Consider the following 54,271-nt stretch of genomic DNA (forward strand, 5'->3'; position numbering starts at 1 on the left):
ATCTCGAACGCGCTCGCGCGAGGGTCCGTCGAGGAGCGTACTGCGCCGTACAACCGCACGCCGGTGTCGGCCGGGAGCGCTTCGCCGGCCTTCTCGACGGCCGCCTTCGGTGCGGGCAGGTGCACGTGGAACAGGGGTGTCCGGGGAGGGTCGGGGAAGGCGTAGGCGACTCCGTCGGCGTTGACCGCCGCCGCGAGGGCGATCGCGTGGGCCCGGAACTCCGCATCCGGGGCAGGAGGCGGTCGAGGCCCGCGAGTCCGGCGAGCGCGAGCTGCCAGGCGTTGCGGATTTCGCCGCCGAGGCGCTGCCGCCAGACCGAGGCCTGCGCCATCGCGTCCTCCTTGCCGGCCGGCACCGCTCCGCGCACCCCGAGCAGGGACTTGTGGAGGGAGACGCAGACGGTGTCGAAGAGCCCGGCGATTTCATCGAAGGGCCGCTCGTAGAGGGCCTGGGCCTCGAAGACGCGGGCGCCGTCGAGGTGCGCCGCCGCGGCGGCGGCCCGCACGGCGGTGACCTGTTCGCACAGCTCGGCCCACTCGGGCAGGAGGACGCCGAGGTCGTGTCGCGGGAGTTCCCAGACGACGGCGGCGACGGGCTCGCCGATCGCGGCGAGGTCGGCCAGGGTCATCTGCTGGTTGCGGTCGCCGGCGCGTAGCAGCCGCAGGCCGTGGACGGCGCTGTAGCCCTGCTCCTTCCACGCGTCGATGTGGGAGTGGGGGTGGGCGGCGAAGGTGCGGCGGCCGGTGCGCTCGGCGTGCACGCGCAGCGCGGTCTGCTGCGCCATGGTGCCCGAGGGGAAGAAGAGCGCGGCTGGTTCGCCGAGGAGGGCGGCGACGCGGGTATCGCGGGGGAGTGGAGGTGGAGGGACCGTCGGACGGTGGAAGCCCTCACCCGTCGATGCTTCAATTGCAAGTAGCTTGCGATAAGCCCTGTCCGGCTACCGTCCACCCCGGGAGGTGGCGGCGCGAAAGAATCTTGGCGGGGCTGTCCTTTCGGCGGCGGCCCGTTCGTTGTGATGGTGTGCGGCGCCCCTGCCGCCGAGACGACATTGGAGCAGAGTCGTGAAGTACATGCTGATGATCATGGCGAACGCGATCGACGAACAGGGCGGCGCCGCCGGGTGCACCGTTGAGGACTGGATGGCCTATGACAAGGAGGTTCAGGACGCCGGGATCATGGTCTCCGGGGAGTCCCTCGCCGACCTGGTCACCGCGACGACCGTGCGGGTCGCCGCCGACGGCGCCCGCACCGTCACCGACGGCCCCTACGCCGAGACCCGCGAGGTGCTCGGTGGGTTCTACGTCATCGACGTCCCGGATCTCGACGCCGCCCTCGACTGGGCCGCGCGCTGTCCGGGCGCCCGGGACGGTTCCATCGTGGTGCGCCCGATCGCCGACTTCGGAGGCTGAGCGAGGTGGACGAGCGGCCCGGGACTCCGATCGCGTCGGTGGAGGCCGTGTTCCGTGAGGAGCGCGGCCGGCTGCTGGCGGCCCTGGTCCGCCGTTTCGGCGACCTCGACCTCGCCGAGGAGGTCACCTCCGAGGCGATCGAGGCCGCCCTGGCGCGCTGGCCGGTCGACGGGGTCCCGCCCAAGCCCGGCGCGTGGCTGATGACCACCGCGCGGCGCAAGGCCGTCGACCGCCTGCGCCGCGACCAGGTCTTCGCCACCCGGCTGGCGATCCTGCGGGTCGAGGCCGACCGGGCCGACCCGGTGCCGCCCCCGGATCCCGGTGCCGACCTGCCCGACGAGCGCCTCCAGCTGTTCTTCACCTGCGCCCACCCCGCGCTGGCCGCCGAGGACCGCACGGCGCTGACCCTGCGCTGCCTCGCGGGACTGACGACACCGGAGGTCGCCCGGGCGTTCCTGCTGCCGACGGCGACCATGGCCAAGCGCATCACCCGCGCCAAGAAGAAGATCAGCGAGGCACGCATTCCCTTCCGGGTGCCGGGCGCCGACGAGCTGCCCGAACGGCTCCCGGGCGTCCTCCAGGTCGTGTACTCGATCTTCACCGAGGGATACGCGGCCAGCTCCGGGCCGGACCTGCTGCGCCTCGACCTCGCCGAGGAGGCCATCCGGCTCGCGCGGATCCTGCGCCGCCTGCTCCCGCAGCAGCGCGAGGTCGCCGGGCTGCTCGGGCTGATGCTCCTCGTCCACGCCAGGCGCGAGGCCCGCACCGGCCCGGACGGTGAGCTCGTGCTGCTCGAAGAGCAGGACCGCCTCCGCTGGGACGCGCCGATGATCGAGGAGGGCACCGTGCTGGTGACCGTCGCACTGACCGGCGGTCCACCCGGTCCGTACGGTGTGCAGGGCGCGATCGCCGCCGTTCACGCCGAGGCCGCCGACTTCGCCGGCACCGACTGGCCGCAGATCGTCGCGCTCTACGACGTGCTCAACGCCCTCGGCCCGTCTCCCGTGGTGGCCGTCAACCGTGCCGTCGCCGTGGCCATGCGCGACGGTCCGCAGGCCGGTCTCGACCTGCTCGACGAACTCGCCGCCGAGCCGCTGCTGCGCGGCTACCACCCCTACATCGCCGCCCGGGCCGACCTCCTGGAACGGCTCGGCCGCGACTCGCAGGCCGCCGAGGCCTACCGCGAGGCCCTGGACCTGGCCGGTACCGAACCCGAACGCGAGCTGATCCGGCGCAGGCTCGCCGCCATCGAGCGCGGGGGTTCCTGACCGCCGGTACCACCGCCGGCCCCTTGCCAGGGCGCCGCCGATGATCGGTTCGGTGCTCGGGGACTGCCGGCGTGCGGAGCTGCCGGTCGAGGCAAGCGCGCTCAGCGGTCCACATAGCACGCTCCCCTGGCGAAGGCCCCTGGCGGCTGGGGTCACGTACCCGAGCACTGGGCCAGGTACGGCTGGAGCATCTGTGTGACGAGGTCTCGAATGCCGTCCGCCGGAGCTCCGTCTTCGATCATCTGGGATCCGGCGCGCACCATTGCCTGGATCAGCTCGGCCGTGTGCTGCGGCTGCGTTGCTCCTGATCGGGTGAGCGCATCGACGAGCGGCACGCGCAGCTGCTCGTGCAGCGCCTTGCCGGATTCGGCGAGGGAGCCGCCCGGTGCCACCATGGCCAGGCCGCGCATGACGGCGTGCTCGCCTTGGGCGACCAGTTCCAGGTTGGCGTCGGCGTACGCCAGGACCTGCTCGGCTGCGGTCGCGGCATCGCTCATGCGCTGGGCGACGAAGCCCGACCAGCGGGGGAACATGTCGGCGATGACGGCTTCGAGCAGGTCTTCGCGTGATTTGAAGTATTGGTAGACGCTGGAACGGGCCAGGCCTGCCCGCTGTGCGACAGCGGGCAGGCTCGGCGGTTCGGATTCTCCGGAGGCGAGGATGTGGCGGGCGGCGTCGAGCAGGGCGCGGTGCTGCTGCGAGCGGTGCTCGGCGACCGTGGCAGCCTGAATCTTCGGCACGTGCCCTCCCGACGGTTATCGCTTGCTCAGTGCACCGTCCATCATCTCGTAGACGGAGTCGCAGTACTGCAGCACCTCGGTGTCGTGGGTGACCATCACCGTGGCGACCCTGTGTCGGCGGGCTTCGCGTGCGAGCATCTGCACGATGTCGCGACTGCGTGCCTGGTCGAGGGCTGCGGTGGGTTCGTCGACCAGCAGCAGCCGCGGCCCGGTGACCAGGGCGCGGGCTATCCCGACTCGCTGGCGCTCGCCGCCGGAGAGCTGGTGCGGCCGCCGGTCGGCTTTGCCTGCCATGCCGACCTCGGTCAGCAGTTTCATCGGATCACGGTGGACTGCGCCCGGTGACGCGAAACGGCTCGGCAGGCGTAGCTGGTCGAGGGCGGTGAGCGCAGGCAGTAGGTTGCCGGACTGGAAGACGAAGCCCACCAGGTCCCGCCGCAGCGCGGTCCGGGCTCGGCGGGAGGCCTTCGTCATCGGCCGTCCGGCGATGGTCACCGCTCCGGAGTCCGGCACCGCCAGCCCGCCGGCTACCGCCAGGAGGCTGGACTTGCCCGATCCCGACGGGCCGACGATGGCCGCGAACTCGCCTGCGGCCACGGTCAGGTGCACGCTGTCGAGTGCGCGTACGGTGTCGTCACCATCGCCGAGCAGCATGGTCACGTCCCGCATGACGAGACCGTCCTCCTGCGCGGGGTCGTGGTCGCCCCTGACGGTGGTCTTGCGGCTGGTCTCGGGGTGTGCGTTCATCGGTTTCCTCCCAGGGCGGTCGCCGGGTCGACCGCGGCGATGCGGGTGATGGCCACCGCTGCTCCGGTCAGGCCCAGACCCACCAGCAACGCGGTGGCTACCGCGATGGCTTGAACGTCCAGCGCGAACGGAACGCCTTCACCGACGGCGGCGCCGAGTCCCACTCCGGCGCCGACTCCGACGGCGGCGGCGGCCGACAGCAGGACGAGTGCTTGCGCCAGCCCGTCTCGCAGCAGGTAGCCCGTGGGCGCACCGAGCGCTCGCAGCACGGCGAGTTCGTGCTTGCGCTGGATGGTCCAGACGGTGAAGAACGCGCCCGCCACGAGCGCGCAGATCAGGTACAGGAACACCTGGATGAGGGTGAGCGTCGACGTTTCGGCGGTGTAGCCGGGCGAGGCGCCGTACGACTCGGACAGGGTCATGCTCTCCGTGCCCGCAGCGTCGTCGCCTGCGGCGAGATCGACGCCGTCGCCGCGGACCGCGACCGCGGTGATCTCCTGGCGGGCGCGGTCGGGGACGGGCTCGCCCGGCCCGGCGCCCGCGTGGATCGCCTGCCACGTGGCCAGCGGCAGGTACGCCACGTCGACGTGACCGAAGGTGTGCTGGTCGGCCAGCACACCGACGACGGTGAGCCGGGTGCCGAGCCGGTCCACGGTCACGGTGTCACCCAGCCGCAGGCCCGCGTCGGCGGCGGTGCTGCTGACGACGATGCCGTCCGGTGCTGCCAGCGGTGACCCGGTGGCGACCTTCGGCGAGAGGAACGAGCCGGGCTCGACGCCGAACAGCGCGAGGTCGATCTCGACGCCGGAACTGCTACTGGCGTTGATCAGGGTGCTGCCGAACGGAGCCGCCTGGGTGACTCCGGACTGACGGGACCAGCTGTCGACGGTGTCGAGGGTGATGACGCTGCGGGAGAACGCGGAGTCGCTGGCGACTCCGTGGCCGAAGGCGAGCGAGGTGACCGGCAGCTGCTGCAGGCCGGACACGCCGTCGCGGACCAGGCCCTGGGACAGGCCGGAGAGCAGGACCATGAGCACGGCGATGAGAGCGATAACCGCTCCCATCAGCGTGAAACGGGCACGGGCGAAGTGGAGCTCGCGGATGGCTAGGAACACGAGCACCGTCCATACTTTGCTGACATCATGTCGGCATCTTATCGACGCGATGTCGGCAACATGGTCGGGTGGGGTCTTCGGGGTGAGGGCAGGCGGGGCCGCGCAATCCACCGTCGTGTCGTGGCACAGAGGGCTGATGCAGCCCAGACGATCACATGCGGCGACGACCATGACGACAAGACCGCCAGGGCCCTCGTCTGTCACTCAAGCCCACTGGTGAGCGCTCCAACATGTAGACCGCGACGAACCCGTGACGTACCCATCGGTGCCCAGATCGAGAACGTCACCCGCGGGGAGCGGGTGGAGTGTTGGAGGCGATGGCGCGAATCCAGGAGCCGCAGGTGACGCCTCCGGAAGCCACGCCCCTCCCTTGCGGGGGCGGCTCACATGGTGATGACGATGTTGCCCCGGGCTCGGTGGCTGAGCATGTGCGCGACGGCGGCGGGCGTCTCGGCGAGCGGGTAGACCTTGTCGATGACGGCCTTGACCTCGCCGGATTCGAGGAGTGCGGCCAGATCGCCGAGACTCGCGCGGTCGGCCTTGATGGGCACGGACCGCACGTCTGTCGAGCCGAGCCCGAGCAGCTGGGCGCGGGCGATCCTCGGCAGTCCGGCGAGGAGGCGGCCGGCGTCGCCGACGCTGTTCGGGAGGAACCTCCCACCGGGCGTCAGCGCCCGCACGGTCCGGGACGGCGGGTGGTTGAGGACGTTGTCGAGGATGACGTCGAAGCGCCGTCCGCCCCGGGTGAAGTCCTCTTCGGCGTAGTCGATGACGTGGTGGGCGCCGAGCGAACGGACCAGTTCGAGGTTCCGGTGGCCGCACACGCCGGTGACCTCCGCGCCGAGCAGTTCGGCGATCTGGACGGCGAAGGTCCCCACACCTCCGGAGGCGCCGTTGATCAGGACCCGCGCGCCTTCCCCGACCTCGCCGACGTCGCGCATCGCGGCCAGTGCGGTCAGCCCGGACATGACCGAGGCGGCGGCGTCCTCGAAGGACAGGCCGGCCGGCTTGCGCAGCAGCGTGTCGGGGCGAGTGACGGTGTACTCGGCGAAGGCGCCGGCCTTCGGCGTCAGCGAGCCGCTCCACAGTGATCCGAAGACCTGGTCACCCGGACGCAGATCGGTGACGTCGGCCCCGACGGCCTCCACCACTCCCGCGACGTCGGTTCCCCGCACCGCGGTCGCGGGCTTCCGCAGTCCCGACCGCAGGCGCAGGACGTAGGGGATTCCGGTGACCGTGATCCAGTCGGGCGTGTTGACGCTGCTGGCCCGCACCCGGATCAGGACCTCGTCGGCGGCGTATCGCGGGCGTGGCGTCCGCGCGAGCGTGAGCACGCGTTCAGGCGCTCCATAGGCGATCTGCAGCACGGCGTTCATGGTCTCGGCGCGGTCGGTTGCCGGTTCCGGTCTTCCCTCGGACCTGGTCGGCGGACCCATGGCCGCCTCCTCCCTTGTATTGATCTTACGGTGTAAGGCTATAAAATGAACGTTAGCTCTTACGTTGTAAGGCTGTCAAGGGGCAGACGGATCCGACGTAGTGCCCGGGTAGTGGGGAAGGCGGGTCAGCGCCCGGCGCGGAGGCCTTCGAGACCGTCGAGGATCAGGTCGAGACCGAACTCGAACTCGCTCTGACTGTCGCACCAGCCGAGCGTGGAGTCGGGGTCGTCGTGGGCGATCTCCGACAGCATCTCCACCAGGTACGGCAGCTCGGCGGCCAGCCCCGCGAGCGACTCGGGGTCGGCCCGGCCGTCGCCGGGGTCGGGTTCGAACAGCTCCTGCGCGAAGCCGAGTGCGCGGCTGCCCAACGTGTGCAGCGCGCGATGGATCAGGTCGTAGTCGAAGCCCCCACGCCGGAAGGTCCCCGCGATGGTGTTGAAGTACCGCACCACCGGGGCGCTGGTCGCGGTGCGCGACACGAAGACCTGCGGCGCCCACGGGTGGCGGAGCAGGACCCGCCGGGCGGCGAGGATCGTCATGCGCATGGCTGTCCGCCAGTCGTCCTCGGCGGCGGGCAGGTCGAGCGCCCGCACCGTCTCGCCCACCTCGTCCATGACGATCTCCACGACGCCGTCGAGGAGCGACTCCTTGTTGGCCACGTGGTGGTAGAGCGACATCGCCTCCACACCGAGCACCTCGGCCAGCCGCCGCATCGTGAGCGACTCGATGCCGACGGCGTCGGCCAGCGCGACGGCCGCGCGCAACACCCGCTCCCTGCTCAGCGAGACGGGCTCGGCACCCGGTGCGATCCGTTTCGCCACTGCGCCCACTCCTTCGCCCCGACCTGTCCGTACAAGGTAAGTCTGGACGAGGCCGCCGCCGGCCCGAACACCAGCTCGGGCCGGCGGCCGTCGGTCACACCGATCCGGCCGTGCCGGCCAGCAGCTGCCAGCCCGCCGCGTCGTGGCGCTGCCGCCAATACTCGGCGAAGCGCCCGCCGGCGGCGATGAGCTCCCGCGGCGACCCGATCTCGCGCACCCGCCCACCGTCGATGAAGACGACCTGGTCGGCGCCGATGATCGTGTCGAGCCGATGGGCGACGATCACGGTCGCCCGCGTCGGCGAGGAGTCGCCGAGCGCGGCGACGATCCCACGCTCGTTGCCGGTGTCCAGCGCGCTGGTGGCCTCATCGAGGAGGAGCAGGGGCGCGTCCTTGAGGAGCGCGCGGGCGATGGCCACGCGCTGGCGCTCGCCGCCGGAGAGAGTCGCCCCGCTCTCGCCGACCCGGGTGTCCCAGCCGAGCGGGAGGCGTTCGAGGGTCTCGTCGAGACCGGCCTTCGAAGCGGCCTCGGCGAGGTCGTCACGGTCGGCGCGGCGCCTGCCGAGCAGGACGTTTGCGTGCAGCGTGCCGTCGAAGAGGTAGACGTTCTGGTGGACGACGGCGTAGACCTCGGCGAGGTCGGCGGGGGAGTAGGCGCGGATGTCGCGCCCGCCGATCCGGATGGCCCCGCCGGTGGTGTCGTGCAGGCGGGCGGCGAGCGCGAGGACCGTGCTCTTGCCGGAGCCGGAGGGCCCGACGACGGCGGTGGTGGTCCCGGCCGGAACGCTGAAGGACACTCCGGTGAGGGCGAACCCGTCGCCGGCGGCGTAGGAGAAGTCGACACGGTCGAACTCCAGCACCGGTCCGGGTTCGGGAGCCGCCGGGTCCTCGGCGACGGGAAGGCCGGGCGCGTCGAGGATCGCGCCGACCCTGGCGAGGGTGCCCTTCAGATTCTGGATCGCCGGGGAGAGATCCCCGAGCGTCGTGAACGGTTCCAGGAAGCGGACCGAGACGATGATGAGGGCGACGAGCGCGGGGGCGGTGACCGTGTCCGCCAGGTACAGCGACACCGAGGTCGCGGCCAGAGCGAGCAGTGCGAGCTGGGTGACGACGCCGAACACGAGGTTCCCGGGGACGCCGAACGCGAGGAGCCGCAGGGCGGCGCGGCGCTGGCGGGCGAGGGCGCCGCCGAGGGCCGAACCGTGGGCGCCGGCGCGTCCGGCCGCGCGCAGGGCCGCCTGGTGCTGGGCGAGTTCGACGATGCGCGCGCCGACGTCGTCGGACGCCTGCGCGTAGGCCTCGTCGGAACCGCGCAGAAGCCTGCCGCCGACGGCCATCGCGGCGAACAGCAGCGGCACCGAGGCGATGGCCGCGACTCCCAGGGGCCAGGCGACGGCGAGCAGGCCGACGCCGACCAGCAGCGGGGTCAGCATCGCGTTGACGGTGGGGGTGACCAGGTAGCCGACCCCCTGGCAGAGTTCCTGCCCGGCGGAGGTCAGGGCGCGCTGGGCGTCGCCTCGGCGGCGGGCGTCGAGCCAGCCGAGCGGGACGTGTTCGAGGCGGTCGAGGACACGGGACTCCACGACTCGCAGGATCGTGAAGCCGATGTCGAACCCGACGCGGTACAGGCGGTGGTCGACGAACCAGCCGAGGGCGACCAGCGCGGTGAGCAGGACGGTCCAGGGGACGGCGCCGGACGGGCTGTCGGAGAACAGCTTCGACAGCAGCGGGATCAGGGCGAGGACGGCCCCGGCCCGCACGAAGGCGCTGAGGCACAGCAGCACGCCGTACCGGGCGGTCTTCGCGCGGTCGTCGGTGAGGGCGATGAGTCGGCGGATCACGCTGGTGTCTCCAGTGCGGTCGATGTCGAGGGGGCGGTCTGCCAGAGTTCGCGGTAGAGGCCCGCGCGGGCGAGGAGTTCGGTGTGCGTGCCCTGCTCACGGACGCGGCCGTTGTCCAGGACGACGATGTTGTCGGCGTCGGTGATGGTGTGCAGTCGGTGGGCGATGACCAGGACGGTGCGCCCGGCGACGAGGCGGGTGAGGGCTTCCTGCACGTGGTACTCCGACTCGGGGTCGGCGAAGGCGGTGGCCTCGTCGAGGACGATGACCTGCGGGCCGGCCAGCAGCGCGCGGGCGATCTGGAGGCGCTGGGCCTCGCCGCCAGACAGGCTCAGCCCGTCGCCGAGGACGGTGTCGTAACCCTTCGGGAGGCGCACGATGCGCTCGTGGAGCCGTGCGGCTCGGGCCGCCTCTTCGACGGCCGCGCGCGACGCGCCGGGTACGGCGAGCGCGATGTTGTCGGCGACCGTCCCGGCGATGACCGAGGCCTGCTGGAACACGAAGCCGACGGTTCGGTAGAGCTCGGCGGTGGACAGGGCGGTGATGTCGACGCCGTCAATGGTGATCGAACCGGCGGTGACGTCGTGGAAGCGGGCGAGCAGCGCCGCGAGGGTCGACTTCCCGGCGCCGGACGGCCCGACGAGGGCGGTGACGGTGCCGGGCCGCAGCTCCAGGTCGACCGCGTCGATCGCGAGGTGGTGCGGCTTGTAGCCGAAGGAGACCCGTTCGAAGCGGACCGCGCGGGCCGTGGCGGCCGGGAGCGTGCCGGGTGGCTCGGCGGAGGCGAGTTCGGCCTCGATGAGGACCAGCCCGATCCGCTGCGCGGCGTGGGTCGCGTCGCGGACGCTGGACAGGCCGTATCCGATGGCGAGCATCTGCCCGCTGAAGGTGACGCCGAGCAGCAGGAAGGGGATGAGTTCGGCGGCGGTCATCCCGCCGCCGAGGACGAGGGCGGTACCGGCCGCGGTGATCATCATCAGCGAGGTCGCCGGGCGGGTGACCAGGTCGATGATCGCCTTGCGGCCGACGAAGGGCCGCTGCCAGCCCTCCAGGAAGGTCGCGTGGTCGCGCAGTGTCGCCCGGAAGACGCCTTCGGGGCCGGTGTCGAACGCACGGACGACCGGCAGGCCGTCGAGGTAGGCGATCGACTCCGAGGCCACCCGGCCCTTCCACTCCACCGACTTCGGGATGGCCGCGGTCGAATGGGCGACCATCCGGGCGGTGAGGATCCCGAAGACGAGCAGCGGGATGAGCAGCAGCGCGGCGAGGCGGGCGTCGACGGTGAAGAGGTAGACGAGGACCGCCAGTGGCGTCACGACCGCCGCCACCACGTCGAGGACCGCGTGGGTGACGAGGTAGTGGAGACCGGCGGCGTCGTCCTGCACGGCCTGCTTCACACGCCCCGAGGAGCGGTCGGTGAACCACCCGAGCGGAAGGCGCGGCAGCTTCTCGACGACCGCGACCCGCAGTTCGTGCCCGAAGCGGGCGTCGACGACGTGCATGGCCACGACGAGACCGAGCGCGAGGCCCGTGCCCACGCCGAACAGGGCGAGGGTGAGCACGCCCAGGTCGACCAGCGAGTCGCGGGTCGCCGAACCGCTCAAGACCCGGCGGCACAGTTCGGCCAGTACGACGAAGGGCGCGAGTCGCAGCAGTGAGACCAGGCCCGAAACGACACCGGCGGCGATGAAGCGGCCTTTCAGCGGGGCCAGCAGGGACAGCCCGGCTCGCGAGCGCCACCCCCGCCGGACCTTCGGAGCATCCTGCCCGGGACCGCCGGGCGCCGGTGCGGGCGGCACCGGCTCAGCCGCGCGCTGCGCGGGGATCACCGGTTCGGCCGCCTCCTCGCGGTTCTTCCCCATCGCGCGGCCCTGGATCCAGTAGGCCTGGGCGTGCACGTCGCCGCGTGGGAAACCGAACTCCCTCAGCCGCTCCCGGACCCGCCGGGTCGCGCCGGACTCGGCGGTGACCCACGCGTACCAGTTCGACCAGTCCCGCTCGCTGATCGCGCCGGCCAGAACGGACGGGTCGCCCGTGCGCGGAACCCACGTGACGGTGAGCCGAGGATGGTCGGCGAGCGGGAGCGCGAGGTCGTCGTCGTGCAGGTGCTCCAGGATCAACTCGACCGGCACATCGCGCGGCAGGACGTCGACGACGCCGTTGATGGCCGCGACCGAGGACGGGTCGCCGAGCAGCACGAACCCGTCCGGCACCGGGTCGGGCACCGCGAACTTCGTCGCCCCGTAACGCGACGCGGCGATCTGGTCGCCCACTTCCACCCCGCGGGCCCACACCGACGCCGGCCCGCCGTTGTCGTGCAGCGCGAACTCCAGCGAGATCCGGCCGGTCTCGGCGTCCGGCGCCACGACGGTGTACCCGCGCTGGTGCTCCCTGCCGGGACGGACCGGGTCGGGAACCCACAGCCGCAGGTAGGCGGCCGGCTCGAAGGGCTGGTCGAACAAGGTGGGCGCGTGGAAGGTGATCCGGCGATAGTGGGCGGTCACGTCCTCGACGGCGACGACCGTCAGGACGTGCTCGCCGGCGCCGAGCACCTTGAGCACGGCACCGAAATATCCGCGGGCCATCAGTTCTCGGTCTCCTTCGGCATGGCGTTGCGGGTGGCGGCGAGGAGCTCGCCGAGCGGTCGGCCCGGCGGCAGCAGGTCGACCAGGCCGCGCACGGCGCCGGTCATCGTGATGAGGAAGTACTCGTCGGGGCCGACGGCCGGGATCCCCGCGTGAGCGGCGGCGAGCAGGGGGTCGTCGAGGATCGCCGCGATGGTGTTGGCGGTCTCCTCCTCGGGGTCGGCGAACTCGGCGGCCCGGGCCAGACGCGCGTCCTCGGCGGACAGCAGTCCGAGCGCCAGGGAGGCGACGGCGCCGCAGAGCCCGGCGGCGGCGTTGGGCTCGTAGCCGCGGGCGGTGAGCGCGGCGACCTCGGCGGCCATGAGCCGCGCCCCGGAGGCCCCACGCGGGAAGCTGTGCTGGAAGTACGCCGCGCTGCCGGGATTGGCGAGAGTGAACGCCCGCATCTTCATCGTGAAGTCGACGAGGTGCTCGGCGCTCGACATCGCCGGGTCGTCGACGAGTTCGAGACCGGCCAGGACGGCCTCGCCGATGAGCCGTTCGAGGGCCACGCGCCCGGGCACCAGCCGGTAGACCGCCGTCGGCGACACACCCAGGATCGAGGCGACCGCCTGGACGCTGAGTCCGGGCAGGCCCACGCGCAGGCCGGCGCTGACGATGTCATCGAGGTCGAACTGCGCTCGCCTGCCTCCGACGCGTTCGCGTTGTTCGGGCACCCGTCCTCCGAAGTCGGTAAGGCATACCTTAGTTAGGGTGCATAAGTTAGCACCCGGCGAAGGGGAGCGCCAGTGGGAGAAGACGGCCGAGACCGGGCCGAGACCTCAGGGTGCGGTGTGCGAACGCCGGGTTCGGTGGGAGCGGCGAGCGGGCGGTGCGGCTGGCGCCCGGGCGAGCCGGCGACCGTCAGCCGGTCAGGCCGTAGGAGGCGACCAGGTCGCGGAGTTCGGCCTCATAGAGCTTGGCCGGGTCGTGCGACTGCGTGCGCAGGTGTCCGTAGACCTCCAGCGAAACCAGTCCGTGCATGCGACCCCAGAGTCGCAGCGCCAGGGCGACCGCGGCGGGCGGCAGGTCGGGGAACTCCGTGCGCGCGTCGGCGGCCAGGGACGGCGTGAAGTCGGCCCAGTCGGCGTCGCTGTGCGTCTGGCCCGCGGCGGCCGTGGGCCACGCGTCGGCGACGAGGCCGGTCAAACCGGCGCACGCTCGGTGCTCGGCCTCGGGAGCCCGGCCGCCCTCCGGTGCGATGTAGCCGGGGACGGGATCGCCGTAGATCAGCCGGAAGCCCTCGGGGTTCGCCAGTGCCCAGGTCCGCAGCGCCCTTCCCCAGGCGATGATCCGCCCGCCGGGATCGCTCCGAGTGTCCCGTGCGGCCTCGACGGCGTCGACGAGGGAGGTGTAGACGTCGGTGATCAGCGTGGTCACCAGGTCGTCGCGGGTGGGGTAGTAGCCGTAGATGGCCCCGGCCGTCATGCCCATCTCGCGGGCGATGGCCCGCAGCGAGATCGCGCTCGGCCCGCCCTCGGCCATCAGGCGCAGGGCGATCGCCTTGATCTCGGCGGAGGTCTCGGCGCGCAGACGTTCGCGGCGGCTCTGAGCCGGGGGGTCCTGCTTGGCGGCGTCCACCCGTTCACTTTACAGCGATCAATGAGTACACTCCACGGCGTGACTGAACACCGTGTAGTAAATGACTGGCATGTAGAAAATCAACGGCGTGTTATCCGGGTTCCGGAACCTCGCCCGAGCCGAGAGGTCGGGCGCTCGCCCATCGAAGGCATGTGCGTGGGGGACTCGAAATTCCGGGCCTTTGGTCTCGCGGGCTTCCGGGAGGCGGTCCGATGAGGTCTGCCGGGCGGCTGGCGCTCCTGGCGTTCGCGCAGCTCATCATCGCTCTCGACTTCAACATCGTGTACGTGGCGCTGCCCGACATCGGCGCCGAGGTGGGCTTCACCGACGGCTCGCTGCAGTGGGTCGTCAGCGCCTACGTGGTTCCCTTCGGCGGCTTCCTCCTCCTCGGCGGCCGAGCCGTCGACCGCTTCGGCGCCGGCCGGATCTTCGTCGCAGGGCTCGCGCTCTACGGTCTCGCCTCGCTCGCCGGGGGCCTGGTCGCCGAACCATGGGCGCTCCTGTCCGCACGTGCCGTCCAGGGACTCGGCGGCGCGCTGCTCACCCCGGCCACGCTCGCTTTGATCGGCCTCGGCTTCCCCGAAGGCGCGGCACGCAACCGCGCCTTCGCCGTCTGGGGCATGGCGGGCAGTGCGGGACTGGCCGCCGGATCGGTCGCCGGCGGTCTGCTCACCGAGTTCCTCGGCTGGCAGTGGGTCTTCTTCGTCAACGTGCCGCTCGTCGTGGCCGCGATCGTCGTCGCGCCGAAGCTGCTCCCGAAGTCCGAGCCCGCGCGCGGCGGCGGGTTCGACGTACCCGGCGCGCTGGTCATCACGGCAGGGGCGGCGCTCGTCGTCCTCGGGCTGGCCGGCGGCCCGGAGTCGGGCTGGATCTCGCCGGAGGGACTCGGCGCGATCGGTGCCGGAGTCGTGCTCATCGCGCTCTTCGTGCTCATCGAGGCCCGGTCGGCCAACCCCCTGGTCCCGCTGCGGACCTTCGCCCACCGAAGTCTCAGTGTCTCCATGGGAGTCATCGCCGTCTTCCAGGCCTCGCTGATGGGCATGACCTACCTGCTGACGATCTACCTCCAGCCCGTCATGGGGCTCGACGCGCTGCAGGCGGGCCTGGCCTTCCTCCCGCAGACCCTTGTTACCGTCATCGGCGCCGGGAGACTGGCACCCGCCCTCATGGCCCGCTTCGGTATCCGCGGCACGCTGATCTGGCTGCTCGTGCTCACCGGCGCCGGCCTGGCGCTGGTCACGGCGGGCATGTCGGCCGGCGGCCCCTACTGGGCGCTGCTGCCGGGCTTCGCCCTGTGGGGCCTGGCCGGCGGTGCCTGCTTCGTCGTCATGTTCGCCTCGGCGGCTACCGGTGTCGCCCCGCAACAGCAGGGGGTCGCCTCCGGTCTGGCGACGACGTCGCAGCAGATCGGCGGCGCGGCCGGGCTCGCCGTCATCGTCGCCATCGCCGGTCAGACGGGCGTCGCCGGACTGCGCACGGCCGGCTGGGTCGCCGCGGCGGCGACCGCCGCGGCCGCTCTCATCGCCCTGCTGCTGGTCCGCCGCACGATCCCGCCGAACCGTGAGGAGGCCCGCGACGAGACCGTCCTGACCGCCTGAGATCCCTCGCGGGACGCGGACTCCGCGTCCCGCGAGGGCCGGCTGCCATCATGTCGCCCATGACCACCGCCGAGCTGTACGCCGAGTTCGCCGTCCGTGAGGCCCGCGGGATCTCGCCGACCTACGCGGCACTCGCCCACGCCGTCTCCGAAGACTCCCACCTGCTCGCGTTCCTGGCCGCGCTGCCCGAGGCGAAACGGCAGCCGAATCTGCTGTTCGGCGTCGTCCGCTTCCTCGGCGGCCCGGTCGAGGACCCGGCCGCCTTCGGCGAGTTCGTCGCGGCCAACGCCGGCGCCGTCGCCGCGCAGATGCGCGTCCGGGCGACCCAGACGAACGAGGCCGGGCGCTGCGCGGCCCTGCTCCCGGTGCTCGCCGGGCTGCCGCAGCCCTTGGCGCTGCTGGAAGTGGGCGCGTCCGCGGGTCTGTGCCTCTACCCCGACCGGTACTCCTACCGATACGGCGACCTTGCGCTCGGGACGGGCGGTCCGGTCCTCGACTGCGCGGCCACCGGCTTCACCCCGCCGGCGGCGCTTCCGCAGGTCGTATGGCGCGCCGGTCTGGACCTCAATCCCCTGGACGTCACCGATCCCGACGACGTCGCCTGGCTCGACGCGCTCATCTGGCCCGAGCACGCCCACCGCCGTGACCGGTTGCGGGCCGCCGCCGCCGTCGCGGCGGCCGACCCGCCCCGGCTGATCCGGGGCGATCTCGTCGAGGACCTGCCCGGTCTCGCCGCACTCGCGCCGGCCGGCGCGACCCTCGTCGTGTTCCACACTTCGGTGCTCTACCAGGTGCCGATGCCGCACCGGCGGGCCTTCGTGTCGCTGGTCGGCGATCTGCCCGGCCACTGGATCTCCAACGAGAGTCCGGAGACACTTCCCCGTGTAGACCTGCCGGAGCCGCCCGGAGGCAACCTGTACAACCTCCTCGCCCTTGACGGCCGGCCGCTGGCCTGGACCCGTTCGCACGGTCAGGAGATGGTCTGGCTCGCCGCTTAGAAGGTCCCGTGCGGCGTGGTCTGCGAAAGCGCGATCCGCCAGGCCCCGTCGTCGAGGGTCAGCACGAGGGTGAGGCTGCCGGTCCGGGACGAGTCCGGCTGCGCGGCCGTTTCGTCACGTCCGTCGTGGACGGTCTTGGTGAGGCTCACGACCGCCACGTCGGGCCGCGCGAAGCGGATGTCCTCGATCTCCAAGCTCGTCCTGATCTTCGCCAGCGGACTGGCCATCGCGGCGACCATGGCCTCCCCGAGGCTGTCGCGGCCGAGCACCCGGCGGCCGACCAAGTTGACGATGGCCGTGCCGGGCGTGTGCATGGCCAGGAAGGGCTCCGGGTCGTTCTGCAGCCGCTCGTACTCGGCGACGGCGCTGCGGATGGTCTCGATCTTCTCGTGCTCGCTCATCTCGTGCTCCCAAGATATCGGAGTGTTTCGCTCCGTTTGAAATCTAGTGCGGAGCGTTTCGCTCCGCAAGGGGCATTACTATGAGCTGGATGACACCTCCAGCCCGACGAGCGCCACGGCAGGCCGAGGCCGAGCGCAACGACCGCGCCCTCCTCCGGGCCGCTAAGGAGGTGCTGGCCGTCGACGGCGCGCACGCTTCGGTCGCCGCGATCGCCGCCCGCGCCAAGGTCGGCATCGGCAGCCTCTACCGGCGCTACCGGACCAAGGAGGACCTTTTCCGGCATCTCCTGTCGGTCACGCTCGACCAGTACCTGGAGGCCGCCGAGGCGGGTCTGGCGATCGAGGATCCATGGGAGGGCCTGGCGCATTACGTCCACGCGGTCCTCGACTTCGGCCCGGGTTCACTGGCGCCCATCGCCGGGACCATCGCGCTCTCTCCCGAGATCGAGGAGAAGAACCGCAAGGGGGACGAGGCCGTCGCCGCGCTCGTCGACCGGGCGCACGCGGCCGGTGTGCTGCGCGCCGACGCGTCCCTCATCGACGTGGAGCTGCTCATCGAGCAGCTCGGCAAGTCACCCCTGCTCGACCAGCTGGGCGCCCAGGGCAGGACGGAGCTGCTCGGCGCCGCCGCGAACGCCCGCGCTCGTCTCACCGCCATCGCGCTGGACGGCCTGCGCGCCCAGGGCAACCCGCCGCTGCCCGGCGAGGCCCCCGGCTACGAACTGTTCTCGGCGCGCTGGGAGCGGCCGGAGGACGACTGAGACGGCCGTCCTCAGAGGTCCACGACGAGCCGGACGTCCACCGTGTCGCCGATCTCCAGCCCCTCGGCCTTCCGGACGGCCGCCTTGACCGGCACGATGTAGCGCCCGTCCTTCGGCCACAGCGACGTCGTCCACGTCGAGCCGCCGATCCGGACGCCGACCGGGATCATGCCCCAGCCGTAGCTCACCGCCGTCGAGGCGGCCTCCAGCGCCTGACAGTCGGCCTCGGGAACGGTGAGGAAGTGCCACGGAGCGGGCCCTCGCCAAAACCACAGCTCCCCGCTGAACTCGACATCCATCGGGCAAGGATAGGAGCCTCACACCCCGAAGATCCGCGACGCCCGCGCCGGGTCGGCGAGGACGTTGTGCACGTACAGCCCGAAGTCGAAGTCCTCGTCCTCGACGAAGGGCGTGAGGTCGAAGGGGATCCGCCCGGTCGGCATGTACCGGATGCCGGGTCCCCCGTCGACCGACAGGGTCGCCAGCCCGAGGCGCTTCGACCAGCGCACCGTTTCGGCGGTCGCCGGCCAGGGCCGCCCGGCGAGCCAGAGGACCAGACCGCCGCCCTCGCGGTAGAGCAGGGTCAGCCGGCCGATCTTCCTGGTGTACAGCCCGTCGAAGGCGACGCCGGCCCGGTCGCGCTCGGTGGCCGTGGCGTAGGAGGTCACGCCGCGCAGCTCGCCGGTGCGCGGGTCGAACTCGGCCGTCTCACCCCAGGTGTCGTGCGACTGGACGATCATGCGGCTCCTCGGGGGTGCGCGGGCGCGGGGATCGGTGACTTCGCCTGCACCATCGCCGCGAAGCGTTCATCCGCAACAGCTTGCGTCTCGCGGCCGCGCCCTAGAGAATGCTTCTAGAGCGATGTTCTAGACGGCCGATCCCGTGGGGGAACGATGTCCTTTCTCGTCGGAGTCGTGCGCACCCCCGTCGTGCGCCGCCGAGTCCTGTTCACCTTGCTCGCCGTGGCGGTGCTCAGGCTCGGCCAGAACCTGCCGCTGCCCGGCGTCGACTCCTCCCGGCTCGCCGCGGACCCCACAGGGACTCCGGTTCCGCGTCTCCTCGACCTGCTCAGCGGCGGGGGAGTGACGGAGTTCGCCGTGTTCTCCACCGGAGTCTGGCCGTACGCGCTGGCCGGCGTCCTGCTGGGCCGGATCGCGCCGTGGAGCGCGAGACTGCGCTCGCTGCGGGAAGCGGGAGCGGCGGGCGCCGCGAGGATGCGCAGGTACCACCGGCTGGTCACGATCGCGCTGGGCCTCGTCCAAGGCGTGGTCATCGTGGCGGTGGGCGACTCACGAGAGGTCTTCGGCGAGCGAGGTCTCGGATACCTCGCCCTCATGGCGCTGATCCTGGCCGCGGGCACGGTCGCGGTCATGCTCCTGGCCGACCTGGTGAACGTCCGGGGCGTCGGCCTCGGCCGGCGATGGCTGCTGGCGGTCCCGATCCTGGCGGGTCTGACCGGATGGTTCGGCGACGTCCTCGCCGACCGGGGCGTCATCGTCCTCATCGCAGCGGTGCTGGTGGTCGTGGCGACGGTCGCGGGCAGGGTCGTCCTGCACCAGAGTGTGCGGCGTGTGCCGATCCAGTTCCGCAGGGGGCAGTTCACGCGCGTGTCGCAGGGCGGTGCCGCCGACCACGTTCCGATCTCGCCGGCGCCGAGGGTCGACACGGGCGTGCTGGGCGTGTCGCTGGTGCTCTTCCTGCCGGTCGTCGCCGCAGGGCTGTGGCCCGACGTGAAGTGGCTCGGGACGCCGCCGCTGTCCGACGAGGGGCACCCGGTTCACCTCGCGGTCTTCTTCCTTCTGGTCGCCGCCCACGCCTACCTGTCCACGCTGTCCGCCTTGGACGTCGGGAACCTCGCGCGCAGGCTGGAGCGCTCCGGCGCCTTCGTGCCCGGCATTCGGCCGGGACGGCCGACCGCCGAGTACCTCGGGTACGTCGTGGTCCGGATCGCGGCGGCCGGCGCGCTGTCGGCCGCAGCCGTCGCGGTACTGCCGGTCGTCGGGTTCACGCTCCTGGGCGCCGGACCCGACCTGTGGTTCGTCGCGCCGATCGTGTTCTTCCTCGTGGGGCTGACCATGGGCACGGCCAAGGACATGCAGACCGCGGTCCTCATCCGGCGCTACGGGGGCATGCTGCGCTGAACCGGTGAGGTCTACTCCGTCGCGTCGCTGAGGAGCACGAAGGCCTGGTGGCGGTGCGCGGCGAACAGTTCGAGCGCGCCGCCGGCGTCGCGGGTGCGCAAGGCGGCGGCGAGTTCGCGGTGCTCGTCGGGGATCTCGGCGAGATAGCCGTCGGTGCTCAGCGCCACCCGGGTGAGCAGGAAGAGGTGCACCTGCGAGCGGATCGCGCGCCACGCCTCCTCCAGCCGCCGGTGCCTCGCGGCGGCGTACACGGCGTCGTGGAAGGCGATGTCGTACTGCACCATGGCGTACTCGTCCTCGGCCCGTCCCATGAGCTCCGCGGCCTTCTCGATCAGGGCGAGATCCTCGTCGGTGGCCTCCGCCACGACCCGCTCGACGGCGAGCCGTTCGAGGGCGCCGCGCAGGCTGTCGAGTTCGGCGACGTCCTCCGCCGACAGCGCCGTGACGGTGGCGCCGCGATGCCAGGCGCTGCGGACGAGTCCCTCGCCCTCCAGGCGCAGCAGGGCCTCGCGCACGGGCCCGCGGCTGACGTCGAGGGCCTCGGAGAGCTCGACCTCGCGCAGCTGCGCGCCGGGGGCGTAGGCGCCGCTGAAGATGGCGTCGCGGATGCGGTCGGCGACCTCGTCGGCCAGACCTCTGCGGCGCGCGGGCGCGACCCTGCCCTCGTTCGCCATGAACCCTCCCTCCTTGTTGTCGCAATGTTAACATTCGGCTAGTGTCTCAATGTAAACATTGCGACAACGGCCGCCCGGCGGTCGGTGCCGAAGAAGGGCAGGATCTCGCACATGACCGTTCTCGACTCCCCGATCCCGCGGTTTCACCTGGCCGTGCCGGTCGACGATCTCGACGCCGCGCGCGGTTTCTACGGTGAGGTGCTGGGCCTTGAGCAGGGCCGCAGCTCCGACTCCTGGATCGACTGGAACCTCCACGGCCACCAGTTCGTCACCCATCTCGCGCCCGAGCGTCAGCGCCGTGTCCACAATCCTGTCGACGGCCACGATGTGCCGGTGCCGCACTTCGGCCTGGTCCTGACGGTCCCCGCGTTCCAGGAGCTCGCCGTGCGCCTCCGGGGCGCGGGTGTGGAGTTCGTCATCGAGCCTTATGTGCGCTTCGAGGGCCAGGCCGGTGAGCAGTGGACGATGTTCCTGCTCGACCCGGCGGGCAACGCCCTGGAGTTCAAGGCCTTCGCCGACGACTCGCAGGTCTTCGCCGTCTGATCTCGCGGCTCGCGTCCATCGAAGTCCACCGTCCCCAAGGGGCGGTGGACTTCGATGTTGTGGGGGTCGTCTCAGGTCCCGTCCGGTTCTCGCGGCCGGTGCTAGCCTCCATCTATACGCTCCCGTATAGATGGAGGCCGGACCGTGAAACTTCCCAAGACCGAGCACACTTCCAGGCCGTGGCTGATCCACGACCTGGCGCCGGACTTCGACGTCGAGGACGTGTGGGCGCTGCCGACCCCGGGCGGGCCGGGCGACCTGCCGAGGCTCGTCGACCAGATCGCCCTGGGCAAGGGCGAGGGCGCCCGCTTCAAAGGCGTCGCCGGCCTGCTCTTCGCGATCCGCTGGAAGCTGGGCGCCGCGCTGGGCTGGGACCGCCGGGACGCGGGTGTCGGCACCCGCGTGGCGACTCTGCGCGACCGCCTGCCCGAGGAACTGCGCGAAGCTCACGTCGGGCCCGAGGTCCGCACGGTCCCCTTCCGTGCCGTCTACCTGAAAGACGACGAGTGGGCCGCCGAGATGGCCAACCGCACGGTGCACACGGTGATGCACATCGGCTGGGTGCCCGACGGCAACGGCGGGCACCGGGGGCAGATGGCCGTGCTGGTCAAACCCAACGGCCGCTTCGGCGCCGTCTACATGGCGGCCATCGCGCCGCTTCGCTACGCCTTCGTCTATCCGGCGCTGATGAAGAAGATCCGGCGCGGCTGGAGCGCGGAGGCCGGCCCCCGGCACGCGGGGTGAGGCGCCGCGTCAGGTGGTGACCAGCCTGACCGCGTGCAGGTACACCTGCTCGCGGCTGCGCGAGCCGTGGTCGGCGGCCATGAAGTGGTTGCCGACCAGCAGCGAGAACGCCAGCAGGCAGCGGGCCTCGACCTCGTCGGGGTCGTCGAAGATCTCGGCGAACAGCGAGCGCAGGAAACCCATGCGCCGGTTGTCGACACGTCGCAGGCGGTCGGCGACGGCGGGGTCGCGGCGGGCCCAGTCCCGCACGGCCAGGTCGATGCGCAGCAGGCGCGCGTCGGAGGCGAGCTCGGCGGCCTTGCGCATGCGCGTCCTGGTGTCGCCGCCGGCGCCTTCGGCGCGTGCGAAGAGGTCCTCGCCGCTCTCCTTCTCCCACGCGTCGAGCATCGCGGCCAGCAGCGTGTCGCGGTCGGCGAAGAACCCGTAGAAGCCGCCCTTGGTGACGCCGAGGGACTTCGCCAGAGCCTCGACGCGGACCGCGTCGGGGCCGCCGGCGGCCAGGGCGAGCAGCCCTTCCTCGACCCACTTGGCGCGAGGCGTTCGCGTCTCGGCGGCCATGCCGTCCCACCGTCCCCTCGTCGTGGCACTGTCCGGCGGATCCGCCGATGCGTTCGCGAGCGTATATCTCGTGGCGCGAGAAGAGCGCCGCGACTCGTTCGGTCCCTGCCCCGGGCAGCGTGAAGCCGGGTCCCGCGAACGCGGAACCCGGCTTCGTCGAAGTGGTGCGGCGGTGGTTGATCAGGTCGCGATCGAGCCCAGCAGGACCGTGCCGGAGCACGACGTGGAGCCCACGTTCTTGACCGTGAGGTAGTACTCGCGCTCGGCGGTCCCGCCGCTGTTGATGCGCTGGAGGTAGTAGTCGCGGGTGATCTCGAGCTGGCAGGACGACCCGCTCGGGTTCAGGCCCGGCAGGTACGCCAGGGTCAGCGGGTTGGCGTTGTTCCAGTGCCACGTGCCGGACGCGCCGGCCGCCAGCGTGCCCGTCGTCCAGCTGGTCGAGGCGGTGGTGTTGGCGAGGCGGATGTCGGCGGTGCAGGTGATGCTTCCGACGTTCTTGACCTGGAAGTGGAACTCGCGCTCACCACTGGCCTGCTTGAGGTACCAGCTGCGCACGACCTCGAACTGGCAGGCGGTGCTGCCGGTCGCGCCCTGGGGCGAGAGTCCCACGACGTGCGCGGAGTTGAGGGGGTTGGCGTTGTTCCACTGCCAGTTCTGCGTGACGCCGGGGCTGACCCCGCCGGTGGACCAGGACGTGAAGGCGGTCAGTCCGCCGAGCAGGACCTGGGTGCCGCAGGAGATCGAGCCGCTGTTCTTGATGGTGAAGTGGTACTCGCGCTCGCCGCCGGGCTGCTGGACGTGCCAGTCCCGGACGACCTCGAACTGGCAGACGGCCGAGGTGGAGGCGCCGGCCGGGGAGAACCCGACCTTGTAGGCGGCGGTGGCGGGCGCGTTGTTCCAGTGCCAGTTCTGCGTTCCCCCCGCGGCGACCGTGCCCGAGTACCAGGACGCCTGGACGCCGATGCCGGCGTTGGCGCCGACCCCGGCGGCGGCTCGCGCGTCGAGCGACACCTTGTCGGTGCCGGGGCCCGCGTTGGCCGCGGCGGGTGCCGTGAACATCGCGAACATGGCCGCGAGAGCGACCGTGATCAGTGTCAGAGCTGTCTTGCGCATTTCGGTTTCCCTCCCGATGACGGTGCGCCGCCATGTCGTTGCGCGGCACGACACGAAGCTATGGCCGCGGCCGCGGCCGGCGTATCAGGGAACGACCCCACAGTTGCCCACGAAGTGTTTGTGGGGTGATCGGACGGTGTGGACGACGGTCGCGTCTGGCTACATTGGAGTCACTTGCCGACAAGGGGAATGAGGCAGCAGGATGTCCAACGGTGAAGCACGCACTCCCGTCGACGGGAACGGCGGCGGGGGCCCGACGAAGATCCGCGACACCGCCGAAGCGGTCGAGCACCTGGACGCCGGTGACGCGCGACTCGTCGCCGTCGACGGCAACGGCGGTGGGGGGCCCACGCTCGTCGCGGTCGACGGAAACGGCGGGGGAGGCCCGACGAAGATCCGCGACAAGGCCGTGCGGGCCGCCGCGGGCGACGACACCGCCGAGGTCCTCGAGGACGGCGCGGGACCGACCGGCCCGAACAGGTAGCCACCACGCGCGACACGACGATGGTGCCCGCTCCGGCGGGCACCATCCGGTCTTTGGGGGAAGCGATGCAGCCACGATCGGTGCCGGCCGGCGGCGCGGTCGTCGACCGCGACGGCGCGCTGTCCACCGTGGACACCGCACTGGCGGCGGCCGAGTCGCGCCCGGCGGCGCTGACCCTCACCGGCGACGCCGGGATCGGCAAGACCACCGTCTGGCAGCACTGCCTCGCCCGGGCTCGCGAGCGCGGCCACCGGATTCTCGCCTGCCGGGCCGCGGAGTCGGAGATCCGGCTGTCCTTCGGCGGCCTGGTCGACCTCCTGCACACCGTCACCGCCGACACCCTCTCCTGCCTGCCCGAGCCCCAGCGCGACGCGCTGGAGTGCGCCTTACTGCGCCGCTCCGCCGGTGACTCCGTCATCGACCGGCGCGCGGTCTACCTCGCCGTGCTCGGGGCGGTGCGGATCCTGTCGAAGTCCTCGCCGGTCGTCCTCGCCGTCGACGACGCCCAGTGGCTCGACGAACCCAGCCGCAGCGTCCTCGAATACCTCGTCCGCAGGCTCGCCGACGAACCCGTCGCCGTCGTCACCTCCGTCCGCTCCGACGCCGAGGACGCGCCGCCCTTCGGGATCGCCGAGACCTTCGACGCCGACCGGATGTGGCTGCTGCGCCTCGACGGGCTCACCGCCGACGGTCTCCACAAGCTGCTGCGCGCTCGCACCGGCACCGACTGGCCCCGCCCGCTGCTCACCCGGCTGCACACCGCCTCGGGCGGCAACCCCTTCTTCGCGCTGGAGATCGCGCGGGCCATCGACCGCTCCGCCGCCGTCGGCACGACCCTGCCGCTCCCGCGCACGCTGACCGAGGTCGTCCGCGACCGTCTCACGGCCCTGTCCGAACCCACCCGCGACGCACTCCTCTACGCGGCCTCCATGCCGCACCCCGACATCGCCGCCGTGCGGGCGGCCGGCATCGGGGACACCGACCCGCTCGCCGCCCTCGAAGACGCCGAGAACGCCGGCGTCGTCGACCTCGCCGGCGGCGCCATCCGCTTCACGCACCCGCTGCTGGCCTCCACCGTCTATGGCACCGCGCCTCCCGGTCGTCGCCGCCACGTGCACGCCCGCCTGGCCGCCACCGCCGACGACGCCGAGGCCCGGGCCTGGCACCTCGCCCTCGCGGCGACCGGGCCCGACGAGGACATCGCCGCCGCCCTCGAAGACGCCGCCCGCCGCGCACTCGCGCGCGGAGCCCCCGCCACCGCCGCCGACATGCTCGACCTCGCCGCCCGGCACGCGCCCGAGACCGAACGTCCCCGGCTGCTCGCCGCGTCGGCCGAGCGCATGTTCTTCGCCGGCGACGCCGCCGGAGCCCGGGGCCGTTACGAGGCGGCCCTCGCCGCGACCCCGCCGGGCAGGCAGCGCGTCCAGCTGCTCCTCGACCTCGCCCTCGCCGCGTTCTACCAGGACGGGCCCACCCCGGCCGTCCCACTGTGCGACCAGGCCCTCGCCGAGGCCGGCGACGACTGGCACATGACGGCCGTCGCGCACCTGCGGAAATCCTGGTACAGCCTCAACGACCACGCCGAACGCGCCCGCCAGGCCGCCCTCGCCCTCGCCGCCCTTGAGCCCCGCGAGGACGCCCCACCCGACCTCCTCGCGCTCGCGCTGCTCTCGGCCGCCTGGTACGCCTTCCACGCCGGGCTCGGCTATACGCCCGACGACCTCGACCGGGCCCGAGCGCTCCTCCCCACCCGGACCGCCTCGCGGGAGGCGTCCATGTCGCGCAACGTGCTGCGCGTCTTCCCCCGCTACCTCGACCCCGCCGCGGCCCGCGCCGACATAGCCACCGTCCGCGAGACCGCCGCCGAGAGCGGCGACGAGTCCTCGGCAATGCAGTCACTGGTCCACCTGTCCGAAATGGACTGCTGGACCGGGAACTGGCACCGGGCCCGCGAAGGCGCCGCCGAAGCCGTCGACATCGCCGCCCAGATCGGCCAGAAACCCTGGCAGCCCTACGCCGGCTACGTCCTCGCCCACGCCGAGGCCTGCCTCGGCGAGCTGGCCGCCGCCACCGAGCACGCCCGTGAAGGACTGCGCGCCGCCCGCGCCGCCGACGACTCCTGGGTGAGCCTCCACCACCTCGCCGTGCTCGGCTTCATCGCCCTGTCCGACGAGGACCACGCCGCCGCCGACCGCCGGCTCACCGAGGCCGAGGACCTCGCCCGCTCCGTCCACCTCGGCGACCTCGGCATCTGCGACCACTACGGCGACCACGTCGAGGCCGTCGTGACACTCGGCGACCTGCCCCGCGCCCGGCGACTCCTCGACGAGCTCGCTCACCGCGCCGACGTCGCCCCCAGGCCCTGGATCGAGGCCGTCCTGCACCGTTCGCGGGCCGTCGTGCACACCGCGCTCGGCGAACTCGACGAGGCCGAGGCCGCCGCCGAACTCGCCCTCGCGGCGCATCCCGCGCTACCGATGCCCTTCCTGCGCGCCCGGACCCTCCTCGTCCAAGGGCGCCTGCGGCGACGGGGCAAGCGCAAACTCGCCGCCCGCGACTCGTTGCTGGCCGCGCGCCGGGGCTTCGACGAACTCGGCGCCGCCCGCTGGACCCGCCTCGCCGACGACGAACTCGCCCGCCTCGGCCTGCGCCGGGGCACCGAGCACGACCTGACGCCCACCGAGGAACGTATCGCCGCACTCGTCGTCGGCGGGCTGAGCAACCGCGAGGTCGCCGCCGCCCTCTACGTCACCACGAAGACCGTCGAGGCCCACCTCAGCCGCATCTACCGCAAGCTCGGCGTGAGCGGGCGCCGGGAACTCGCCCGCCACATGGCCGAGGAGCAGGAGGGCTGAGGACCGCGCGCGCAGGTCGCCCGGCGGGGCTCCGGTCTTGTCCGAAGCGGCCGCCCCGGGGAGAACGCAGCCTCCACTCCATAGGGGAGGCTGCGCGTCTTGCCGGTGCCGTGTCCCTCCGGCCGCACCGGCCGTCGGGATATCGGCGCAGTAACCCTATATATGATCCTACGACGGCATTTCACCGTCCGCAATGGACAGTGCTCGGAGAGTGCTCGCCCGGGTGTGGGCGGTGCAGGGGGCACCGGGAAGTCCGATGTCGACGACGTCGTTGCGGCGCACGGTTATCGGCCGCCGGCGAGAGTTCGCAACGGTCCTGCCGGACACCGGAGACACCGTCGCCGGCCGGGACCGGGAACCGCCCGTTTCGCTCCATGTCCGCGTCGCCGCCCGGATGTTACGGTGTTTCCGCACGCCGGCACTCGGCCGCGTGCGGGACGAGACCGGGAGGTGTGTTGATGACCGCCGCAGCGGCGGCCGCCCCCGGCGGCGCCCGGCCCATCCGCATGTCCCGGACCCCGGTCTGAACCGGCACACCGGAAGCCGCATCCGGCTTCGGTGACGCCCGGCTCGGCCGCGGTCCCTGCGACGACAGGGCTCCACGTTGTCTCCACATCACCCATCACCGTGCCGGCCGAACGCCGCGCACGGGGACAAGTCCCGCACGCGCACCGAACGGAAACCGCCATGACCCACTGGAACACACGACCCGAGACGCCCGCCGACATCGCGGCCGTCCGCGCGATCAACCTCGCGGCCTTCGAGACCGCGCTCGAAGCCGACCTCGTCGACGCGCTGCGCGGCGACCCCACCGCCTGGATCGACGGCCTCTCACTGCTCGCCGAGACGCCCGCAGGAAAGGCCGCGGGATACGCGCTGCTGACCCGTTGCCGAGTCGGCGGCACACCGGCGCTGGCACTCGGACCCGTCGCGGTCCTGCCCGAGCACCAGGGCGAAGGCGCTGGTTCAGCCGTCGTCCGGGCCTCGCTCGACGTGGCCCGCGCGTCCGGCGAGAACCTCGTTCTCGTTCTGGGGCACCCGAAGTACTACCCGAGGTTCGGTTTCGTGCCGGCCTCGCGTCACGGGATCAAGGCGCCCATGGAAGTCCCCGACGAGGCGATGATGGTGCTCGTCTTCGACGAGGGCGCCCCCATCCCCGGCGGCGTGATCGAATACGCCGAGGCCTTCGGCGTCTGACTGGACGGTCCGGCGGCCCGCAGGGGCCGCCGGACCGGCTCAGACCGCGTTCTCCTCCGCCGGCCGGGACCACTCCTCGCGTGTGTTGAGGTGCGGGAACGGCTCGTCGGGAACCGCGACTCCGAGGGCCTCGCACAAGGGCCCCCATCCCTGTTTGGCGTTCCACTCCAGCAACCGGGCCTTCGGTGCGGTCGCACGCACCTGTGCGACATAACGCTCGTAGGCTTCGGCGCCGCTCGCCGGGTCGTCGAAGAGCTCGCCGAAGACCCGCCGCCACACGCCTTTCACCATCGGCAGGAAGCCGTCGCCGGCGAACTCGACCTCGGGCAGCCGGTATGCCTGCCCCATGATCGTGGCGTCCATGCTGCTCCACCAGGCCGCGCCGCTGTCGCGGACCGACAGCAGGATCAGCGCGTCGGGGTACAGGTCGGCCAGTTCCGGCCAGAACCCCGCCGAGGGCCAGTCGACGGCGGCGGTGAAGTCGCCGAGGATCGACGGGAGCCGTGCGATGTCGCCGTCGACGACGGCCTGCCACTCGGGGATGTCCTCGCGGCGGTCGAAGACCTCGGTCATGTGGTAGCAGCGCCCTCCGAGGAGGGTGCCGAGCGCCGCCCGGAGTGTGGTCGTGCCGGTGCGCGGGAGTCCCGCGCCGATTACTCTCAGCATTGTCCACATGGTACTGAAACATTCCCGTAACACAAGATGCACCGGTGCTCTGCGTAGTGCCGGGATCACACGATGCGAGCGGATCGCCGGTCAGGGCGCCACCGGCGGCTCGGCCTCGTGCGCCGCGTGCAGCAACTCAACAAAGGACGGCGCCGCGGGGAGAGCCGCCTCCCCGATGCGGTCCACCGCGATGCCCGGCGTCCACGAGTTCATCACCACCGCGCCCGACAGGCCCGGCAGGTCCGCCGGCCGGACCTCCTGCACGCGTTGCGGCGCCCCGAGCCTCTCCAGCTGCCTGCGGACGGTCCCCATCATCGTCCCGCCGAGCATCTCCGCCGAGGGCCACACCACGGCCTCGCCGTCCCAGAAGGCCAGGTTCCAGATCGATGCCTCGCTCAGCCGCCCCCGCCGGTCGAGGAAGGCCGCGTCGTCGAAGCCCTGCCGGACCGCCTGCCGCATGACGTAGGTCTTGGCGACCTCGCCGACGTGCTTGACGGCCGGAAGGAAACGCTCGTGCTCGACGGTCGCCAGGGACAGCGGGCCCGCCGGGCCCGAGGACGGTGCGCCGGTGCGGACGAGCAGGTCCAGCTCGGCCGCGCCGTCGTCGGCGGTGAACTCGCCGGTCGAGGAGTACACCGTGGCCAGCAGCGAGACGTCGGACGGTCCCGCGGCCAGTGCGGTGCGCAGGCGCGAGCGCACGAGGTCGTCGGGCAGGGCCCGCCCGAACATGGCCAGCGAGGCGATCTGGAGCCGTTCCAGGTGGAGGTCGAGGCCCTTGATCAGGCCGCCGCGCACCTGCGCGGCCGTGAAGTGGGCGTACCCGGTGAAGGCGAGCGGGGCCAGGTCCTCCGCGGTCGCCGTGCCGCCGTTGCGTTGAACCACGTAGAAGCTCATCTGTGACTCCATGTCGGTACGGATATCCTCGGGCTGCGGCGAACCGGCGGGGTCGTCCGGAATCCGGCTCGCCAGGCCGACGTTATTCGTTGACACCGGTTGGAAGGTCAAGCGGGGATGGGGCGCGTCACATGTTGATCGGGGAGTTGGCGCGGCGGACCGGCGTGAGCGCCCGGCTGCTGCGCTACTACGAGTCGCAGGGGCTGCTGGAGGCCGGGCGGGGCTCGAACGGCTACCGCAACTATGGCGAGGACGCGGTCGTCACCGTGCGCCAGGTCCGCGCGCTGCTGGAGGCAGGCCTGAGCACGGAGGTCATCCGCGCGGTGCTGCCGTGTGCGCAGGGCGAGCTTCCCGACTTCGACTGGTGCGTCGACGTGCGGGCCATCCTCGACCGCGAATTGGCGGCCACCGATGAGCGCATAGACACCCTCCGGCGCAGCCGGGGCGCCCTCTCGGAGATCCTTTCGCGACCGGGCGGTCGACGTCTAGTTCGAGTCCAGCAGTGAGCGGCCCAGTGGGGTGAGCCGGTGCACGACCTTGCCGCCGTCGCGTTGGCTGGCGACCAGGCCGGCGTCGCGCAGCACGCGAGCGTGTTCGCTGGCGGAGGCGGGCGAGACCCCGACGCGCCGGGCGAGTTCGGTCGTCGAGCCCCCGGCGCCGATCGTGTCGAGCACCGCCGCGCGGGTCTGGCCGATGAGCGCGGGCAGGCTTCCGCGAGAGGCCCGCGACGGCGCTCCGGAACGCGCGATCGGGTAGATGAGGACTGGCGGGTGGGACTCGTCGAAGAGCGTCATGGGATGCCGTATGCAGAAGTAGGACGGGACGAGCAACAGCCCACGCCCGCCGAGGTCGATCTCCTGGCGCGGATGGTTCGGGACCCGCAGTTCCCCCGCCGACCAGGTCGCCGTCGGCGCGAGGCTCGCCAGGAGCCCTTCGACGCCGTGCTCGGCCATCGCCGCGGCGCGGCGGGCTCGATCGCGGTCGAAGGCCGCCTCCAGGGCGCGCCGGTGCGGGGCGATCGCGGTGTCGTGGAAGAGGCGCATGCCATCGGTGAGGCGGGTCAGGGCGCCGGGGTCTCCGGAGGCCAGCGCGGGCAGGTCGGGGTGGGCGCGGTCGGGAGCGAGGCGGCGCAGGTCGCGGACGAGGAGCGGGATGGGTGTCGAGCGGACCGCCTCCAAGCCGTGGTCGATGCCGCGCATGCCCTCGGCGGGGTTGAGGAAGTCGGGGAAGTACCCGAAGGTGGGCGTCAGCACCGAGAACAGCCGCAGCCCTGGCGTGGTGCCCGGCCGGCGTAAACCCGCGAGGGCCGACCGGCGCCACTCGGCGAAGAGCAGGTCACCACGCTGACCGCGCAGCATGTGCACCGCGCACACGAGCTCCCACAGCGGATCGGGCGCGGCCGCGATCCTGGTGCGGGCGATGTCCTCGCCGGTGAAATTGATCCGCAGCATCCGTGATCCCCCCGAACACACATCGCCTGCCGCCACTGTAAGAGCGGCGCGGGGTCTTCGGGGATCGGCGGTTCCGCCGAAATCGCGTCCACCGATCCGGTGGCGGGCGGGCGGGTGCGGTCTCGAGTCTCGACCGCGGCCCGACGTCGGGCCGGCCCATCGTCTTATTGCACGGGGACGGTGGCAACGCTTCGCTGTGGTGCCAGCAGGTGGAGGCGCTGGCCGCCGAACATCCGGTCTTCGCCGTCGACGTGATCGACGATCCCGGCCGTAGCGTCCAGCGCGAACCGCTCGCCGGTCCCGCCGACCACGCCCGCTGGCTCGGTGAGGTCCTCGACGGCCTCGGTCTCCACCGGGTCCACTTCGTCGGCCACGCCAGCGGTGCCTGGCTGGCCCTCAACCAGGCCTCACGGGCACCCGAACGTGTCGCTTCGCTGACCGCACTCGAACCGGTCGGCATCGTGGTGCCGCGCGCCGCCTTCGCCCTCAGCGGCATGGTGGGCTTCGCGCGGCTGCTCACGAGGTCGAGGAGGCTCCCGTGGCCGGCGCGTCGCCTCGCCAACGCCGCCCTGATGATCGACTGGACGGTGTCGCGGCCGATCCTCCAGGCGGCCGTCGGCTTCGGTCCGCGACGCTCGAAGGGCCGCAGGTGCGCCGACGAGGATCTGGGCGCGATCAGGGCTCCGACGCAGATCGTCATCGGCGGGCGCTCCACGCTGTTGCGGCCCGCCGAGGCCGTCGCGCGGATCCGCCGGGTACTTCCCGACGCGCGGATCGAGGTGATCCCGGATGCCGGGCACGGTCTGCAATTCGGGTATCCGGAGCGCGTGAACGCCGCGATCCTCGCCCACGTCGACGGCTCCTGACCTGGGCTCACCGACCGCGCCGCGCAGGTGTGCGTCGAGGGCCGCCGCGACCGCCGGAGGCCAGCGCTGCGGCCTCGTCAGTGTTACGTAACTCATATTATCGGTGGGTCTTGTTGTATGAGACAGTGATAGTACGGAATTCATATGACATGAAGGGTTCACCATGCTCCTCGTCACCGGTGCCACCGGCACCGTCGGCCGCCACCTCGTCGGCCACCTGCTCCGAGCCGGCCACCCCGTCCGGGCGCTCACCCGCAATCCCGGCGACGCCGGACTGCCCTCGCAGGTCGAGACCGTCCAGGGCGACCTCGCCGACATCGGCACGCTCAAGGCCGCCTTCGACGGCGTGACGGCCGTCCACCTCATCAACTTCGAGGCCGGCTACCGGCCCCTCCGCAACGGGCCTCAGATCGCCGAACTCGCAAGCGCCGCCGGGGTGCGCCGGGCCACCGTCCTCGGCGGCTGGACCGAGAGCACCCTCGAACCCGCGCTCCGTGAGAGCGGACTCGACTGGACCCACCTGCGGCCCATCGAGTTCATGTCCAACACGCTCGCCGACTGGGGTCCGCGACTGCGCGCCGAAGGCGCCGTCCGCGAACCCTTCGGCGACCGCCGCAGCGCGCCCGTGCACGAGTCCGACATCGCCGCCGTCGCCGCCGCGGCACTGACCGAGGACGGCCATGCCGGCCGCGCCTACGCCATCACCGGCCCGGAGGTGCTCACCCCGCGCGACAAGATCCGCATCCTCGCCGAGGCGACCGGCCGCGACCTCGCCTTCGCCGAACTCACCCCCGAACAGGCCCGCGAGCAGTGGACCGCCTCACCTCCCGACCTGCTCATCTGCAAGGTCCTCGCCGACGTCCCCGGCATGAGCAACGACCGGATCGTCGACCGGCTCCTGGCGATGTACGGCGACACCCCGGAGGCCGGCCGCACCGTCACCGGCGCCGTCGAGAAGGTCACCGGACGTCCCGCCCGCACCTTCGCGCAGTGGGCGGCCGAACACGCCGACCGCTTCACCGCCGACGACGCCGCATGAGGCGGTTCGTCCCCGCCGCCCGCCTTGTCCTGCTGACCGGAACGGGCCTCTTCGCGGGCTTCCTGCTCACCGTCCTCGTCCTCGAACAGAGCCTGCGCCGCTTCGGCGGAGCCGTCTACACACAGGTCAGGCAGGTCGAGCTCATCGGCCTCGACGGCCTGGCCACCGCGACGCTCGTCCCGGCCGCGCTCGCCGCCCTGCTGCTCACCGCTGCCGATCTGCGAGCCGGGAGCGGGCGGTCCCGGCTCACGGCGGGCGCACTGGCGGCACTGCTGGCGATCTTCGTCCTGACCCTCGTCGTCAACGTGCCCATCAACACCGATCAGCTCGGCTGGGACCCCCTGTCCCCGCCCGCCGACTGGGCGGCCGTCCGTGACCGCTGGCAGACCGCGCACGTCGTGCGCACCGTCCTGGGAGCCCTCGCCTTCGGCCTCGCCTCCCTGGCGGGGCCGAGCGCGAAGCCTCCGGCCGCCCGACTCTGAAAGGAGGCCCTGTGCACACTGTCCGCGTGGCCGTCACCCTCACGGCCGCCGCCAACGCCTTCTCCGGGATCGCGGCGCTCCTGCACTGGAAGGCGATCCTGCCGGGCATGGCGAAGGCGGACGTGCCCGAGACGTGGCTCACTTTCCCCATCGGCACGCTGAAGACCGCCGGGGCCGCCGGACTGCTGGCCGGACTGTGGGTGCCGTGGATGGGCACCGCCGCCGCGAGCGGTCTCGTCCTGTTCTTCGTCTGCGCCGTCTACACGCACATCCGGGCGAGCGACTTCGGCGCCCAGTTCTGGCTGGCCATCGGCTTTCTGGCGCTTGCCGCGGCCTCGCTGCGGTCGGCTCCGGCGCCCTGGCGAAAGCGGCCGGCGGGCCGCTGGGCCCGCCGGCCGGAGGGGCCCGAAAGCGAGGCCAGAAAGTGACGCAGGTCATAGTGTCCTGGACTCCGGGACGGAATGTCCGAGGGCAAGGCATGGTTGTGCTTGTCGGTCGAAGTTTCTGTGTTAGTGCTCATCAGGCGCGTTCACGGGTTTCGTGAGCGCGCAGTGCTGTTTCTCTCCCGAGAGACGGTTCGGTGCCTTCGCTTGCGGCAACCGACCGGTGGTCCGCGCCCTGCGGGCCGCGTTCAACCCTCACATTGGGAGATCTACATGGCACAGGGAACCGTTAAGTGGTTCAACGACGACAAGGGCTTCGGCTTCATCGCGGTGGACGGCGGCGCGCCCGACGTGTTCGTCCACTTCTCCGCGATCGAGTCGGCCGGCTTCCGCAGCCTCACTGAGGACCAGCGGGTCGAGTTCGAGATCGCGCAGGGCCCGAAGGGCCCGCAGGCCGAAGGCGTTCGCGTCATCTGAGCTTCCGGGGCCGCGATCCGCGAGGATCGCCTACCCGTGCGACGGCCCCTCACCGGAGTGATCCGGTGAGGGGCCGTTTTCGTGTCTCGGCGGTCTAGAGCGTCAGCGTCCAGGTGTTGATCGTCCCGGTGTCGGCCGAGGCCGCGTCTTGCACCTGGAGCTTCCAGGTGCCGTTGGCCGTCTCACCGGAGACGTTGACGGTGTAGGTCTGGTTGATGTTGTCGGCGCTGCCGCCGGCCCTGTTGTGCAGGACGTAGGCCGAGCCGTCGGGGGCGATGAGGCTCACGACGAGGTCGCCGATGTAGGTGTGCAGGATGTTGACCGCCACCGTCGAGGTCGCCGAAGGCGCGCGGCCGCAGCCGGCGATGGTGATCGAGCTGGTCACCGTGCTGTTGTCCGGAACGGCGACATCGGTGCCGTTGGTGCCGTTGCACGTGCCCGACCCACCGCCGACCAGGTTGAGCGTCCAGGTGTCGATGGTGCCGGTGTCGGACGCCGCGGCGTCTTGGACCTGGAGTTTCCAGGTGCCGTTGGTCGTCTCACCGGAGAGGTTGACGGTGTAGGTCTGGTTGATGTTGTCGGCGCTGCCGCCGGCCCTGTTGTGCAGGACGTAGGCCGAGCCGTCGGGGGCGATGAGGCTCACGACGAGGTCGCCGATGTAGGTGTGCAGGATGTTGACCGCCACCGTGGAGCTCGCGCTCCCATTGCCCGTGCAGCCCGAAATCGTGACCGAGCTGTTCACCGTGGCGTTGTCGGGGATCGCGACATCGGTGGAGTTGGTCTGCGAGCAGCCGGGCGGGCCGTTGACCGTCAGCGTGAACGACGTCGACTGTGTCGTCACCGTCCCGGTGCCGGTGATGGTCACCGAGTAGGTGCCCGGCGGCGTCGACCCGCCCGTGGCGATGGTCAGCGCCGACGAGGCGCCGGAGGTGACCTGCGCGGGGCTGAAGCCCGCCGTCGCGCCGGCGGGCAGGCCGCTCGCCGTCAGGTTGACCGTCTGCGCCGCGCCGACCGTCGTCTGCGTCGACACGGTCGCCGTGGCCGACTGGCCCGGGTTGACCGTGCCGGAGCCGGGTGAGACGGCGATCGAGAAGTCCTGCGTCGGGGGCTGGATGTTGCCGACGTAGAGCAGCTTGTTCGGCGAGCCGGTGCCGGGACCGGTCACGACGCCGTTGGTGGCGTCGTTGACGAGCTTGTCGCGGACCTGCTGGGGTGTGTACGAGGGGTTGGCCGACAGCACGAGCGCCGCGGCGCCGGCGACGTGCGGTGTCGCCATCGAGGTCCCGCTGATGGTGTTGGTCGCCGTGTCGGAGGTGTACCAGGACGAGGTGATTCCGCGACCGGGCGCGAAGATGTCCAGGCAGGTGCCGATGTTGGAGAAGTCCGACTTGGCGTCGTTGCTGTCGGTCGAGCCCACCGTGATCGCATTGGGCGTGCTCGCCGGCGAGCTGTTGCAGGCGTTGGCGCTGTAGTCGTTGCCCGCCGCGACGGCGTAGCTGACGCCGTCGGCGATGGAGGCGGTCACGGCGTCGTTGGTGGCCTGGTCGAAGCCGCCGCCGAGGCTCATGTTGGCCACGGCGGGCGCCCCGGGGGCGTGGTCGCCGGTGACCCAGTCGATGCCGGCGACGACGCCGGCGTAGGAGCCGCTGCCGGCGCAGTCGAGGACGCGGACGCCGACGAGCGTGACGCCCTTGGCGACGCCGTGCGCGGTGCCGCCGGTGGTGCCGGCGACGTGCGTGCCGTGGCCGTTGCAGTCGGTGGCGTCGTTGTCGTTGTCGACCGTGTCGCGACCGGAGACCGCGCGCCCGCCGAAGTCGGTGTGCGTGAAGCGGATTCCGGTGTCGATGATGTAGGCCTTAACACCCGAGGCGGTGTTGGGGTACGTGTAGGAGTTGTTCAGCGGCAGGGCCCGCTGGTCGATGCGGTCGAGGCCCCAGGAGGGCACCGGCGACTGCGTACCTGCGAGCGAGACCGTGCGGTCGGCCTGCACGTAGTCGACCTGAGGTTCGGCGGCCACACGCGCGGCGGCCTCGGCCGACATGGTCGCGGCGAAACCGCGCAGGGCGTTGCGATAGGTCGCGGTGACCTCGCCGCCGTGCTCGCCGACGAGGGCCTGCGCGCCGGCTCCGACGCCGTTGGCGGCGACGGTGTCCTTGAACACGACGATGTAGGAGCCGCTGATGGCGGTGGACTCTCCGGCGTAGAGAACCGCGCCCTCGGCGGGCGCGGCGAACGCGGGGGTGGTGAAGGCGGCGGCGGCCGCCAACGCGGTGGCGAGGAGGGCGAGGCCGGACCAGCCGCGCTGCATTAATCGGGTGAGACTCATGATCTTCGCTCCGGGAGTGAAAGCGGCACCCTCGCCGCGGCTGCCCGGTGGGGTGCCGACGTGAGGGTGCCGTCAGTTGGGCGTGGGCGGTCGCACAGGACCGGGATGTTTCCGGATAAGCCGCGGTGGTTCCGGCCGGCGCCGGAGACCGGGGGCGCCGGGCGCCGGATGGAGAAGGTCGAACCGGGACGGCGCATCGGTGTCCCTTCGGGCGAATGCGGGGCACGTACCGGACTGGGCCGGTCCGGGTGTGAACCCGGTGACGAAACATTGACCGAAAGTCCATGCGGAGTCAATAAGCGATCGACGTCGATGACTGTCGGGTTTCACGCTGCGCATCCGTCCGGGTGTCGTATATCGCGCGAGACGGGCCGAGGTGCGCAAGTCTTCCCGCTGCTGTTGCTCCTGCGGTTCCAGCGACTTCGCGCTGAGCGTCCCGCAGAACCCATGGGCGATCGCCGCGCTGTGGACCTCAGCGGCGCGGCCTGGGCGACAGTGATCCCGGTCCAGAAGGCCGTCATCGCCGAGGACTCCGGAGCCGCGCGCGAGCTTCCACCGTCGAGGAGCCGCCGCCGGTGCAGGCTCCGCCGGGCGGCGCGTCCAGGAGGCCGCTCGCCCGCCTGGGCGCCCACGCCGGAGTCTTCCTCGATGCGCAGGCCCTCAGCGTCCTCCTCGGGCTCTCCTGGCTGTGGGACCTGCTCAGCGGGCGGCGGGGGCTCGCCGAGGCGTTGACGGGTCCGCCGCGAGCGCTCGACGGGTTCGAGGAGTGCGCCGGGCACGGTGTGGGCGATCGTGCTGATCGTGGAGGCGGGGTGGACGGCATGGCGCTCGGTCCGTGAGCGCCGTCGCGGGTGAGGCCCGGTCATCTCGTTTGACACCCCGGCGGGCGCGGGGTTTTCTTTCACCGTGTCCGAGCTACGCATTGAGCAGGTGGACGGCGACGCCATGATCGAGGACTGGCGCCACGTCCACAACACCATCATCCCGGCCGACCCGCTGTCCCTCGACGACGTGCGCGAACGATCCGGCCGCAACCACCTCGAGGTCGCCTATGCCGGCGATGTCCTCGTCGGCTGCTCGACGGTCCGTCCGCCGGCCGGTGAGTCGAAGGAGTCCGTGGTGATCGCCCGGATCCTCCCCGAGCACCGGCGCAGGGGCTACGGCACGCGGCTCTACGAGCGAGGGCTGGCGCGGGCGCGTGAACTGGGCGCCGAGGCGGTCGAGACGATCGTGCTCGGGACGAACGTCGAGGGCCTGCGCTTCGCGGAGGAGCAGGGCTTCGTGGAGGTCGAGAACTACGTGCTGCCGGGCGGGACCGAGCGCTGGCACACGCTGCGGCTGCCCTGAACGCTCACTGGATCGTCGCGTCGGTCCAGCGCACGCCCCTGTCCTTCGCCCACGAGCGGATCCGTTCGGCGTGTTGCGAGGCGTCCCGGCGCAGGGTGAAGGCGCGGCCCCACATGCGGTCGGCGGCGTAGTAGACGACGAGGAAGCCGCCGCCCTCGACCTGGCAGACCTGCAGGCTCGGGGCGGCCTCCCCGTCGCCGCGCCAGCGCTCGACGACGATCCAGCGGCCGCGATCGATCAGAATCCGCCTCGCCACGTCCATACCTCGATCATCTCGCAGCACCGTGCGACCCGCCGCACTTTTCCCGAACATCTGTACGATACGAGAGGGTGGGACGCCACGTGAACGGGGTGGCAGGGCGCGGCGGGCCGACCGCTTCGCGCTAGGCGTCCCCGGCGGCCTCCGCCCGGATGGCGGCGAGGTTGGCCCTGGTCACCTCGACCCCGTCGTGCCCGGACCCGAATGCCCGGGTGCGCGCGGCCAGGTTCTCCTCGTGCAGGGCGATGGCCTCGCCGAAGGACCGCGAACCGGCCAGGGCGTTGGCCAGCTCGTTGCGCGCGGTCAGCGTCTCGTCATCGTCGGCGCCGAGGTGCTCGGTCATGGCGTCGAGGTTGACGCGGTAGAGCTCGACGGCCTCGTCGCGGCGGCCCGCCCGCAGCAGCGTGACCGCCAGTGCCTCACGGCACGCGAAGGTCGTCGGGTGCCCCTCGCCGAGAGCGCGCAGGCGGATGGCGAGGTCGGCCTCGTAGACCTCGGCGGCCTCCTCGTGGCGTTCGGCGTCGCGGAGGGCGTAGGCGAGGCTGTCGCGGCTGTCGAAGGTCCGGGGATCCTCCTCGCCGTGGATCCGCAGCTGGTCGGCGAGACTCGTCTCGAGGACGGCGACGGCCTCGTCGAGGCGCTTGGCCTCGGTCAGCATGGCGCCGAGTGTGGCCAGCAGCGACACCGAGTCCGGGTGGTCGGTACCGAGCAGTCCGACGCAGTCGGCGTAGAGCTGGACCTGCATGGGAACGGCCTCGTCGAAGCGCCCCGAGCGGGCCACCGCGACGGTCGCGGCGTGGTGGGCGGCGAGTTCGGCGAGCGCCTCGTCCAGGCCCTCCGCCGGTGTGGTCCGGCCGGGCACGACATCGTGCAGGGTGATGCCGAGATCGGCGGCGATCCGGACCGGGTCGTTGGGGTTCGCAGAAGTCATTTCCAGCCTCGTGAGTCGTCGGAGTGGCGACCATATAGGACCGTCTACTCAGGACCGCTGTGGAGCGGCGGGGCGCCGCGCCCGGGCCGGGTGGCGGCGAGTCCGTCCCGAATCGGCTTAGCATGGCGGGGACCGCACGAAACGCCGACCGGGGAGCCGTCGTGAGCCTCCTTTCCCACCTCGGAATCGGTCTTCCGGTGCTCGCCGCGCCGATGGCCGGAGGCGCCGGAACTCCGGCGCTGGTGACCGCCGCCGCGCGGGCGGGAGGCCTCGGCTTCCTCGCCGCCGGGTACCGCGGCCCGCAGGAACTCGCCGAGCAGATCGACACCGTGCGGGCCGAGGGCCTGCCCTTCGGCGTCAACGTCTTCGCGCCCAACCCGGTCCCCATCACGCCCGCCGCGCACCGCGCCTACGCCGACGCCCTCGAACCGGAGGCGGCCCGCTTCGGCCTGTCCCTCGCCGGCGCCGAGCCGATCGAGGACGACGACCACTGGACCGACAAGGTCGATCTGCTGCTGGCCAGCCCGGTTCCGCTGGTGTCGTTCACCTTCGGCCTGCCCGGGCCGGGAATCCTCGCGGCCCTCCGCGACGCCGGGAGCGTCGTCGCCCAGACCGTCACCTCCGCCGACGAGGCCCGCCAGGCGGTCGCGGCCGGCGTCGACATGCTCATCGTCCAGGCCGCGGCCGCCGGCGGGCACTCCGCGACCTTCACCCCCGAGCGGCCACCGCCGCCGACCCCGCTGCCCGAGCTCGTCGCCGAGATCGCGCGCGTGGTCACCCTGCCGCTCATCGCCGCCGGGGGAGTCGCCACCGCAGCCGACGCGCGCGCCGCCCTGCGCGCCGGGTCCGAGGCCGTCATGGTCGGCACGGTCCTGCTGCGCACCGAGGAGAGCGGCGCCGCCGAGGCGCACCGGACCGCCCTCACCGACCCCGCCTTCGACACCACGGTCGTCACCCGCGCCTTCACCGGGCGACCGGCGCGCGGACTGCGCAACCTGTTCACCGACCGCTACGAACCGATCGCGCCGCTCGGCTACCCCGCCGTCCACCACCTCACCGCGCCGCTGCGCAAGGCCGCCGCGGCGGTCGGAGAGAACCGGCTCATGCACCTTTGGGCCGGCACCGGCCACCGCGAGGCCCGCGCCGAACCCGCCGGACAGACCCTGACGCGCCTGTACGACGGCCTCTGACCACGCCTGTCGAGTTCACGACTCAACCCGGCCCGCCGCTCGCGCCGGCCGCGACAATGTTGCGGGTGACAGGCGACAGCAACCCGCGCATCGCGTCTCGTGCCACCGCCATTCCCTACGGTCTCGGCAAGTCCCTGCGCGCCACCGCGGGCCCCGACAGCATCGACCTCGCCATCGGCCTGCCCGGATACCCCGAGCCGCCCGCCCGGCTCATCGACGCCGCCGTCGAGCGGCTGCGCGCCGGCGACCACCAGTACGAGGAGACCTGCGGCTCCCTCCCCGCTCGCACCGCTCTCGCGGCGGAGTTCGCCGTCCCCACCGATCCCGGCACCGAACTCACCGTCACCAACGGCGGCACCGAGGCGCTCACCGTCGCCCTCCTGACCTTCGTCGAGCCCGGCGACGAGGTCGTCGTGTTCGAGCCCTTCTACACCAACTTCCTGTCGGCGATCGCCCTTGCCGGAGGCGTCCCCCGCTTCGTCCGGATCCGCCCGCCGGGCTGGGGCTTCGACCCCGCCGAGCTCGCCGCCGCCTTCAACGACAAGACCCGCGCCGTCATCGTGAACACGCCCCACAACCCCACCGGGCACGTGTTCACCCGCGAGGAGTTCACCGCCGTCGGGAAGCTGTGCCTGCGCTGGAACGTCCCGCTCATCAGCGACGAGGTCTACACCCGCTACGTCTTCGACGGGACCATGGTCTCGGCGACGGAGTTCGCAGAACTCGCCGACCGGTGCGTCACCATCGGAAGCCTGTCGAAGAGCCACGCCATCAGCGGATGGCGGCTCGGCTACTTCCGCGCGCCCGAAGCGCTCACGACCGCGATCCGCCGGGTCCACGAGGCCGTCACCGGCGGTACCGCCACACCCTTGCAGAACGCCCTCGCCCACACCGCCGCCGACCTCGCCGACCCCGACCGGGGCCGGCTCATGCGCAAACTGCGCGACGAGTCCGTCGGCGCCTTCGAGTCGCTGGGCCTCACCTGCTTCACCCCCGCCGGCGGCTGCTACTTCCTCGCCGAGGTCCCCGGCTCCGGCCGCGAGTACGCCGACCGGCTCTTCGCCCGCACCGGCGTCATCGTCGCCCCCGGCGAGCTGTTCTACGACGACCCGACAGGCGTGTCCCAGATCCGGGTGGCCTACAACAAGACCCCGGCGACGATCGCGGAGGCCTGTGCGAGGTTGGCGGGCTTGCGGGGCTGAACGCTCAACCCACCCCCACCCCCACCCCCACCGCCCGCGCCTTGCCGAGCACGTGCCGCAGCGCCCCCTCCAGGCTCGGGAAGCGGAAGCGGTGCCCGACGGCCGCGAGGGCGGCGGGCACGACCCGCTGCCCGGCTTCGGCGATCTCGGCGGCGCCTTCGCGGCCGAGCAGGAGCCGCGGCCCGAAGGCGGGGACGGGGATGAGGGCGGGCCGGTGCAGGACACCGGCGAGGATGTCGGTGTACTCGGCGTTGCGGAGGGGGTGGGGGGAGACGGCGTTGACGGGGCCGGACAGGCGGGAGTCGACGAGCGCGCGCAGGTAGATGTCGGTGAGGTCGTCGATGCCGATCCACGAGGTCCACTGCCGCCCCGAACCGATCCGGCCGCCGAGCGCGGCGCTGAACAGCGGCCGCTGGAGGCGCAGGGCGCCGCCGTTGGGACTCTGCACGATCCCGGTGCGCACCCGGACGACGCGGACCCCGCCTTCGGCGGCGGGCTCGGTGGCGGCCTCCCAGTCGGCGACGACACCGGCGAGGAAACCGTCTCCGGCGGCGGCATGCTCGGTGAGCACTTCATCGCCTCGGTCGGGACCGTAGAAGCCGATCGCCGACGCGCAGGCGAAGACCTCCACTCCGGTGGCGGCGGCCCGCTCGGCGAGGAGGCGGGTCGGCGTGACGCGGCTGTCGCGGATCTCGCGCTTGTGCTCCTCGGTGAAGCGGCCGGCGATGCTCTCCCCGGCCAGGTGGACGACGGCGTCGACATCGTCGAGAAGATCGGCGGCCGGACGCTCCGGATTCCAGAACCGCTCGTCCCAGCCCCTGGCGCGGCCGCGGACGAGCCGGATGACGCGGTGGCCTCCGGTGGTCAGCAGTGCCGTCAGGGCCGTCCCGATCAGACCCGAGGACCCGGTCACGGCGACCGTCATCGGTTCGGGCCGCAGGGCCCGGGCCCAGGCGTGCGCGGCGAGGTCGTCGGCGAGCTGCCGGTGCCGGTAGACGAACATCGCTCGCAGCAGGCGTTCGGGCACCGGGGTGTCGACGCGGTCGGTGGCGCGGGTGCGGGTGCCGCCGAGATCGGTGAACTCGTGGCAGTGCCGCCAGCCCCCAAGCGCGCCGACGGGGAAGGTCTCCAGCACGTCGACGAAGCGCTCGGACTCGACGTATCCGCGCGGGTCGTGCCGGGCGACCAGGCGCACGCCCGGGACGAGTGAGAACTCGGCGCGGCCGTCGCGGATCGAGGCGGCCTCGCGCTTCAGTTTCATCGGCAGCCATGGCGGGGTCAGCCGCACGACCGCCCCCGGCCGGGCGTGCCAGGCGAACACCTCGTCGACGGGAGCGTCGACGACGCTCGAAAAGCTGATCCCCATAGCCGCCAACGGTAGGCGCGGCGGGTCTCACGGGCCGGGTTTTCGGCGAGACCCGGTGCCCGCCGCGCCGGAATTCCAGCGGGGGAGTTGCTGAAACGGCAACACGATTTGCGGATATCGCCGACCGCTCGCATGCTCGCCGTGGAGGTGGTCATGATGACCGGAACACTGGGGAACGAGTACGACGCGGTGATCATCGGCGGCGGCGCCGCCGGCCTGAACGGTGCGCTGATGCTGGCGAGGGCCCGGCGATCGGTGCTGGTCGTGGACGGCGGCTCACCGCGCAACGCCCCCGCCTCAGGCGTGCACGGGCTGCTCGGACACGAGGGCATCGACCCGGCCGAACTGCTCGAACGCGGCCGCGCCGAGGTGCGCGGGTACGGCGGGCACGTCGTGTCCGGCGAGGTGGCGGCGGTGACCGGCACCGAGGGCGATTTCACCGTGCGGCTCGCCGATGGCCGAAGCGTCGCCGCCCGGCGGCTGCTGGCCGCGACCGGGCTCGCCGACGAGCTGCCGGATCTGCCGGGCCTGCGCGAGCACTGGGGCCACGACGTCCTGCACTGCCCTTACTGTCACGGCTGGGAGGTCCGCGACCGGGCCGTCGGTGTGCTGGCCTCCGGTCCGATGTCGGTGCATCAGGCGCTGCTGTTTCGGCAGTGGACCGGCGACGTGGTGTTCTTCGCCCACACCGCGCCTCCGCCGACCGCGGAGCAGGCCGAGCAGCTCGCCGCGCGGGGCATCCGCGTCGTCGAGGGCAAGGTCGAGGCCGTCGAAGCCACCGACGGCCGCCTCACCGGCCTGCGCCTCGCCGACGGCACCGTCGTCGAACGCGAGGCGCTGGTCGTCGCCCCGCGCATGGTGACCCGCGCCGCCTTCCTTGAACCCCTGGGGCTGCTGCCGACCGAGCACCCCGCGGGCGTCGGCGCGTTCATCCCTTGCGACGGCACCGGCCGGACAGAGGTGCCCGGCGTGTGGGTCGCGGGCAATGCCACCGACCTCACCGCCCAGGTGGGCGCCTCGGCGGCCGCCGGCGCCGCGGCGGGCGCCCAGATCAACGCCGACTTGGTCGCCGAGGAGACCCGGCTTGCCGTGGCCGCCCTTCGAGGACGGTGATCTGCTCGATCGGCAGGAGCGGAGGTGGCGCGTCCACCTCCGCTCGCGGCCTTGGGAGTCGGTACCCCCGGGGCCGCAGGCCGACGCCGGACCCGGCGAGGATCCGGTGCACGAAACCGTAGGACCGGCCGAGCTCGCCGGCGAGGGCACGGATGCTGCGCCCGGCTATGTAGGCCGCCACGAGACTTGAGACCAGCACCGTCCGATGAGCACCCTGCGCCTTCTTGTGCCTGTCAAGCAAGATCACACTCGGATGAACGATGACGATTGGCAAAGAGTCACGGTCTGATTACTTTTGGTAAGTATCAGGTCGAATGTGAGGATCTCATCGACCGGGTGGCAGGTCCACCACCACGTGCGTCCCTCCGCCAGGTGAGCCCGCCATCGCCACCGTCCCCCGGTGCGCGGCGACGATCGAGGCCACGATGGACAGTCCGAGTCCCGACCCGCCCGTCGCCCGCGACCGCGACGGATCGGCCCGGTACAGCCGGTCGAAAGCCCGCGCGCGATGCTCCTCGTCCATTCCCGGACCATCGTCGGCGACGACGAGCACCGCCCGGCCTCCCTCGTCGCGTAGACCGACCGTCACCGTCGTCCCCGGTGGAGTGTGCAGACGGGCGTTGGCGAGCAGATTCGCCAGCACCTGCCGCAGCCGCGCCTCGTCTCCGGTCACCACCACCCCGGGCTCCACCTCCGCGACGACCACCCGCTCGGCGTCGACGGCCCGCGCGTCGTCGACCGAGTCGGTCACCACCCGCGACAGGTCGCAGGCTCCGTACACCTGCTCGGCCTCCTGGTCGAGCCGCGCCAGCAGCAGCATGTCGTCCACCAGCGCCGCCATCCGCAGGTTCTCCGCCCGGATCCGGCTCATCGCCCGGTCGAGCATCGGCCCCGAGCGCGCCCCACCCGACTCGTACAGGTCGGCGTAGCCGCCGATCGTGGACAGCGGCGTGCGCAACTCGTGCGAGGCGTCGGCGACGAACCTCCTCAGCCTCTCCTGCTGCGTCTCCCGCTCACCGATCGCGCGCACCAGGCGCGACACCATCGTGTTCAGCGCCGTCGCCAGCCGGCCGAGCTCGCCGTGGCCGGGCCGCCTCGCCACTCGCCGGGTGAGGTCGCCCTCGGCTATGGCCGCGGCGGTGTCGATCATGTCGCCGACCGGTCGCAGCCCTCGCCTGGTGATCCACCAGCTCGCCAGCAGGCTGAGCAGCAGCACCGCCGCGACCGTGACCGCCATCGTCGTCACCAGCTGACCTCGCACGGTGCCGACCTCGGTGAGCGGGGCGGCGAGCACCAGACGCCCCGCGACCTTCGTCTCCTCGCCGGTGACCGGGTCGACAGCGACGCGCACGAGCGCGCCGACGGCCAGCACCCGGTAGTCGGTCGTGCCGTCGGCGCTGGTCGCCGTCAGCGGCTTCCCATCGGTCGGCAGCGGGTTGGGCAGCTCGGGAAGGGGGAGCGGGTCGGTGTAGTAGCCGGCGTTGTCGGCCGAGACCAGGTTCCCCTCGGCGTCGACGACGAGTACCGCCACCGCCTGAAACGCCGGCGAGGTCTGCGGGGAGGACCGGCCCAGCATGAGCGCGGGCTGGAGGCGGGTGTCGGCGGAGTTCTGCGGCTGCCGCAGGTACTCCCGCAGCTGGGCGTCCACCCGCCCGGTCATCGCGTCGGTGACCGCGCTGATGGCGACCACGCTGATCACGGTGGTCGCCAGGCAGAGCAGCACGCCGGTGGAGAGGATGAGTCTGGCCTTGATCGTCATCGCCGTTTCAGGGCCTCGGTTCGCGCAGCGCGTACCCCACGCCTCGCACGGTGTGGATGAGGTGCGGCGGGCCGCTGTCGAGCTTGCGCCGCAGGTAGGAGATGTAGGTCTCGACAAGGGAGGTGTCGGTCTCGAAGCCCTGGTTCCACACCGTCCGCAGCAGCTCCGCGCGCGACAGGACCCGGCCGGTGTTGCGCATCAGATAGCGCAGCAGCTGGAACTCCGTGCGCGACAGCGCGACCTCCCGGCCGCCGCGCCACACCTGATGCGACTCGGTGTCGAGGACCAGGTCGGCGACGGTCAGCCGGTGGCCGTCGCCCGCGCGGGCCGGCATGGTCCGCCGCAGCACCGCCTCGATGCGCAGGCGAAGCTCCTCCAGCCGAAAAGGCTTGGCCAGGTAGTCGTCGCCGCCGGCGAGGAAACCGTCGCGGACGTCTCGCGGCGCGTCCCGCGCGGTCAGGAAGATGACCGGCGTGTCGTCCCCGGCCGCGCGCAGGCGCTCGGCGACGGTGAAACCACTGAAGTCGGGCATGTTCACGTCCAGCAGCAGCAGGTCCGGACACAGTTCCCCCACCCGGGACAGGGCCTGCGAGCCCGTCTCGGCCAGATGCGCGTCATAGCCGGCGAAACTGAGCGCGTCGAGGAGCATGTCGGCCAGCATCCGCTCGTCCTCGACCACCAGCAGCCGGGCGGGGCGGCCGTCGGCCCGGCGCGTGGCGGCCGGGGCGCCGGCCGGTGTCGTCGTTGGCATGTCCCGAACCCTTCCGCGCGTTCATGGGGCCCGGCTGTGGCCCGGTTGGGAGTTGGGTGGGAACCGCCTCCGGATCCTTTCCGCCGGCCCTTCCCGCTGCTTTCGTTGGCGCCTGACGCCCGGCTCGACGCCGGTGCGTCCCCTGACCTGACTTCGTTGAGGACGACACCATGAGTGTGGCCGCACGCGGCATCAAGAACACGTTCAGAAACAAGACCCGGGGTGGCGCGGTCATCCTGGTGCTCGCCATCGTCGTGGGCCTGACCCTGTCGATGCTGGTGGCCAACGAGGCCGTGGCGAGCAGGCTCGCCACGGTCCGCGCCGAGCTGGACACCACCATCACGGCCATGCCGGCGTTCAGCCAGAACGCCGAGGAGATGGGCTACCTCAGCGCCGAACAGCTTGAGCGGGTTCGCGCGCTCGACCACGTCGCCGGCGCCGAGGGCATCGCGCAGGGCATGCTCGAACTGCCCAAGTCCGAAGAGGATCAGGCCGGTGGGCCGAAGGTGATGCTCGGCGCCCCGAACGGGGCCAAGGGCACCACGAACCTCGAGTCGGCGGTCGACGGTTCGAAGATGGGCGCCCCGGAGGGCATGAAGTTCCCGATCACCGTCACCGGCACCGACGGCAATCTCACCAGCAGGGGCGTGCCGCTGTCCGTTGTGGACGGCCGAGCGCTCGAGGCCGCCGACGAGCGCGGCGCGATCGTCAGCGACCAGGTCGCCGAGAAGAACGGGCTCGCCGTCGGCGACACCTTCACCGCCTTCGAGGAGACCTTCACCGTGGTCGGGATCGCGACCACCGGCGAGTACGACGACGTCGGCGTGGTCATGACCGCCGCGACCCTGATGGACCTCGGCGAGCTCGACGGGTACAACAACATCGTGGTCGAGGTCGACGACGTCGCCGCGCTGCCCGCCGTCGGCGACGCGCTGGGCGAGCTGCTCGGCGACACCGTCGAGATCCGCACCGAGTCGCAGTCGGCGCTGGAGGCGACACAGGGCCTGGAGAGCGTCGACCGCATCACCTGGCTGGGTTTCCTGATCTGCCTGCTGTGCGCGGCCGTGATCGTGTTCTTCACCTTGGCGCTGACCGTCCGCGAGCGGCGCAAGGAGGTCGGCGTCCTCAAGGCGATCGGCGCCACCAGCCGCGGAGTCGTCGCGCAGTTCGGGATCGAGGCGGTGACGCTCGTGCTGGCCGCGACGGTCCTCGGCCTCGGCGTGACCATGCTGACCAGCAACCTCATCGCCGACGTGCTCGTCACGACCAACACGCCCGCCGCCGAGGACACGACCGGGGCGATGACCGGCGGCGGGCCCGGGAAGGTGACCCGCGTCATGGGACCCGGCGGAGAGGAGCCGCAGTCCGCCGCCGACCTCATCGGCGAGGTCACGGCCGGACTCGGCTGGAACACCCTGGCGCTCGGCGTGGCCAGCGCCCTGGGCATCGCGCTGCTGGGCAGCGTCGTGCCCGCCTGGCTCATAGCCCGGGTCCGCCCGGCCGAAGTTCTGCGAGGGGAGTAGGGACATGCTGCAGGTCAAGGACGTCGTGAAGCGCTTCAAGTCCGGCGGGGAGGTCATCGCCGCCGTCGACGGGGTCACCTTCGAGGTCCCCGACGCGACCTTCGCGTCCATCGTGGGCAGCAGTGGCAGCGGGAAGAGCACCCTCCTGTCGCTGATGGGCGCCCTGGACGCGCCGACCAGCGGGACCATCCACGTCGGCGGTGTCGACGTGACCGCGCTGCCGCCCGGCAAGCAGGTCGCCTACCGCCGCAGCCGCATCGGTTTCGTGTTCCAGCAGTACAACCTGGTGCCGAACCTGACCGCGCTGGAGAACGTGATGCTCCCGCTGGAGTTCGCCCGCGTGCCCACCGCCGAGCGCAAGGACCGGGCGCTGACCCTCCTGCGGCAGGTCGGCCTGTCCGGCGCGAAGCTCGGGCGCCTGCCCGGCAAACTGTCCGGCGGCGAGCAGCAGCGCGTGTCGATCGCGCGGGCGCTGGCCAACCGGCCCGAGGTCATCTTCGCCGACGAGCCGACCGGGAACCTCGACAGCCGCAACGGCAAACGCATCGTCACCCTCCTGCGCGACCTGGTCGTCGCGGAGAAGACGACCGTCGTGGTCGTCACCCACGACCGCTCGGTCGCCAACCGGGCCGACATCACCTTCTCCATGCGCGACGGGAAGATCGTCCACACCAAGAACCGGGGAGTGTAGACCGCGCGGGAGTCGTGTCGGGCTTCCGCGCCCCCACCCGCCGACGGGCCTACGCCGCCCGTCGGCGGGTGCCTTCGACCCGGCGACGCACACCGGCACGCGATGTAGGGTCGCGGGCATGCGCCACGGCCACCGGATCTTCTGCACCCCGCCGCCCCGCGTCTGAGCGGGGCGTGAGCCACGTCCTTGGAAGCCCCTGACGGCACCGAGGGCCCTTCGCCGTGAACTGACGCCGACTCCGTCGCGCCCCGCTTCGACCGCGTCCCCATCACGTCGAAGCCGGAAGCCGAAACCTTGCCGAAGAACTCCCCGCGCGTTCGCGCGACCGCCGCCCGACGCGGCATCACCCTCCTCGTCCTCGCAGGTGTCCTCTGGGGCACCGGCGGCCTGTCCGGAGCCGCGCTCGCCGAGAGCGCCGGCCTGTCCTCCCCGTCGGTGGCCGCCTACCGGCTGCTGGCCGGCGGCGTCCTGCTGACCGCGTTCGCGCTGGCCACCGGCCGCCTCTCCCGACTTCCGCGCCGACGCGGCACCCTCGTGCACACAGCGCTCACCGGTGCCCTGCTGGCGGTCTTCCAGGCCTCCTTCTTCGGCGCCGTCGCGGCCACCAGCGTGAGCCTCGCGGCCCTGACCACGATGGTCGCCGTCCCCGTTCTCGTCGCCTTCGGCTCCTGCGCCCTCCAAGCGCGGCGGCCGAGCCCGGCGCTGCTCGCGGGAGTCGCCACCGCCGGACTCGGCCTGGTCCTGCTCCTGGGGGCCCCCTCGGGCGAGGGCGACGTCCTCACCGGAACCGTCCTCGCCCTCACCGCCGCGGCGGGCTTCGCGGCCGTGACGCTCAACCCGGGCGCCGCCCGCCTCGAAGGACACGAACTCGCCGTCACCGCCCTGGCCTTCCTCGCCGGCGGGTTCGTGCTGCTGCCCTTCGCAGCGGTGACCGGCATGGCCCTGCCCATGCGCCCCGAACCTCTCGCCGGACTGCTGTTCCTCGGACTCGTGCCGACCGCGATCGCCTACACCGCCTACTTCGCGGGCCTGCGTCTGACCGAGGCGAACGCGGGCGTCGTCGCGGCGCTGCTGGAACCGCTGACCTCGGTGGTCCTGTCGGTCCTGCTGTTCGGCGAGGACCTGCGCGCGGTCCAGGTCGGCGGCGTGGCACTGGTGCTCGCCTCGATCGTGATGCAGCGCCCGCGAGCGCCCCGGGAGGCGTGAGCGAGGCGGCGGCCGGGTCCGCTCGGCCGCCGCCGGCCGGAGTCACCATCCGGTAACGATCACGCTCGCGGTGTTGCCGCAGGTCATGGCGGTGATCAAACTGGCTCGAATGAGCACCGCCTGGACCCCCGAGCTGGAACTCGACGAGCGCCCCGACAGCTGCCGCCTGACGCTCGTCGGCATCACCCACGGCGACGGCGTGTCCTTGCAGGCGGCCGGCAACGACCTCCTCGACCGGCTCTTCGGCTTGGCGGTGACCATCCGCCGCAGTTCTGGCGGGCGGCCGCCGGTCCGTGGAGTGCACCGGCCCGAGGTCTGGCACTGGCTGTGGCACACCGGCGACCTCGCCCTTCGCGGCGGCGATCTGCGGGCGCGCGTCTTCGGCGAACACGAGGGCTCGCGGGCGGCTTAGAGCTTGCCTTGTGGCTGCTGCGGCGCAGTCCGGGGGCGCCCCGCGTTCCCAAGAGCGCTGCGCCCGCCGCAGCCCCGCGGCGATCCACCGGACACGCCCTGGCTCTACGACAGCGTCCGCCGCCAGTGCTCGGCGGCCTGAAGCATGTCGTGTCTGAGCAGGCGAAAGAAGCGGCCCGTCGTTTCGAGGCGGACTCCCGCGGGCGTTGCGGTGCCGATGACGGCGGCGCCCTCCTCGGCGTGGGACGCCCAGGCGATCATCGACTCGGCGCTGGCCGTCCAGGCGCGGTACCAGACGTCCTCGTACAGCGTGTAGTGCTCGCGGCGGTCGCGCCTTTCGCGGTGGACGAGTCCGCGCCGCTCCAGCCGGGCCACCGCCTTCGAGACGGAGGACGGGCTGACGTGCAGGCGGGCGACGAGCTCGGCGGCGGTGACGTCGCCCGAGTCGCGGGTGAACATGGCCGCCAGCACCCGCGCCATCATCGGCGGCACGCCGGAGCCGACCATCATCCCGGCGAAGCGGGCCTCGAAGTCGCCGACGGCCAGCGGGTCGGCGTCACCCGGCGCCGGCGGTGACGGGTCGGCCGGCCGCGGACCCGGTTTGCGGCCGGCCCTCCACTCGGCGGCCTGCTGTGCGCGGTTCGCCTGGTAGCGGCCGATGCCGCCGTTGCGGGCGACCTCCCTGCTGATGGTCGACCGGGGGCGGCCCAGCTCGCGTGCGATGTCGGCGTAGCCGCGCCCGGACGCGAGGGCTGCGGCGATGCGCCGGCGCTCCTCGTAGCTCAGCCGTGATGCGTTCATCTGCAATGTCATCGCACCAGGGTTATTGCGCTGAGCTGGGCTGATGGTGATCCTTCGTTGCGTCCGGCCGAAAGTCCGCCCTAACTTCGGCGTATGAGCACATCGCCTCCTGGAGGCTCGTCATGACATCACCGAAGATCCGCCTGGTCACCGGCGCCTCGTCGGGCATCGGGCCGGCCACGGCGCTGGAGGACGTGCCGCAGGACGCGGCCCGCGAGGAGTTCGAGGTGAACCTCTTCGCACCGGCTCGGCTGGCGCAGTTGGTGCTGCCGTATATGCGCGCGCACGGTTCGGGGACGATCGTCAACGTCTCCTCGATCGGCGGGGAGATCGCGCTGCCCCTCGGTGCCTGGTACTACGCGTCGAAGCACGCCCTCGAAGCGCTGTCGGACACCCTGCGCATGGAGGCCGGGACTTTCGGGATCGACGTCGTGCTCGTCCAGCCGGGGATCATCAAGACCGGTTTCGAGGACCGGACGGCCGCGCAGTTGAGGCGTTACTCCGGGGCGGGCGCCTACCGTGAGATGGCCGAGAAGATGGCCGACCGCAGTGAGGCGGGATTGAGCGAGGGCTCCGACCCGCAGGTGGTCGCCGACGTCATCCGGGAGGCCGTCGAGGCGGAGCGGCCGGCGACGCGCTATGCCGTCGGGTGGCTGGCCGAGAAGCTGCTGGAGCTCAACCGGACGCTGCCGGACCGCGAGTTCGACGCCCTGATGTGCCGCTCGGTGAACTGACCGGTGGCTACGGGCGCCGCGCCTCGGCCCGCCGCCGGATCGAGGTGAGCATCCGCGCCACGACGATCTTGTGCGCGCCCGAGGTGATCACCAGCGTGCGGTAGACCAGGCCGCGCAGTCCCGGGAAGTCGGCGTCGGTACGGGCGGCCAGGTCGGTCCCGCCGTCGCGCTCGGTGAGGGTGAAGGTCAGCCGGTAGCGGGAGAAGCGGTGTCGGCCGCTGAGTCGCAGCCGTTTCCCTTCGACGGCCTCGGTGACCTCGAAGCCGGGCGCGGTCGCGCCGAGGCCGGGCGGCCGGCCGAAGGCGCGGCGAGGCTCGGTGCCGACCAGGTGCGCGAAGAGGCCGGTCGCCGCCGAGGGCCTTGAGGTGAACTGCGCGGCGAGGGAGCGCCACACGGCGTCGGCCGGCGCGTCGATGAGAACGTGAGGTTCGTCGACGAACGCGGGTGCGGTGGTCATGTCCTGCTCCTCACAGTTCGATGACGTCGGCGACGGCCTCGGCCCAGCGGCGGTAGCCCGTGCCAGAGGGGTGGAAGCGGTCGCGGGCGAAGAAGTCGGCGTTCAGCGGCGTGAGCGCCGCCGAGTTGAGCCAGGTCGCGGTGGGAAACCCCGCACAGACCTGGCGGGAGACCTCGTCGAGAGCGGCCGCCCGCCGAGCCAGGTAACGGGCGAGCGAGCGCGGCAGCGAGGGGAAGGACTCGAATGGGGGCACCCCGGCGACCACGACCAGCTCCGCGCGTTCGGTCAGGCCGCCGACGATGGCGCTCAGGTCCTCGCCCCACTCGGCGAGCGGGCGGCGGCCGAGCACGTCGTTGACGCCGGCGAGGAGCACGGCGACGTCGAGACCCGAGCCCAGGCGGGGGAGGAGCCGGTGGCGGATGCGGCGGGCCGTGGCGGCGTTCTGACCGACGACCTGCCACGCGGCGGGCCTGCCCGACCGCCGGGCGAGTTCGTGGGCGAGTCCGCCGGCGAAACCTTCGGTGTGGGCGTCGACCCCGCAGCCCGCGGCGGTCGACTCGCCGAGCACGCCGACGAGGACCGGCCGGCCGTCGCCCTCGCCGGCAGTCCCGTCGAGCGGGCCGGCCGCCGGGGGAAGTTTCTCGGTGCGGGATCGGACCCACATTCCCTGGACGGCCACGAGGGGCAGCAGCAGCGGATTCACGACGGCCTCGTCTCGTCGAGGAGGCGGACGACGGCCGCGCGGCTGCCGCCGGTCAGGTCGGCGCCGACGGCCTGGAGCAGCATCACCAGCGCTCCGTCGGCGAGGAAGGCGGCCAGCGCAGGCGGCGGGGCGCCGGTGAGCCGCCCGGCCTCGGTCAGCACGGCGGTGATGAGCGAGCGGCACCGCGCCGCCACCTCCTCGTCGCCGCGGGCGAGGGCGGAGGCCTGGAGCCACAGGCCGCTGATGGTGCCGTCGGCGACGAGTTCGCGGAATCCGGCGCCCATCGCCTCGAACGGTTCGGCCGACTCCGCCGCGGCGGTCGCCCCGAACACCGCGGTGACCCGGGCCTCCATCTCGTCGAGGCAGGCGAGGAAGAAGGCCAGCTTGCTGCCGAAGAGCCGGAACACATAGGACTGCGAGACGCCGATCTCCTCGGCGACCCGCTGGATCGCGCCCGTCGTCAGGCCCTGGTCGGCGAACACGCGCATACCGACGGCGACGGCGTGCTCGCGTCGCCGGGGCGCGGTGGAACGGCTGTCTCCCATGGCCCGATGATGCCGTAGTAACTACTTACTTCCAAATTTCTCCGGGACTTTGGCACGCCCGCCGGCGACCGCCAGTATCGCCGCACCGGCACAGAGCCCGGCGGTCCACGCCAGGGCCGCCGCCGGACCGGTGCGGTCGGCGAGCGCTCCGGCCGCCCACGGCCCGAGCGATTGGCCGGCGGCGAACACGACCGTGAGTGCGGCGAGCAGGCCGGTGCCGCCGCCGAGCGCGGTGGCGCGGCCGGTCACGGCGGCCGGGACCATCATGAAGGCGCTGCCGAACAGCAGCGCGGAGGCCAGGATCAGCGGCCATGACAGCCGCGCCAGCGGCAGCGCGGCGGCGACGGCGAGGGTCGCCAGCAGCGCGGCGAGGGCGCGGGCGCCCGGCCAGGCGGTGAGCGGCTTCGTCCACAGTAGAGGCGCGAGCACGGCGCTGAGCCCGATGAGCGCCCAGGTCGCCGCGACGAGCGCGGTGGGAACCCGGTTGGCGGCGAGGTAGGCCGAAAGGAAGGTCACGTAGGCGATGTAGCCGGCGCCGAAGAGCGCGTAGGCCGTCGCCATCGGGACGATTCCCCGAGTCTTCCCGGCCGGCTTCGGCCTGTCGGCGGCCTCGACTCCACGTGCTCCCGGCGAGGCGGCCACGGTCGCGACGGCGGCCATGACGCCGAGCAGTAGCCAGCCGAGCCGCCATCGGTCGGGTGCGCCGTCGAGCAGGGGAGGGATCGCGCCACCGGTCAGTGCGACGCCGAGTCCGGCGCCGGCGAAGTAGATCGCCACCGCGCCCTTGGCGGCCAGGCGGGCGGCCAGGCTCGCGCCGGTGATGAAGACGAGGGCGCCGGTGAAGCCGCCGGCGCCCCGGATGAGGACGAGGGCGGTGTGCGAGCCGGTCAGCGCGGTCGCCGCGAGGGTGGCCGCCGTCAGTCCCATGCCCCAGCGGAACAGTGCGGCCGCGCCGAAACGGCGGGCGAGCGCCGCGGTCGCGGCCGCTCCGGCGAGATAGCCGATGCCGTTGGCGGTGGTGAGCACGCCCGCTTCGGCGAGGGTCCAGTC

57 protein-coding genes and 1 pseudogene (2 of these 58 running past the window's edge) are annotated in these 54,271 nt (G+C 72.1%); 27 read left to right on the plus strand and 31 right to left on the minus strand.

Annotation, left to right across the window (positions count from 1 at the left end):
- Nucleotides 1-907, minus strand: the 5' portion of a protein-coding gene (locus AB0I28_RS00965) for a beta-eliminating lyase-related protein (RefSeq protein ID WP_357489267.1). 53 nt of this gene lie to the left of the window's left edge; 907 of the gene's 960 nt are visible here — the first part of the coding sequence; it begins with the start codon at nt 905-907; its stop codon lies beyond the left edge, outside the window.
- A 154-nt stretch (nt 908-1,061) separates the two neighbouring features.
- Here AB0I28_RS00965 and AB0I28_RS00970 point away from each other — a divergent pair, with 154 nt between their 5' ends.
- Nucleotides 1,062-1,409: a YciI family protein gene (locus AB0I28_RS00970; RefSeq protein ID WP_357488609.1), complete on the plus strand. Its 348-nt coding sequence runs from the start codon at nt 1,062-1,064 to the stop codon at nt 1,407-1,409.
- 5 nt (nt 1,410-1,414) lie between these two features.
- Nucleotides 1,415-2,677, plus strand: a complete 1,263-nt coding sequence (locus AB0I28_RS00975; RefSeq protein WP_357488610.1) for a DUF6596 domain-containing protein — start codon at nt 1,415-1,417, stop codon at nt 2,675-2,677.
- A 152-nt stretch (nt 2,678-2,829) separates the two neighbouring features.
- Here the strand turns inward: AB0I28_RS00975 and AB0I28_RS00980 are convergent, their stop codons facing one another.
- From AB0I28_RS00980 to AB0I28_RS01020, 9 genes are all read right to left on the minus strand, one after another.
- The gene (locus AB0I28_RS00980; protein ID WP_357488611.1) at nt 2,830-3,417 is read right to left on the minus strand and encodes a TetR/AcrR family transcriptional regulator; all 588 of its coding nucleotides are present in this window, start codon (nt 3,415-3,417) and stop codon (nt 2,830-2,832) included.
- A gap of 15 nt (nt 3,418-3,432) precedes the next feature.
- Nucleotides 3,433-4,164, minus strand: a complete 732-nt coding sequence (locus AB0I28_RS00985; protein WP_357488612.1) for an ABC transporter ATP-binding protein — start codon at nt 4,162-4,164, stop codon at nt 3,433-3,435.
- Nucleotides 4,161-5,285 (minus strand): ABC transporter permease, encoded by a 1,125-nt coding sequence (locus AB0I28_RS00990; protein WP_357488613.1) that lies wholly within the window; start codon nt 5,283-5,285, stop codon nt 4,161-4,163. Before AB0I28_RS00990 ends, AB0I28_RS00985 begins: the two co-directional genes overlap by 4 nt.
- A gap of 377 nt (nt 5,286-5,662) precedes the next feature.
- Complete coding sequence (locus tag AB0I28_RS00995) at nt 5,663-6,655, minus strand: NAD(P)-dependent alcohol dehydrogenase (RefSeq protein WP_357489269.1); 993 nt, start codon at nt 6,653-6,655, stop codon at nt 5,663-5,665.
- Nucleotides 6,656-6,840: 185 nt separating this feature from the next.
- A complete protein-coding gene (locus AB0I28_RS01000) occupies nt 6,841-7,536 on the minus strand; it encodes a TetR/AcrR family transcriptional regulator C-terminal domain-containing protein (protein WP_357488614.1) in 696 nt (231 codons plus the stop codon).
- 94 nt (nt 7,537-7,630) lie between these two features.
- Entirely contained in the window at nt 7,631-9,376 is a 1,746-nt protein-coding gene (locus AB0I28_RS01005; protein ID WP_357488615.1) for an ABC transporter ATP-binding protein, read from the minus strand.
- Nucleotides 9,373-11,961 carry an ATP-binding cassette domain-containing protein gene (locus AB0I28_RS01010; protein ID WP_357488616.1) on the minus strand — a complete coding sequence of 863 codons (2,589 nt, stop codon included), beginning with the start codon at nt 11,959-11,961 and terminating at the stop codon, nt 9,373-9,375. The genes AB0I28_RS01005 and AB0I28_RS01010 overlap by 4 nt, the downstream gene beginning before the upstream one ends.
- On the minus strand, nt 11,961-12,677 hold the full coding sequence (locus AB0I28_RS01015) for a hypothetical protein (RefSeq protein WP_357488617.1): 717 nt from the start codon (nt 12,675-12,677) through the stop codon (nt 11,961-11,963). Before AB0I28_RS01015 ends, AB0I28_RS01010 begins: the two co-directional genes overlap by 1 nt.
- A 187-nt stretch (nt 12,678-12,864) precedes the next feature.
- Nucleotides 12,865-13,581, minus strand: a complete 717-nt coding sequence (locus AB0I28_RS01020) for a TetR/AcrR family transcriptional regulator (protein WP_357488618.1) — start codon at nt 13,579-13,581, stop codon at nt 12,865-12,867.
- A gap of 212 nt (nt 13,582-13,793) precedes the next feature.
- On the opposite strand from AB0I28_RS01020, the gene AB0I28_RS01025 reads away from it, so the two are divergent.
- A complete protein-coding gene (locus AB0I28_RS01025; RefSeq protein WP_357488619.1) occupies nt 13,794-15,179 on the plus strand; it encodes an MFS transporter in 1,386 nt (461 codons plus the stop codon).
- Nucleotides 15,180-15,238: 59 nt separating this feature from the next.
- Nucleotides 15,239-16,177, plus strand: a complete 939-nt coding sequence (locus tag AB0I28_RS01030) for a DUF2332 domain-containing protein (protein ID WP_357488620.1) — start codon at nt 15,239-15,241, stop codon at nt 16,175-16,177.
- Here AB0I28_RS01030 and AB0I28_RS01035 read toward each other — a convergent pair.
- Nucleotides 16,174-16,578, minus strand: coding sequence for an SgcJ/EcaC family oxidoreductase (locus tag AB0I28_RS01035; RefSeq protein ID WP_357488621.1), 405 nt, complete (start codon nt 16,576-16,578; stop codon nt 16,174-16,176). The two genes, AB0I28_RS01030 and AB0I28_RS01035, sit on opposite strands and share 4 nt — an antisense overlap.
- Before the next feature lie 89 nt (nt 16,579-16,667).
- Between AB0I28_RS01035 and AB0I28_RS01040 the strand changes: the two genes are divergently transcribed.
- A complete protein-coding gene (locus AB0I28_RS01040) occupies nt 16,668-17,339 on the plus strand; it encodes a TetR family transcriptional regulator (RefSeq protein WP_357488622.1) in 672 nt (223 codons plus the stop codon).
- An 11-nt stretch (nt 17,340-17,350) separates the two neighbouring features.
- On the opposite strand, the gene AB0I28_RS01045 is transcribed toward AB0I28_RS01040, so the two are convergent.
- Together AB0I28_RS01045 and AB0I28_RS01050 are read right to left on the minus strand one after the other, a co-directional pair.
- A complete protein-coding gene (locus AB0I28_RS01045; protein ID WP_357488623.1) occupies nt 17,351-17,638 on the minus strand; it encodes a DUF1905 domain-containing protein in 288 nt (95 codons plus the stop codon).
- Nucleotides 17,639-17,656: 18 nt separating this feature from the next.
- The gene (locus AB0I28_RS01050; protein WP_357488624.1) at nt 17,657-18,079 is read right to left on the minus strand and encodes a hypothetical protein; all 423 of its coding nucleotides are present in this window, start codon (nt 18,077-18,079) and stop codon (nt 17,657-17,659) included.
- A 153-nt stretch (nt 18,080-18,232) separates the two neighbouring features.
- On the opposite strand from AB0I28_RS01050, the gene AB0I28_RS01055 reads away from it, so the two are divergent.
- Nucleotides 18,233-19,480, plus strand: a complete 1,248-nt coding sequence (locus AB0I28_RS01055) for a hypothetical protein (RefSeq protein WP_357488625.1) — start codon at nt 18,233-18,235, stop codon at nt 19,478-19,480.
- Between the two features lie 11 nt (nt 19,481-19,491).
- Here the strand turns inward: AB0I28_RS01055 and AB0I28_RS01060 are convergent, their stop codons facing one another.
- Nucleotides 19,492-20,154 (minus strand): GntR family transcriptional regulator, encoded by a 663-nt coding sequence (locus AB0I28_RS01060; RefSeq protein ID WP_357488626.1) that lies wholly within the window; start codon nt 20,152-20,154, stop codon nt 19,492-19,494.
- A gap of 111 nt (nt 20,155-20,265) precedes the next feature.
- Between AB0I28_RS01060 and AB0I28_RS01065 the strand changes: the two genes are divergently transcribed.
- Together AB0I28_RS01065 and AB0I28_RS01070 are read left to right on the plus strand one after the other, a co-directional pair.
- Nucleotides 20,266-20,697: a VOC family protein gene (locus AB0I28_RS01065; RefSeq protein WP_357488627.1), complete on the plus strand. Its 432-nt coding sequence runs from the start codon at nt 20,266-20,268 to the stop codon at nt 20,695-20,697.
- Nucleotides 20,698-20,841: 144 nt separating this feature from the next.
- Nucleotides 20,842-21,441 carry a DUF2867 domain-containing protein gene (locus tag AB0I28_RS01070; RefSeq protein ID WP_357488628.1) on the plus strand — a complete coding sequence of 200 codons (600 nt, stop codon included), beginning with the start codon at nt 20,842-20,844 and terminating at the stop codon, nt 21,439-21,441.
- Nucleotides 21,442-21,450: 9 nt separating this feature from the next.
- Here the strand turns inward: AB0I28_RS01070 and AB0I28_RS01075 are convergent, their stop codons facing one another.
- Entirely contained in the window at nt 21,451-21,999 is a 549-nt protein-coding gene (locus AB0I28_RS01075) for a TetR/AcrR family transcriptional regulator (RefSeq protein ID WP_357488629.1), read from the minus strand.
- A gap of 180 nt (nt 22,000-22,179) precedes the next feature.
- Nucleotides 22,180-23,112, minus strand: a complete 933-nt coding sequence (locus AB0I28_RS01080; RefSeq protein ID WP_357488630.1) for a hypothetical protein — start codon at nt 23,110-23,112, stop codon at nt 22,180-22,182.
- A gap of 202 nt (nt 23,113-23,314) precedes the next feature.
- On the opposite strand from AB0I28_RS01080, the gene AB0I28_RS01085 reads away from it, so the two are divergent.
- The 3 genes from AB0I28_RS01085 (at nt 23,315) to AB0I28_RS01095 (ending at nt 27,648) form a co-directional block, all read left to right on the plus strand.
- Nucleotides 23,315-23,596, plus strand: a complete 282-nt coding sequence (locus AB0I28_RS01085) for a hypothetical protein (protein ID WP_357488631.1) — start codon at nt 23,315-23,317, stop codon at nt 23,594-23,596.
- A gap of 65 nt (nt 23,597-23,661) precedes the next feature.
- Complete coding sequence (locus AB0I28_RS01090) at nt 23,662-26,451, plus strand: AAA family ATPase (RefSeq protein WP_357488632.1); 2,790 nt, start codon at nt 23,662-23,664, stop codon at nt 26,449-26,451.
- A 687-nt stretch (nt 26,452-27,138) separates the two neighbouring features.
- Nucleotides 27,139-27,648, plus strand: coding sequence for an N-acetyltransferase (locus AB0I28_RS01095; RefSeq protein WP_357488633.1), 510 nt, complete (start codon nt 27,139-27,141; stop codon nt 27,646-27,648).
- A gap of 39 nt (nt 27,649-27,687) precedes the next feature.
- Here AB0I28_RS01095 and AB0I28_RS01100 read toward each other — a convergent pair whose 3' ends face one another.
- Nucleotides 27,688-28,314, minus strand: coding sequence for a sulfotransferase family protein (locus AB0I28_RS01100; protein WP_357488634.1), 627 nt, complete (start codon nt 28,312-28,314; stop codon nt 27,688-27,690).
- A 90-nt stretch (nt 28,315-28,404) separates the two neighbouring features.
- Nucleotides 28,405-29,208 (minus strand): aminotransferase class IV family protein, encoded by an 804-nt coding sequence (locus tag AB0I28_RS01105; RefSeq protein ID WP_357488635.1) that lies wholly within the window; start codon nt 29,206-29,208, stop codon nt 28,405-28,407.
- 131 nt (nt 29,209-29,339) lie between these two features.
- Between AB0I28_RS01105 and AB0I28_RS01110 the strand changes: the two genes are divergently transcribed.
- Nucleotides 29,340-29,714, plus strand: coding sequence for a MerR family transcriptional regulator (locus AB0I28_RS01110; RefSeq protein WP_357488636.1), 375 nt, complete (start codon nt 29,340-29,342; stop codon nt 29,712-29,714).
- Here the strand turns inward: AB0I28_RS01110 and AB0I28_RS01115 are convergent.
- Nucleotides 29,694-30,659: a helix-turn-helix domain-containing protein gene (locus AB0I28_RS01115; RefSeq protein WP_357488637.1), complete on the minus strand. Its 966-nt coding sequence runs from the start codon at nt 30,657-30,659 to the stop codon at nt 29,694-29,696. The two genes, AB0I28_RS01110 and AB0I28_RS01115, sit on opposite strands and share 21 nt — an antisense overlap.
- A 167-nt stretch (nt 30,660-30,826) precedes the next feature.
- On the opposite strand from AB0I28_RS01115, the gene AB0I28_RS01120 reads away from it, so the two are divergent.
- The 5 genes from AB0I28_RS01120 (at nt 30,827) to AB0I28_RS01140 (ending at nt 33,906) form a co-directional block, all read left to right on the plus strand.
- The gene (locus AB0I28_RS01120) at nt 30,827-31,525 is read left to right on the plus strand and encodes an alpha/beta fold hydrolase (protein WP_357488638.1); all 699 of its coding nucleotides are present in this window, start codon (nt 30,827-30,829) and stop codon (nt 31,523-31,525) included.
- A gap of 163 nt (nt 31,526-31,688) precedes the next feature.
- Nucleotides 31,689-32,564, plus strand: a complete 876-nt coding sequence (locus AB0I28_RS01125) for an NAD(P)H-binding protein (protein WP_357488639.1) — start codon at nt 31,689-31,691, stop codon at nt 32,562-32,564.
- Entirely contained in the window at nt 32,561-33,046 is a 486-nt protein-coding gene (locus AB0I28_RS01130; protein ID WP_357488640.1) for a DUF1772 domain-containing protein, read from the plus strand. The genes AB0I28_RS01125 and AB0I28_RS01130 overlap by 4 nt, the downstream gene beginning before the upstream one ends.
- An 11-nt stretch (nt 33,047-33,057) precedes the next feature.
- The gene (locus tag AB0I28_RS01135) at nt 33,058-33,474 is read left to right on the plus strand and encodes a DoxX family protein (RefSeq protein ID WP_357488641.1); all 417 of its coding nucleotides are present in this window, start codon (nt 33,058-33,060) and stop codon (nt 33,472-33,474) included.
- Between the two features lie 228 nt (nt 33,475-33,702).
- Nucleotides 33,703-33,906, plus strand: a complete 204-nt coding sequence (locus AB0I28_RS01140) for a cold-shock protein (RefSeq protein ID WP_357488642.1) — start codon at nt 33,703-33,705, stop codon at nt 33,904-33,906.
- A gap of 94 nt (nt 33,907-34,000) precedes the next feature.
- Here the strand turns inward: AB0I28_RS01140 and AB0I28_RS01145 are convergent, their stop codons facing one another.
- Complete coding sequence (locus tag AB0I28_RS01145; protein WP_357488643.1) at nt 34,001-36,232, minus strand: S8 family serine peptidase; 2,232 nt, start codon at nt 36,230-36,232, stop codon at nt 34,001-34,003.
- A 575-nt stretch (nt 36,233-36,807) separates the two neighbouring features.
- Between AB0I28_RS01145 and AB0I28_RS01150 the strand changes: the two genes are divergently transcribed.
- A complete protein-coding gene (locus AB0I28_RS01150; RefSeq protein ID WP_357488644.1) occupies nt 36,808-37,071 on the plus strand; it encodes a hypothetical protein in 264 nt (87 codons plus the stop codon).
- A gap of 67 nt (nt 37,072-37,138) precedes the next feature.
- Nucleotides 37,139-37,579: a GNAT family N-acetyltransferase gene (locus AB0I28_RS01155; protein WP_357488645.1), complete on the plus strand. Its 441-nt coding sequence runs from the start codon at nt 37,139-37,141 to the stop codon at nt 37,577-37,579.
- Nucleotides 37,580-37,583: 4 nt separating this feature from the next.
- Here AB0I28_RS01155 and AB0I28_RS01160 read toward each other — a convergent pair whose 3' ends face one another.
- Together AB0I28_RS01160 and AB0I28_RS01165 are read right to left on the minus strand one after the other, a co-directional pair.
- On the minus strand, nt 37,584-37,835 hold the full coding sequence (locus tag AB0I28_RS01160) for a hypothetical protein (RefSeq protein WP_357488646.1): 252 nt from the start codon (nt 37,833-37,835) through the stop codon (nt 37,584-37,586).
- A gap of 127 nt (nt 37,836-37,962) precedes the next feature.
- On the minus strand, nt 37,963-38,769 hold the full coding sequence (locus AB0I28_RS01165; protein WP_357488647.1) for a tetratricopeptide repeat protein: 807 nt from the start codon (nt 38,767-38,769) through the stop codon (nt 37,963-37,965).
- A gap of 161 nt (nt 38,770-38,930) precedes the next feature.
- On the opposite strand from AB0I28_RS01165, the gene AB0I28_RS01170 reads away from it, so the two are divergent.
- Nucleotides 38,931-39,959 carry a nitronate monooxygenase gene (locus AB0I28_RS01170; protein ID WP_357488648.1) on the plus strand — a complete coding sequence of 343 codons (1,029 nt, stop codon included), beginning with the start codon at nt 38,931-38,933 and terminating at the stop codon, nt 39,957-39,959.
- 65 nt (nt 39,960-40,024) lie between these two features.
- Nucleotides 40,025-41,161, plus strand: coding sequence for a pyridoxal phosphate-dependent aminotransferase (locus AB0I28_RS01175; RefSeq protein WP_357488649.1), 1,137 nt, complete (start codon nt 40,025-40,027; stop codon nt 41,159-41,161).
- A gap of 4 nt (nt 41,162-41,165) precedes the next feature.
- Here the strand turns inward: AB0I28_RS01175 and AB0I28_RS01180 are convergent, their stop codons facing one another.
- A complete protein-coding gene (locus AB0I28_RS01180) occupies nt 41,166-42,527 on the minus strand; it encodes a TIGR01777 family oxidoreductase (RefSeq protein ID WP_357488650.1) in 1,362 nt (453 codons plus the stop codon).
- Nucleotides 42,528-42,683: 156 nt separating this feature from the next.
- On the opposite strand from AB0I28_RS01180, the gene AB0I28_RS01185 reads away from it, so the two are divergent.
- A complete protein-coding gene (locus tag AB0I28_RS01185; RefSeq protein WP_357488651.1) occupies nt 42,684-43,640 on the plus strand; it encodes an NAD(P)/FAD-dependent oxidoreductase in 957 nt (318 codons plus the stop codon).
- A 64-nt stretch (nt 43,641-43,704) separates the two neighbouring features.
- On the opposite strand, the pseudogene AB0I28_RS01190 reads toward AB0I28_RS01185, so the two are convergent.
- From AB0I28_RS01190 to AB0I28_RS01200, 3 genes and pseudogenes are all read right to left on the minus strand, one after another.
- Nucleotides 43,705-43,881 (minus strand): annotated as a pseudogene (locus tag AB0I28_RS01190) (helix-turn-helix domain-containing protein); the annotation flags it as partial.
- 84 nt (nt 43,882-43,965) lie between these two features.
- Nucleotides 43,966-45,399, minus strand: a complete 1,434-nt coding sequence (locus AB0I28_RS01195; protein ID WP_357488652.1) for a HAMP domain-containing sensor histidine kinase — start codon at nt 45,397-45,399, stop codon at nt 43,966-43,968.
- A 7-nt stretch (nt 45,400-45,406) separates the two neighbouring features.
- Complete coding sequence (locus AB0I28_RS01200) at nt 45,407-46,150, minus strand: response regulator transcription factor (RefSeq protein ID WP_357488653.1); 744 nt, start codon at nt 46,148-46,150, stop codon at nt 45,407-45,409.
- A gap of 170 nt (nt 46,151-46,320) precedes the next feature.
- On the opposite strand from AB0I28_RS01200, the gene AB0I28_RS01205 reads away from it, so the two are divergent.
- The 4 genes from AB0I28_RS01205 to AB0I28_RS01220 all read left to right on the plus strand — a co-directional run bounded on the left by AB0I28_RS01205 (nt 46,321) and on the right by AB0I28_RS01220 (nt 49,982).
- On the plus strand, nt 46,321-47,673 hold the full coding sequence (locus AB0I28_RS01205; RefSeq protein ID WP_357488654.1) for an FtsX-like permease family protein: 1,353 nt from the start codon (nt 46,321-46,323) through the stop codon (nt 47,671-47,673).
- 4 nt (nt 47,674-47,677) lie between these two features.
- Nucleotides 47,678-48,364, plus strand: a complete 687-nt coding sequence (locus AB0I28_RS01210; RefSeq protein ID WP_357488655.1) for an ABC transporter ATP-binding protein — start codon at nt 47,678-47,680, stop codon at nt 48,362-48,364.
- 294 nt (nt 48,365-48,658) lie between these two features.
- A complete protein-coding gene (locus AB0I28_RS01215) occupies nt 48,659-49,570 on the plus strand; it encodes an EamA family transporter (RefSeq protein ID WP_357488656.1) in 912 nt (303 codons plus the stop codon).
- A gap of 109 nt (nt 49,571-49,679) precedes the next feature.
- On the plus strand, nt 49,680-49,982 hold the full coding sequence (locus tag AB0I28_RS01220) for a hypothetical protein (protein ID WP_357488657.1): 303 nt from the start codon (nt 49,680-49,682) through the stop codon (nt 49,980-49,982).
- A gap of 104 nt (nt 49,983-50,086) precedes the next feature.
- Here AB0I28_RS01220 and AB0I28_RS01225 read toward each other — a convergent pair whose 3' ends face one another.
- Complete coding sequence (locus AB0I28_RS01225) at nt 50,087-50,794, minus strand: MarR family transcriptional regulator (protein WP_357488658.1); 708 nt, start codon at nt 50,792-50,794, stop codon at nt 50,087-50,089.
- A gap of 110 nt (nt 50,795-50,904) precedes the next feature.
- On the opposite strand from AB0I28_RS01225, the gene AB0I28_RS01230 reads away from it, so the two are divergent.
- Nucleotides 50,905-51,516: an SDR family NAD(P)-dependent oxidoreductase gene (locus AB0I28_RS01230; RefSeq protein WP_357488659.1), complete on the plus strand. Its 612-nt coding sequence runs from the start codon at nt 50,905-50,907 to the stop codon at nt 51,514-51,516.
- Between the two features lie 7 nt (nt 51,517-51,523).
- On the opposite strand, the gene AB0I28_RS01235 is transcribed toward AB0I28_RS01230, so the two are convergent.
- The 4 genes in view from AB0I28_RS01235 to AB0I28_RS01250 are tightly spaced (at most 21 nt apart) and all read right to left on the minus strand, a layout consistent with a single transcriptional unit that may run on beyond the window.
- Nucleotides 51,524-51,973, minus strand: a complete 450-nt coding sequence (locus AB0I28_RS01235; RefSeq protein ID WP_357488660.1) for an SRPBCC family protein — start codon at nt 51,971-51,973, stop codon at nt 51,524-51,526.
- A gap of 10 nt (nt 51,974-51,983) precedes the next feature.
- Nucleotides 51,984-52,676 (minus strand): SGNH/GDSL hydrolase family protein, encoded by a 693-nt coding sequence (locus AB0I28_RS01240; RefSeq protein ID WP_357488661.1) that lies wholly within the window; start codon nt 52,674-52,676, stop codon nt 51,984-51,986.
- The gene (locus AB0I28_RS01245; protein ID WP_357488662.1) at nt 52,673-53,221 is read right to left on the minus strand and encodes a TetR/AcrR family transcriptional regulator; all 549 of its coding nucleotides are present in this window, start codon (nt 53,219-53,221) and stop codon (nt 52,673-52,675) included. The genes AB0I28_RS01240 and AB0I28_RS01245 overlap by 4 nt, the downstream gene beginning before the upstream one ends.
- Before the next feature lie 21 nt (nt 53,222-53,242).
- Nucleotides 53,243-54,271, minus strand: partial view of a YbfB/YjiJ family MFS transporter gene (locus AB0I28_RS01250; RefSeq protein WP_357488663.1) — the 3' portion only. It continues 108 nt past the right edge of the window; only the last 1,029 of its 1,137 coding nucleotides appear in the window; its start codon lies beyond the right edge, outside the window; the stop codon is at nt 53,243-53,245.

It is taken from the genome of Phytomonospora sp. NPDC050363, from assembly GCF_040655735.1.
Taxonomy (GTDB): domain Bacteria; phylum Actinomycetota; class Actinomycetes; order Mycobacteriales; family Micromonosporaceae; genus Phytomonospora.

Bases quoted from the DNA above. Each gene is read 5' to 3' on its own strand.
- AB0I28_RS00985 (WP_357488612.1), bottom strand. From the start codon at position 4,164: ATGAACGCACACCCCGAGACCAGCCGCAAGACCACCGTCAGGGGCGAC.
- AB0I28_RS00995 (WP_357489269.1), bottom strand. From the start codon at position 6,655: ATGAACGCCGTGCTGCAGATCGCCTATGGAGCGCCTGAACGCGTGCTC.
- AB0I28_RS01010 (WP_357488616.1), bottom strand. From the start codon at position 11,961: ATGGCCCGCGGATATTTCGGTGCCGTGCTCAAGGTGCTCGGCGCCGGC.
- AB0I28_RS01025 (WP_357488619.1), top strand. From the start codon at position 13,794: ATGAGGTCTGCCGGGCGGCTGGCGCTCCTGGCGTTCGCGCAGCTCATC.
- AB0I28_RS01030 (WP_357488620.1), top strand. From the start codon at position 15,239: ATGACCACCGCCGAGCTGTACGCCGAGTTCGCCGTCCGTGAGGCCCGC.
- AB0I28_RS01035 (WP_357488621.1), bottom strand. From the start codon at position 16,578: ATGAGCGAGCACGAGAAGATCGAGACCATCCGCAGCGCCGTCGCCGAG.
- AB0I28_RS01040 (WP_357488622.1), top strand. From the start codon at position 16,668: ATGACACCTCCAGCCCGACGAGCGCCACGGCAGGCCGAGGCCGAGCGC.
- AB0I28_RS01045 (WP_357488623.1), bottom strand. From the start codon at position 17,638: ATGGATGTCGAGTTCAGCGGGGAGCTGTGGTTTTGGCGAGGGCCCGCT.
- AB0I28_RS01050 (WP_357488624.1), bottom strand. From the start codon at position 18,079: ATGATCGTCCAGTCGCACGACACCTGGGGTGAGACGGCCGAGTTCGAC.
- AB0I28_RS01055 (WP_357488625.1), top strand. From the start codon at position 18,233: ATGTCCTTTCTCGTCGGAGTCGTGCGCACCCCCGTCGTGCGCCGCCGA.
- AB0I28_RS01060 (WP_357488626.1), bottom strand. From the start codon at position 20,154: ATGGCGAACGAGGGCAGGGTCGCGCCCGCGCGCCGCAGAGGTCTGGCC.
- AB0I28_RS01065 (WP_357488627.1), top strand. From the start codon at position 20,266: ATGACCGTTCTCGACTCCCCGATCCCGCGGTTTCACCTGGCCGTGCCG.
- AB0I28_RS01075 (WP_357488629.1), bottom strand. From the start codon at position 21,999: ATGGCCGCCGAGACGCGAACGCCTCGCGCCAAGTGGGTCGAGGAAGGG.
- AB0I28_RS01080 (WP_357488630.1), bottom strand. From the start codon at position 23,112: ATGCGCAAGACAGCTCTGACACTGATCACGGTCGCTCTCGCGGCCATG.
- AB0I28_RS01085 (WP_357488631.1), top strand. From the start codon at position 23,315: ATGTCCAACGGTGAAGCACGCACTCCCGTCGACGGGAACGGCGGCGGG.
- AB0I28_RS01090 (WP_357488632.1), top strand. From the start codon at position 23,662: ATGCAGCCACGATCGGTGCCGGCCGGCGGCGCGGTCGTCGACCGCGAC.
- AB0I28_RS01095 (WP_357488633.1), top strand. From the start codon at position 27,139: ATGACCCACTGGAACACACGACCCGAGACGCCCGCCGACATCGCGGCC.
- AB0I28_RS01100 (WP_357488634.1), bottom strand. From the start codon at position 28,314: ATGCTGAGAGTAATCGGCGCGGGACTCCCGCGCACCGGCACGACCACA.
- AB0I28_RS01105 (WP_357488635.1), bottom strand. From the start codon at position 29,208: ATGAGCTTCTACGTGGTTCAACGCAACGGCGGCACGGCGACCGCGGAG.
- AB0I28_RS01110 (WP_357488636.1), top strand. From the start codon at position 29,340: ATGTTGATCGGGGAGTTGGCGCGGCGGACCGGCGTGAGCGCCCGGCTG.
- AB0I28_RS01115 (WP_357488637.1), bottom strand. From the start codon at position 30,659: ATGCTGCGGATCAATTTCACCGGCGAGGACATCGCCCGCACCAGGATC.
- AB0I28_RS01125 (WP_357488639.1), top strand. From the start codon at position 31,689: ATGCTCCTCGTCACCGGTGCCACCGGCACCGTCGGCCGCCACCTCGTC.
- AB0I28_RS01130 (WP_357488640.1), top strand. From the start codon at position 32,561: ATGAGGCGGTTCGTCCCCGCCGCCCGCCTTGTCCTGCTGACCGGAACG.
- AB0I28_RS01140 (WP_357488642.1), top strand. From the start codon at position 33,703: ATGGCACAGGGAACCGTTAAGTGGTTCAACGACGACAAGGGCTTCGGC.
- AB0I28_RS01145 (WP_357488643.1), bottom strand. From the start codon at position 36,232: ATGAGTCTCACCCGATTAATGCAGCGCGGCTGGTCCGGCCTCGCCCTC.
- AB0I28_RS01165 (WP_357488647.1), bottom strand. From the start codon at position 38,769: ATGACTTCTGCGAACCCCAACGACCCGGTCCGGATCGCCGCCGATCTC.
- AB0I28_RS01180 (WP_357488650.1), bottom strand. From the start codon at position 42,527: ATGGGGATCAGCTTTTCGAGCGTCGTCGACGCTCCCGTCGACGAGGTG.
- AB0I28_RS01185 (WP_357488651.1), top strand. From the start codon at position 42,684: ATGACCGGAACACTGGGGAACGAGTACGACGCGGTGATCATCGGCGGC.
- AB0I28_RS01195 (WP_357488652.1), bottom strand. From the start codon at position 45,399: ATGACGATCAAGGCCAGACTCATCCTCTCCACCGGCGTGCTGCTCTGC.
- AB0I28_RS01200 (WP_357488653.1), bottom strand. From the start codon at position 46,150: ATGCCAACGACGACACCGGCCGGCGCCCCGGCCGCCACGCGCCGGGCC.
- AB0I28_RS01205 (WP_357488654.1), top strand. From the start codon at position 46,321: ATGAGTGTGGCCGCACGCGGCATCAAGAACACGTTCAGAAACAAGACC.
- AB0I28_RS01210 (WP_357488655.1), top strand. From the start codon at position 47,678: ATGCTGCAGGTCAAGGACGTCGTGAAGCGCTTCAAGTCCGGCGGGGAG.
- AB0I28_RS01220 (WP_357488657.1), top strand. From the start codon at position 49,680: ATGAGCACCGCCTGGACCCCCGAGCTGGAACTCGACGAGCGCCCCGAC.
- AB0I28_RS01225 (WP_357488658.1), bottom strand. From the start codon at position 50,794: ATGACATTGCAGATGAACGCATCACGGCTGAGCTACGAGGAGCGCCGG.
- AB0I28_RS01230 (WP_357488659.1), top strand. From the start codon at position 50,905: ATGACATCACCGAAGATCCGCCTGGTCACCGGCGCCTCGTCGGGCATC.
- AB0I28_RS01235 (WP_357488660.1), bottom strand. From the start codon at position 51,973: ATGACCACCGCACCCGCGTTCGTCGACGAACCTCACGTTCTCATCGAC.
- AB0I28_RS01245 (WP_357488662.1), bottom strand. From the start codon at position 53,221: ATGGGAGACAGCCGTTCCACCGCGCCCCGGCGACGCGAGCACGCCGTC.